This is a genomic window from Nocardia sp. NPDC060249, from assembly GCF_042728755.1.
Lineage (GTDB): Bacteria > Actinomycetota > Actinomycetes > Mycobacteriales > Mycobacteriaceae > Nocardia.
The window spans coordinates 268,557-326,227 of sequence record NZ_JBHXAQ010000004.1; the positions used below are offsets into that span (position 1 = coordinate 268,557).

At 66.6% G+C, this 57,671-nt stretch carries 47 protein-coding genes (2 of these 47 cut by a window edge); 23 read left to right on the forward strand and 24 right to left on the reverse strand.

Going from position 1 to position 57,671, the window contains the following annotated elements; genetic code table 11:
- From ACFWFP_RS18200 to ACFWFP_RS18225, 6 genes are all read left to right on the forward strand, one after another.
- Positions 1-494 carry the 3' end of a cytochrome P450 gene (locus tag ACFWFP_RS18200; protein ID WP_379296418.1) on the forward strand. Its footprint begins 844 nt before the window's first position, so 494 of the gene's 1,338 nt are visible here — the last part of the coding sequence; the start codon falls outside the window, past its left edge; the stop codon is at positions 492-494.
- Positions 495-814: 320 nt separating this feature from the next.
- Complete coding sequence (locus tag ACFWFP_RS18205) at positions 815-1,705, forward strand: L,D-transpeptidase (protein WP_379296420.1); 891 nt, start codon at positions 815-817, stop codon at positions 1,703-1,705.
- Between the two features lie 149 nt (positions 1,706-1,854).
- A complete protein-coding gene (locus ACFWFP_RS18210) occupies positions 1,855-2,766 on the forward strand; it encodes a carbohydrate ABC transporter permease (RefSeq protein ID WP_379296814.1) in 912 nt (303 codons plus the stop codon).
- Positions 2,763-3,629, forward strand: a complete 867-nt coding sequence (locus ACFWFP_RS18215) for a carbohydrate ABC transporter permease (protein WP_379296422.1) — start codon at positions 2,763-2,765, stop codon at positions 3,627-3,629. Before ACFWFP_RS18210 ends, ACFWFP_RS18215 begins: the two co-directional genes overlap by 4 nt.
- Before the next feature lie 21 nt (positions 3,630-3,650).
- A complete protein-coding gene (locus tag ACFWFP_RS18220; protein ID WP_379296424.1) occupies positions 3,651-4,979 on the forward strand; it encodes an ABC transporter substrate-binding protein in 1,329 nt (442 codons plus the stop codon).
- A 69-nt stretch (positions 4,980-5,048) separates the two neighbouring features.
- A complete protein-coding gene (locus tag ACFWFP_RS18225; RefSeq protein ID WP_379296426.1) occupies positions 5,049-6,125 on the forward strand; it encodes an ABC transporter ATP-binding protein in 1,077 nt (358 codons plus the stop codon).
- Positions 6,126-6,158: 33 nt separating this feature from the next.
- Here the strand turns inward: ACFWFP_RS18225 and ACFWFP_RS18230 are convergent, their stop codons facing one another.
- The 4 genes from ACFWFP_RS18230 to ACFWFP_RS18245 all read right to left on the reverse strand — a co-directional run bounded on the left by ACFWFP_RS18230 (position 6,159) and on the right by ACFWFP_RS18245 (position 12,832).
- Entirely contained in the window at positions 6,159-9,611 is a 3,453-nt protein-coding gene (locus ACFWFP_RS18230) for a DEAD/DEAH box helicase family protein (RefSeq protein WP_379296428.1), read from the reverse strand.
- A 5-nt stretch (positions 9,612-9,616) separates the two neighbouring features.
- Positions 9,617-10,816 (reverse strand): restriction endonuclease subunit S, encoded by a 1,200-nt coding sequence (locus tag ACFWFP_RS18235; RefSeq protein WP_379296430.1) that lies wholly within the window; start codon positions 10,814-10,816, stop codon positions 9,617-9,619.
- Positions 10,813-12,342, reverse strand: coding sequence for an N-6 DNA methylase (locus ACFWFP_RS18240; protein WP_379296432.1), 1,530 nt, complete (start codon positions 12,340-12,342; stop codon positions 10,813-10,815). The genes ACFWFP_RS18235 and ACFWFP_RS18240 overlap by 4 nt, the downstream gene beginning before the upstream one ends.
- 340 nt (positions 12,343-12,682) lie before the next feature.
- Complete coding sequence (locus tag ACFWFP_RS18245) at positions 12,683-12,832, reverse strand: hypothetical protein (protein ID WP_379296838.1); 150 nt, start codon at positions 12,830-12,832, stop codon at positions 12,683-12,685.
- Here ACFWFP_RS18245 and ACFWFP_RS18250 point away from each other — a divergent pair.
- Both ACFWFP_RS18250 and ACFWFP_RS18255 read left to right on the forward strand, forming a co-directional pair.
- Positions 12,792-13,274: a DUF433 domain-containing protein gene (locus tag ACFWFP_RS18250; protein ID WP_379296816.1), complete on the forward strand. Its 483-nt coding sequence runs from the start codon at positions 12,792-12,794 to the stop codon at positions 13,272-13,274. The genes ACFWFP_RS18245 and ACFWFP_RS18250 overlap by 41 nt on opposite strands.
- Positions 13,275-13,985: 711 nt before the next feature.
- Positions 13,986-16,016: an ATP-binding protein gene (locus ACFWFP_RS18255; protein ID WP_379296434.1), complete on the forward strand. Its 2,031-nt coding sequence runs from the start codon at positions 13,986-13,988 to the stop codon at positions 16,014-16,016.
- 8 nt (positions 16,017-16,024) lie between these two features.
- Here ACFWFP_RS18255 and ACFWFP_RS18260 read toward each other — a convergent pair whose 3' ends face one another.
- The 5 genes from ACFWFP_RS18260 to ACFWFP_RS18280 all read right to left on the reverse strand — a co-directional run bounded on the left by ACFWFP_RS18260 (position 16,025) and on the right by ACFWFP_RS18280 (position 21,413).
- Positions 16,025-17,203: a Fic family protein gene (locus ACFWFP_RS18260; RefSeq protein WP_379296436.1), complete on the reverse strand. Its 1,179-nt coding sequence runs from the start codon at positions 17,201-17,203 to the stop codon at positions 16,025-16,027.
- Between the two features lie 104 nt (positions 17,204-17,307).
- The gene (locus tag ACFWFP_RS18265; protein WP_379296438.1) at positions 17,308-18,060 is read right to left on the reverse strand and encodes an MBL fold metallo-hydrolase; all 753 of its coding nucleotides are present in this window, start codon (positions 18,058-18,060) and stop codon (positions 17,308-17,310) included.
- A gap of 64 nt (positions 18,061-18,124) precedes the next feature.
- Positions 18,125-20,140, reverse strand: a complete 2,016-nt coding sequence (locus ACFWFP_RS18270) for a M13 family metallopeptidase (RefSeq protein WP_379296440.1) — start codon at positions 20,138-20,140, stop codon at positions 18,125-18,127.
- 42 nt (positions 20,141-20,182) lie between these two features.
- Positions 20,183-20,548: a DUF397 domain-containing protein gene (locus ACFWFP_RS18275; protein WP_379296442.1), complete on the reverse strand. Its 366-nt coding sequence runs from the start codon at positions 20,546-20,548 to the stop codon at positions 20,183-20,185.
- A gap of 10 nt (positions 20,549-20,558) precedes the next feature.
- Positions 20,559-21,413, reverse strand: coding sequence for a helix-turn-helix domain-containing protein (locus tag ACFWFP_RS18280; protein ID WP_379296444.1), 855 nt, complete (start codon positions 21,411-21,413; stop codon positions 20,559-20,561).
- Positions 21,414-21,634: 221 nt separating this feature from the next.
- On the opposite strand from ACFWFP_RS18280, the gene ACFWFP_RS18285 reads away from it, so the two are divergent.
- Entirely contained in the window at positions 21,635-22,165 is a 531-nt protein-coding gene (locus ACFWFP_RS18285; RefSeq protein WP_379296446.1) for a hypothetical protein, read from the forward strand.
- A gap of 2 nt (positions 22,166-22,167) precedes the next feature.
- Here ACFWFP_RS18285 and ACFWFP_RS18290 read toward each other — a convergent pair whose 3' ends face one another.
- Positions 22,168-22,887, reverse strand: a complete 720-nt coding sequence (locus tag ACFWFP_RS18290) for a pirin family protein (RefSeq protein WP_379296448.1) — start codon at positions 22,885-22,887, stop codon at positions 22,168-22,170.
- Between the two features lie 142 nt (positions 22,888-23,029).
- Between ACFWFP_RS18290 and ACFWFP_RS18295 the strand changes: the two genes are divergently transcribed.
- Positions 23,030-24,343 carry an MFS transporter gene (locus ACFWFP_RS18295; RefSeq protein ID WP_379296450.1) on the forward strand — a complete coding sequence of 438 codons (1,314 nt, stop codon included), beginning with the start codon at positions 23,030-23,032 and terminating at the stop codon, positions 24,341-24,343.
- On the opposite strand, the gene ACFWFP_RS18300 is transcribed toward ACFWFP_RS18295, so the two are convergent.
- On the reverse strand, positions 24,312-24,548 hold the full coding sequence (locus tag ACFWFP_RS18300; RefSeq protein ID WP_379296452.1) for a hypothetical protein: 237 nt from the start codon (positions 24,546-24,548) through the stop codon (positions 24,312-24,314). The genes ACFWFP_RS18295 and ACFWFP_RS18300 overlap by 32 nt on opposite strands.
- 92 nt (positions 24,549-24,640) lie before the next feature.
- Here ACFWFP_RS18300 and ACFWFP_RS18305 point away from each other — a divergent pair, with 92 nt between their 5' ends.
- Positions 24,641-26,164 (forward strand): DUF4185 domain-containing protein, encoded by a 1,524-nt coding sequence (locus ACFWFP_RS18305; RefSeq protein WP_379296454.1) that lies wholly within the window; start codon positions 24,641-24,643, stop codon positions 26,162-26,164.
- A 1-nt stretch (position 26,165) separates the two neighbouring features.
- Here the strand turns inward: ACFWFP_RS18305 and ACFWFP_RS18310 are convergent, their stop codons facing one another.
- The 3 genes from ACFWFP_RS18310 to ACFWFP_RS18320 form a co-directional block, all read right to left on the reverse strand.
- Entirely contained in the window at positions 26,166-27,023 is an 858-nt protein-coding gene (locus ACFWFP_RS18310; protein WP_379296456.1) for a biotin-dependent carboxyltransferase family protein, read from the reverse strand.
- 69 nt (positions 27,024-27,092) lie between these two features.
- Positions 27,093-27,770, reverse strand: coding sequence for an allophanate hydrolase subunit 1 (locus tag ACFWFP_RS18315; protein ID WP_379296458.1), 678 nt, complete (start codon positions 27,768-27,770; stop codon positions 27,093-27,095).
- Between the two features lie 12 nt (positions 27,771-27,782).
- A complete protein-coding gene (locus ACFWFP_RS18320) occupies positions 27,783-28,532 on the reverse strand; it encodes a LamB/YcsF family protein (protein ID WP_379296460.1) in 750 nt (249 codons plus the stop codon).
- A 230-nt stretch (positions 28,533-28,762) separates the two neighbouring features.
- Between ACFWFP_RS18320 and ACFWFP_RS18325 the strand changes: the two genes are divergently transcribed.
- On the forward strand, positions 28,763-29,578 hold the full coding sequence (locus ACFWFP_RS18325) for a hypothetical protein (protein WP_379296462.1): 816 nt from the start codon (positions 28,763-28,765) through the stop codon (positions 29,576-29,578).
- On the opposite strand, the gene ACFWFP_RS18330 is transcribed toward ACFWFP_RS18325, so the two are convergent.
- Complete coding sequence (locus ACFWFP_RS18330; RefSeq protein ID WP_379296464.1) at positions 29,579-31,042, reverse strand: CCA tRNA nucleotidyltransferase; 1,464 nt, start codon at positions 31,040-31,042, stop codon at positions 29,579-29,581.
- Positions 31,043-31,616: 574 nt separating this feature from the next.
- Between ACFWFP_RS18330 and ACFWFP_RS18335 the strand changes: the two genes are divergently transcribed.
- From ACFWFP_RS18335 to ACFWFP_RS18370, 8 genes are all read left to right on the forward strand, one after another.
- Positions 31,617-32,072 carry an NUDIX hydrolase gene (locus ACFWFP_RS18335; RefSeq protein ID WP_228536794.1) on the forward strand — a complete coding sequence of 152 codons (456 nt, stop codon included), beginning with the start codon at positions 31,617-31,619 and terminating at the stop codon, positions 32,070-32,072.
- Positions 32,069-34,537 (forward strand): DUF6049 family protein, encoded by a 2,469-nt coding sequence (locus tag ACFWFP_RS18340; RefSeq protein ID WP_379296466.1) that lies wholly within the window; start codon positions 32,069-32,071, stop codon positions 34,535-34,537. The genes ACFWFP_RS18335 and ACFWFP_RS18340 overlap by 4 nt, the downstream gene beginning before the upstream one ends.
- Before the next feature lie 1,323 nt (positions 34,538-35,860).
- Positions 35,861-39,652, forward strand: coding sequence for a murein biosynthesis integral membrane protein MurJ (locus tag ACFWFP_RS18345; protein WP_379296468.1), 3,792 nt, complete (start codon positions 35,861-35,863; stop codon positions 39,650-39,652).
- Positions 39,653-39,946: 294 nt separating this feature from the next.
- The gene (sigM, locus tag ACFWFP_RS18350) at positions 39,947-40,543 is read left to right on the forward strand and encodes an RNA polymerase sigma factor SigM (RefSeq protein WP_379296818.1); all 597 of its coding nucleotides are present in this window, start codon (positions 39,947-39,949) and stop codon (positions 40,541-40,543) included.
- Positions 40,544-40,639: 96 nt separating this feature from the next.
- Positions 40,640-41,392: a hypothetical protein gene (locus ACFWFP_RS18355; RefSeq protein ID WP_379296470.1), complete on the forward strand. Its 753-nt coding sequence runs from the start codon at positions 40,640-40,642 to the stop codon at positions 41,390-41,392.
- 191 nt (positions 41,393-41,583) lie between these two features.
- The gene (trxB, locus tag ACFWFP_RS18360; protein WP_379296472.1) at positions 41,584-42,570 is read left to right on the forward strand and encodes a thioredoxin-disulfide reductase; all 987 of its coding nucleotides are present in this window, start codon (positions 41,584-41,586) and stop codon (positions 42,568-42,570) included.
- A 32-nt stretch (positions 42,571-42,602) separates the two neighbouring features.
- Entirely contained in the window at positions 42,603-42,935 is a 333-nt protein-coding gene (gene trxA / locus ACFWFP_RS18365; protein WP_189031738.1) for a thioredoxin, read from the forward strand.
- Positions 42,936-43,068: 133 nt separating this feature from the next.
- Entirely contained in the window at positions 43,069-44,268 is a 1,200-nt protein-coding gene (locus ACFWFP_RS18370; RefSeq protein WP_379296474.1) for a peptidoglycan-binding protein, read from the forward strand.
- A gap of 59 nt (positions 44,269-44,327) precedes the next feature.
- Here ACFWFP_RS18370 and ACFWFP_RS18375 read toward each other — a convergent pair whose 3' ends face one another.
- The 9 genes from ACFWFP_RS18375 to rpmH form a co-directional block, all read right to left on the reverse strand.
- Complete coding sequence (locus tag ACFWFP_RS18375) at positions 44,328-45,053, reverse strand: GNAT family N-acetyltransferase (RefSeq protein ID WP_379296820.1); 726 nt, start codon at positions 45,051-45,053, stop codon at positions 44,328-44,330.
- Between the two features lie 80 nt (positions 45,054-45,133).
- Positions 45,134-46,177: a ParB/RepB/Spo0J family partition protein gene (locus tag ACFWFP_RS18380; protein ID WP_379296476.1), complete on the reverse strand. Its 1,044-nt coding sequence runs from the start codon at positions 46,175-46,177 to the stop codon at positions 45,134-45,136.
- 35 nt (positions 46,178-46,212) lie between these two features.
- Positions 46,213-47,208, reverse strand: a complete 996-nt coding sequence (locus ACFWFP_RS18385) for a ParA family protein (RefSeq protein WP_379296478.1) — start codon at positions 47,206-47,208, stop codon at positions 46,213-46,215.
- 1,967 nt (positions 47,209-49,175) lie between these two features.
- Positions 49,176-49,922 carry a 16S rRNA (guanine(527)-N(7))-methyltransferase RsmG gene (gene rsmG / locus ACFWFP_RS18390; RefSeq protein ID WP_379296480.1) on the reverse strand — a complete coding sequence of 249 codons (747 nt, stop codon included), beginning with the start codon at positions 49,920-49,922 and terminating at the stop codon, positions 49,176-49,178.
- Positions 49,923-50,006: 84 nt separating this feature from the next.
- Positions 50,007-50,543, reverse strand: a complete 537-nt coding sequence (locus ACFWFP_RS18395) for a protein jag (RefSeq protein ID WP_379296482.1) — start codon at positions 50,541-50,543, stop codon at positions 50,007-50,009.
- Positions 50,544-50,568: 25 nt separating this feature from the next.
- A complete protein-coding gene (gene yidC, locus ACFWFP_RS18400) occupies positions 50,569-51,648 on the reverse strand; it encodes a membrane protein insertase YidC (RefSeq protein ID WP_379296484.1) in 1,080 nt (359 codons plus the stop codon).
- A gap of 4 nt (positions 51,649-51,652) precedes the next feature.
- Positions 51,653-51,952 carry a membrane protein insertion efficiency factor YidD gene (gene yidD / locus ACFWFP_RS18405; protein WP_101465063.1) on the reverse strand — a complete coding sequence of 100 codons (300 nt, stop codon included), beginning with the start codon at positions 51,950-51,952 and terminating at the stop codon, positions 51,653-51,655.
- A complete protein-coding gene (rnpA, locus tag ACFWFP_RS18410) occupies positions 51,949-52,368 on the reverse strand; it encodes a ribonuclease P protein component (RefSeq protein ID WP_379296486.1) in 420 nt (139 codons plus the stop codon). Before rnpA ends, yidD begins: the two co-directional genes overlap by 4 nt.
- 22 nt (positions 52,369-52,390) lie before the next feature.
- Positions 52,391-52,534 (reverse strand): 50S ribosomal protein L34, encoded by a 144-nt coding sequence (gene rpmH, locus ACFWFP_RS18415; RefSeq protein WP_082843828.1) that lies wholly within the window; start codon positions 52,532-52,534, stop codon positions 52,391-52,393.
- Positions 52,535-53,208: 674 nt separating this feature from the next.
- On the opposite strand from rpmH, the gene dnaA reads away from it, so the two are divergent.
- The 3 genes from dnaA to recF all read left to right on the forward strand — a co-directional run.
- The gene (dnaA, locus tag ACFWFP_RS18420; RefSeq protein ID WP_379296488.1) at positions 53,209-55,476 is read left to right on the forward strand and encodes a chromosomal replication initiator protein DnaA; all 2,268 of its coding nucleotides are present in this window, start codon (positions 53,209-53,211) and stop codon (positions 55,474-55,476) included.
- A 786-nt stretch (positions 55,477-56,262) separates the two neighbouring features.
- A complete protein-coding gene (gene dnaN, locus ACFWFP_RS18425; RefSeq protein ID WP_056822597.1) occupies positions 56,263-57,438 on the forward strand; it encodes a DNA polymerase III subunit beta in 1,176 nt (391 codons plus the stop codon).
- Between the two features lie 24 nt (positions 57,439-57,462).
- Positions 57,463-57,671 carry the start of a DNA replication/repair protein RecF gene (gene recF / locus ACFWFP_RS18430; protein ID WP_379296490.1) on the forward strand. The gene runs 994 nt beyond the window's last position, so the window shows 209 of its 1,203 coding nt (coding positions 1-209); the start codon lies at positions 57,463-57,465; the stop codon falls past the right edge of the window.

The window sequence follows — 57,671 nt, forward strand, 5'->3', positions numbered from 1 at the left end:
TGCTCGCGCGCCTGCTCGCCGAGCTGCCCACGGCGGGCGACGACCCCGCCGAACAGGCGCGACTGCCGCTGCTCGACGCCGTCTGCCAGGAAACCCTGCGCCTGCATCCACCGGTGCCGATCGTGCTGCGCACGGTGCGGGAGCCGCTGCGCTGGCTCGGTGCCGACGTGGCGGCAGGCGCCACCATCGGCCTCGCCGTCGGCGTCCTGCACAGCCAACCGTCCACCTGGCCCGCACCGCACCTGTTCCACCCCGGCCGATTCCTCGACCGCACCGTCACGCCGTTCGAGTTCGCGCCGTTCGGCGGTGGTCACCGGCGCTGTATCGGCGCGACACTGGCCGACTACGAGCTGCGGATCGTGCTGGCGACGCTGCTGACCGAGGTCCGGTTGACCCTGGATCCCGCGCTGGCGCTCGGCGGGCGACCGCGCACCGTGCCGCGCAATCTCGCGACGGCACCGGATCGAGCGATCCACTTCACACGCACGAGGTGATCTGCCTCACGTGGGGTTTGGGAGTCACACCGATGTGTTTTCCGGCTGCTCGCACGCACCGCCGCCGACTCGCCGCTGTGAGCGCGGCGTTTGACGAAAGCCGCTGAATAACAGCACGTTATGTGACCCACAGCACATAGTTGCCGGTCTGTTATCACCGTGCGACGCGGCTGGCACCGCGTCACCTGGTGCGGGTAGTAATGGAGGGTCAGGGTCGGGGAAGTCGTTACCCCGTAGAGACCCGTTGCGGCCTCTACGGCACATGAGAACGAGCGTCACTGAGTAGATCTCGCGCCGCCGCACGCGGAACGAGAGATGGAATGGACGAGAAACCTATGCACTACGAGGCAAATACGCAGCAATCGCACTGGCTCCGCCGGGGCCTGCTGCTGTCGGCAGCGATCGCAGCGACCGGCGCGTTGATCGCCGTGCCCGCGCAGGCTCAGCCGACTCTGCCGGGCTTCGGCGCCGGTTCGAGCCAGCCCGCGGTGAACGAGCCCGCGCAGCAGGCGCCCTTCGCGCCGCCGAACATCAACATCGCCGACGGCGAGACCGTCGGCGTCGCGCAGCCGATCATCATCACCTTCCAGGAGCCGGTCGAGGACCGCGCGGCCGCCGAGCGGGCCATCAAGGTCACCTCGAGCACCAACGCGCCCGGCTACTTCTATTGGACCTCGAGCAAGCAGGTCCGCTGGAAGCCCACCGAGTTCTGGCCCGCCAACACCAACGTGACCGTGGTCGCGGGTGGCACCTCCAGCGCGTTCCACATCGGTGACGCGTTCGTCGCCACCGTCGACGACGCCACCAAGATGATCGTCGTGACGATCAACGGTGAAGTCGTGCGCGAGATGCCGACCTCGCTCGGCAAGACCGGCCACGAGACCCCCAACGGCACCTACATCGTGGGTGAGCGGCTCGAGAAGATGACCATGGACTCGTCCACCTACGGCGTGCCGGTCACCGATCCCGAGGGCTACAAGCTCGAGGTCGAATACGCCACCCGCATCTCCAACAGCGGCATCTTCGTGCACGCCGCACCGTGGTCGGTTGCGCAGCAGGGCTATTCCAACGCCAGCCACGGCTGCCTCAACGTGAGCACCGCCGACGCGAAGTGGTTCCTGGAGAACTCGCGCCGTGGTGACGCCGTGGTCATCACCGGCACCCAGGGCGGAACCCTCAGTGCGGGCGACGGTCTCGGCGACTGGAACTGAGCGTAATTCGCTGAACAAAACCCGAACAATACGATCAATCGAGGTCGTGTTGTTCGGGTTTTGCTGTAATCGGCACTGTGTGCCCGATGTTCAGGAAATCGGCGGGCCGGGTTAACCAACGGTTCGCCATGCGCCGTAAAGCTGCCGCGGTGCGACAGAGTCCAGAGCGGGTACTCCCCGGGAGAAGCCGTCCGTGGCAGGACTACGCGCTGTTCGTAGTACTCGTGGTGCCGAACCTGGCACTGCTCACCCTGTTCGTTTACCGGCCGCTTGCCGATAACATCCGGCTATCATTCACCGACTGGAATATCGCTGATCCGGTGGCGAATTCGGTCGGGTTCGACAACTACATCGAGTGGTGGCAGCGCGACGACTCATGGAAGGTCGTCAGCAATACGCTGATCTTCACCGTGGCGGCCGTCGTGGTGAGTATGGCGCTCGGTCTCGCACTCGCCATGCTGCTCGATCGAAAACTGTTCGGGCGCAATGTAGTCCGCTCGGCGATTTTCGCCCCGTTCGTGATTTCGGGCGCGGCGATCGGCGTGGCTTTTCAATTCATCTTCGATCCGAGTTTCGGTCTGGTACAAGACGTCCTGCACCGGCTCGGCGTCGGCAATGTGCCGGATTTCTATCAAGACCCCGAGTGGGCACTGTTCATGGTGACGCTCACCTACATCTGGAAGAACCTCGGCTACGCCTTCGTGATCTATCTGGCCGCGCTGCAAGGCGTGCGCGCCGAATTGCTCGAAGCAGCCGAAATGGATGGCGCGAGCAGCTGGACCCGATTCACGAAAGTGCTTCTGCCGCAACTGCGTCCGACAACATTCTTTCTGTCGATCACCGTGTTGCTGAACTCGCTGCAAGTCTTCGACATCATCAATGTGATGACGCGCGGCGGCCCGCTCGGCAACGGCACGACGACCATGGTGTTCCAGGTGTACGAGGAGTCGTTCCGTAATTTCCGGGCCGGCTACGGCGCCACCGTGGCCACGATCATGTTCGTGGTGCTGCTGGTGGTCACGTTGATCCAGGTGCGCGTGATGGACCGAGGCGAACGATGAAACACATAGGCCCGCAGACGCTTTCGTACCAGCGTCGCGAACGTGCCGTCACCGTACTCGGCTACGCGGCGATGGTGTGCGTGCTGATCATCGTCGGCGTCCCGCTGTTCTGGATCCTGATCACCTCGCTCAAGGACCGCTCCGACATCTACACCCAGCCCGCGGTCTACTGGCCGCACAGCTGGCACCCGGAGAACTACAGCCACGCCACCACCACGGTGCCGTTCTGGACGTTCCTGCGCAACTCGCTGATCGTCACCGGCGTGGTGTCGGTGGTGAAGTTCGCGCTCGGGGTGTTCAGCGCGTACGGCCTGGTGTTCCTGCGCTTCCCCGGCAAGAACATCGTGTTCCTGGTGATCATCGCGGCGCTGATGGTGCCCAACCAGATCACGGTGATCTCCAACTACGCGTTCATCGCCCAGCTCGGCTGGCGCAACACCTTCCAGGGCATCATCATCCCGCTCTGCGGCGTCGCCTTCGGCACCTTCCTGATGCGCAACCACTTCCTGTCGCTGCCCGCCGAGGTGATCGAGGCGGCGCGGATGGACGGGGCGAACTGGTGGCGGCTGCTCACTCGCGTGGTGCTGCCCATGTCGGGGCCGACGATGGTGGCGTTCGCGGTGGTGACGCTGGTCAACGAGTGGAACGAGTACCTCTGGCCGTTCCTGATGGCCGACTCCGCCGATGTCGCGACGCTGCCGGTGGGGCTGACCCTGCTGCAGAACACCGAGAACCCCAGCGTCACCAACTGGGGGCCGGTGATGGCGGGCACCGTGCTCACCATGGTGCCGATCCTCATCGTCTTCCTCGCCCTGCAACGTCACATGATCAAGGGCCTCACCTCCGGTGCGGTCAAGGGATAGATCTCGAACAGGAGTTCGCCAGTGTCCAACTCACGATTCCCGGCGTTGAGCCGCCGTGGCTTCCTCGGCCTGACCGGCGGCGTCGCCGCTGCCGCAGCGCTGTCCGCGTGCGCGGGCACCGGCGGCGGATCCGGTGATTCCGGTGACGCCAACACCATCACCTTCTGGTCCAACCACCCCGGCACCTCCAAGGAACTGGAGCTCGAGCTGATCAACCGGTTCCAGGCGAAGTACCCCGACCTGAAGGTGAACCTGGTCGACGCGGGCAAGAACTACGAGGAGGTGGCGCAGAAGTTCAACGCCGCGCTCACCGGTGGTGACCTGCCCGATGTCGTGGTGCTGTCGGATGTCTGGTGGTTCAACTACGCGCTGAGCAAGGCCATCGAACCGCTCGACGGGCACTTCGGTGCCGCGGGTGTGCAGCTGGGCGACTACGTCGACTCGCTCGCCGCCGACTATTTGTTCGACGGCAAGCACTACGCGCTGCCCTACGCCCGCTCGACGCCGCTGTTCTACTACAACAAGGACGTCTGGGCGAAGGCCGGACTGCCCGACCGCGGCCCGAACTCCTGGCAGGAATTCGACGAGTGGGGCCCGAAGCTGCAGTCGCTCGTCGGCGCCGACAAGTTCGCCCACGCCTGGGGTGACGCCAAGAACTACCTGGGCTGGACCTTCCAGGGCCCGAACTGGACCTTCGGCGGCGCCTACTCCGATCAGTGGAAGCTGAAGTTCACCGATCCGGGCTCGATCGCCGCGGCCACCTACCTGCGCGACTCGATCAACGTGAAGAAGTACGCCGCGATCCGCCCGCAGATCGCGGTCGACTTCGGCACCGGCGTCGCGGCCTCGACCATCGCCTCCACCGGCGACCTCAAGGGCATCAAGAAGAACGCCGACGGCAAGTTCGAGGTCGGCACCGCGTTCCTGCCGCACCCGAACGGCCCCGGCGTCACCACCGGCGGCGCCGGTCTGGCGATTCCGTCGCGAATCTCGGACTCGCGAAAGGTCAACGCGCTCAAGTTCATCGAGTTCATCACCAACGCGGCCAACACGGCGTACTTCACACAGAACACGGGCTACATGCCGGTGCGCAAGTCGGCCGTGACCGACCCGAGCGAGATCGACTTCCTGGCGAAGAACCCCAACTCCAAGGTCGCCATCGACCAGCTCTCGGTAGCGAAGTCGCAGGACTACGCGCGCGTGTTCGTGCCCGGCGCCGATCAGATCATCGGGACCGGCTACGAGCAGATCGGTCTCCAGAACGCCGATCCGGCCACGGTTCTCGCGAAGGTAGCCGCCGACGTGCAGGCGATCATCGACCGGCAGATCACGCCCAAGCTGCCCAAGTAGTTCCCCCACGGGCCGGTGGTTCGTGGTGACCACCGGCCCGTTTCGCTTTCCCCGCTAGGAGAATTCGCCATGGCGACAGTGCAGTTCGACGGTGTGACCCACCGCTATCCCGGCGCCGGCACCCCCGCCGTCGACGCGCTCGACATCGACATCGCCGATGGTGAATTCCTCGTGCTGGTCGGGCCTTCCGGCTGCGGCAAGTCGACCAGCCTGCGGATGCTGGCCGGGCTCGAATCCGTCGAGGCAGGCACGATTCGGATCGGTGAGCGCGACGTCACCGACCTGCCGCCGCGCGCCCGCGACGTGGCGATGGTGTTCCAGAGCTACGCGCTCTACCCGAACATGACCGTCGCCGAGAACATGGGCTTCGCGCTGCGCAACGCGGGAATGTCGAAGTCCGACACGCTGGTTCGGGTGCGGGAAGCTGCCGCCATGCTGGAACTCGAGCCGCTGCTCGACCGCAAACCGGCGAAGTTGTCGGGCGGTCAGCGCCAGCGTGTTGCCATGGGCCGCGCGATCGTGCGCCGCCCCCAGGTGTTCTGCATGGACGAACCGCTGTCCAATCTCGATGCGAAGCTGCGTGTTTCGACCCGCTCGCAGATCGCCGCCCTGCAACAGCGCCTCGGCACGACCACCGTCTATGTCACCCACGACCAGGTCGAGGCGATGACAATGGGCCACCGCGTCGCCGTGCTGCGCGACGGAAGGTTGCAGCAAATCGCCTCTCCGCGTGAGCTGTACGACAATCCGCTGAACACCTTCGTCGCCGGGTTCATCGGCTCGCCCGGCATGAACCTGCTCGAAGCGCCCGTCGTCGACGGCGAGGCGGTGCTCGATGGACTGCGAATCCCGGTGCCCCGCACTCTTTCCGGTGCGCGCGTCGTGCTCGGCATCCGCCCCGAATCCTGGGAAGTCACCACCGACCCCGCCGGCATCACCGTAGTCGCCGAACTACTCGAGGAACTCGGCGCCGAATCGTTCGTCTACACCCACGGCGCCGGCACCGACTGGTCCACCCGCTCCGGCAAGATCGTCGTCCGAGTCGACCGCCGCTTCCAGACCACCCTCGGCGAAACCCTCCACCTGCGCCCGAAGCCCGAAGAAATCTTCTTCTTCGACGCCGACACCGAACTCCGCCTGCGGTAGGAGTCTTGTTCGTCCCCACTACTCCCTTCGAGGCTATGCCGAGCGGGCGTCGGCGGGGATGGCGGTGGCTCGTAGCCGGCCGAGGATCGCCTCGATTTCGTCCAGGTCGGCGGAGTTCGGGAACAGGGCGTCGGGGCCGTGCGGGTAGCGCTGGCTGAACGGTGGGTCGTAGAGGGAGCCGACCTCGACGATGCCGTTCGCGGCGATCACCTTGACCAGGAGGTCGAGGAAGTCGAGCTGGTTGGCTGTGAGGGTGCGGCCGGACTGGAACGTGTCGACGGCGTCGCGGGCGGATTGCTCCTCGAGGCCGGTCAGGGAACGCAGGAAGAGACCGAGTTCGCCGTCGTGGGCGGCTTTGGCCTCGGCGATGTCGTCGCTGGTGGCGAAGCCCTCGCCGAGGAAGACGGCCTCGAAGTACTGCACATCCGTCGAGGTGACCTGGCGGTTGCGCCGTAGCTTCTGCACGGCGACATGGTCGGTGTGGTCGTTGAGGTAGGCGCGGGCCTGGGCTTTGAACCGCTTCTTGTCGCGCAGGCCGGCCAGCGCGGTCAGCTCTTTGATCGACAGTTCGCCGAGTTCGTCCTCGAAATCGGTGTAGATGGGGCTCTGCGGCTTGCCGGTGATCTTGTCGACGAGCCCGCGCAGGCGACGACGGATGGACTCGAGCATCGGCAGTGTGACATCGTCCCACCAGCTGTCGGTGCAGATGTCTTCGAGGAAGTCGTGCTGGGCGCCCACCATCGGGATTCGCTGGAGGTCGGGGTTGAGCAGTTCGCTCGCGAGCTCGCGCACTTGATCGCACAGCGCGGGGTAGGTCGGTTCGCCGGTGAGGTGGGCGTACTGCAGCCGCAGCAGCAGGTAATCGAACCGCTTGGCCTGCGTGGTATTGCCGTCTTCGACCAATTCGGTTGGCAGCGGTGCGATCTCGTCCAGCTCGGCCTGCTTGTCGACGGTGATCCGCTGCCACGCGGCAGGCTCGCTGAACGCCTCGACCTGGCGCAGGTGCCCGCGCACTTCGATGCTGTCGCGGTTCATCGCGGCGACCTGCTGTTGCAGCGTATGCGCCACCTGCCAGCGCAGATCGCCGACGCTGTGTGGTTCGGCGTCGGGAATTTCCGACGGCGCCGCGCCCGGGTCGGCGGCGTGATCGAGGGCGGCGAGCAATGCGACGCGCTGGCGGAACACCTTCTCCCGCACCGACACTGTGGCCCGACCGTCGACCGTCGGCAAGTTCTGGTTGAAGAACTCGACATTGCGGCCGAGGTCGAACACCACGAACCCGGTCTTGTCCTGCCCCGGCCCGAACAGGTCCTTGCACAGCCGGGTGCCACGGCCGAGCATCTGCCAGAACTTGGTCTTGGACCGCACCGTCTTGGCGAACACCAGGTTCACCACCGCGGGCACGTCGATGCCGGTATCGAGCATGTCGACCGAGATCGCCAGATACGGTGCGGTGTTGGGTTTTTCGAAGTCCTCGATGAGACTTTGCGCGTTGTCGGCGTGGCTGGTGATGATGCTGGCGAAGCTGCCGCGATAGTGCGGGTAGAGGATGTCGAAGCGTTCGGCGATCAGCTTGGCGTGCTTGGTGTTTCGCGCGAAAACGATGGTCTTGCCGATGTGCTCACCGCCGGGCACCTTCAAGCCGTATTCCATCACCGTCTGCAGCATGGTGTCGATAGTGGGGGTGTTGAACACGAACTTGTTGATGGCGTCGGCGGCGACTTCCGTGGGTTGGCCGTCATCGTCGGCGGACCAGTCCAGGGCCTCCCACTTCTCCTTCTCCTCCTCGGACAGTTCGTCGTAGCGCATGCCGCGTGTGGGGATGCGCAGCGGCACCTCGATGACCGTCGGTGGCACCAGGTGCTTCTCGGCTACCGCGTCGTCGAGGTCGTAGTAGTCGGTGGGCATGCCGTCTTCGAGGTGGAACAGCTGGTAGGTGTTGTGGTCGATGTCGTCGCGCGGGGTCGCGGTGAGGCCGACGAGCAGCGAATCGAAGTAGGTGAACAGCGCGCCGTACTTCTGATACACCGACCGGTGCGCCTCGTCGATGATCACCAGGTCGAAATGCCCAGGGCCGAACCGCTTCACCCCCGCCTCGTCGTACTCCTCGGCGAGACCCATCATCGTCTGATAGGTGCAGACGTAGACCCGGCCCGTCTCGTTCTTCTCGGTGAGTAGGTTCACCGGCGGCAGGCCCGGCAGGTGCGCTTTGAACGCGTTCGCGGCCTGCTTCACCAGGGCTTGCCGGTCGGCGAGGAACAGCACCCGCTTCACCCAGTCGGCCTTGGCGAGCAGATCGACCAGCGCGATCGCGGTGCGGGTCTTGCCGGTGCCGGTGGCCATCACCAGCAGCGCCTGGCGGCGGTTCTGCTTCTCGAACGCCTCGCCGATCTTGCGAATCGCCTTGGTCTGATAGGCCCGTTCCACGATCTGCGCGTTGATCGTCTCGGTCGCCAACGGCCGACGCCCGGCGTGGCGCTGCACGAGCAGGCGCAGTTCGTCCTTGGTGTGGAAACCGTGGACCTTGCGCGGCGGGTAGAACGCGTCGTCCCAGACCCAGGTCTCGAAACCGTTGGTGTAGTAGATGATCGGGCGTTGCCCGGTGGCCTGCTCGAGCGCGTCGGCGTACTGCCGGGCCTGCGCCTTTCCGGCCAGATCAGGATCCTTGGCCGAACGTTTCGCCTCGACCAGGCCGAGTGGTTTGCCGTCGTCGTCCCAGAGCACGTAGTCGACGCGGCCCTTGCCCGACTTGGTCGGCAGACCGGTGACCGGGTACTCCCGGTCATCGGCGTGGGTGAGCGCCCACCCGGCCTCGGCGAGCAATCGGTCGATGTAGAACTCGCGGGTCTGTTCCTCGGTGTAGTCGTGCTCGTCCGGCACGGCCTGATTGGCCTTCTTCGCCGCGGCCACCTGCGCCCGCAGTTGCGCGAGCTCGGCCTCGAGATCGGCGTTGGCGTCGCGCTGCGCGGCCAGCTGGGTGCGCTGCTGCTCGTATTCGGCGAGCATCGCCTGCGCCTGAGCCTGCTTCTTGCGCCGATCCTCGGCAGTGAGCGGACGAGGCACCTTGTCGGCGTTGAAGGCCAGGTGCGTCGGGGGGACGTTCAGCGGGTCGGTCGCGTAGTTGCGGGCCAGCCAGAACATCACCTGGAACAGTTCCCGCAGCAACGGCAGCGAGGTCTTCTCCGAGATCGGCTTGGTCCCGTGCACCCCGTCGTTGCCGACCTTGCGAATCAGGTCCAGCTTGGCCCGCAGATCGGTCCCGACAAGCGTGACCATGGTCGGCTCGTTGATCTTGCCCGCGAGATCGTTGTGATACGGCTTCTTCAGTGAGGTGTCGGCGTCATACAGCCACCCCACCGCCAACTCCACAGTCCTGCGAGCCGCGATACACGCCACACGCGGATCCGCCACCCCCGCCCGCTCAGCGCGGACGGCCTCGGTGAACAGCGTGGGCCATTCGTCCCGCAGAAACTCGAAGTTGCTCACGAAAGTTACTCCCCCTCTTGGTGATTGGGGTTATCGTTCCACAGCTCGCCCTTGAAAGCACGGGACTGGAGGGAGGAGAAGAGCACGTCGAGTTCGTGTAGCTGCGCCATGCTACGTGCGCGGGCATCCGACACTTTCGCGACACTGCTGGCAAAGCTATCCTGAACCGCTATCGGCGGAACTGGAACTGCCAGTTTTCGTAGATCTCTTAGATTGAGATGCTTGGATGTAGATCCAGCCATGTATTGGCCAATCCGCTCAGGTGCAAGAATTTTAAGCAAATAGAACTGGAGGTAGGCGGAGTTTGTAATTCCTCTAAGTGGACGCACTTGCACTAGCCGTTGCCCCATACAAAGCTCCAAACCGGATTCCACCGTAGCAGCTACGCCTACCGTACCTTCACGGCTGAGTACGATGTCACCAGGCTCAAGGTAGCCCCGCGAGGAGCGATCATGAAATGTCTCGTCGGAAACGAAACGTGTTTCGCTCCATATCCATCGGCCAATACCCAGGTTCGAGGTGCGGAGGCATACTTTTCCGGACTCCGTCCACTTGGGAGTTGAGTGTGGACAATCGTTAATCACTGCCGTGATTTCTGACAATGGTTTATGTGCATCGAACTTACTATCGCCCAACACACCGAACATGTCGAGGAAGATGGATTGGGCGAGGTCGTCGAGGAGGGCGATGGACTGGCGCCGCTTCGCCCGCAGCTCATCCACCCGATCCAGCACCTCAACGATTTCTCGTTGAGCTCGTGGCGGTGGAACCGGAATTGCCACACGCGCCAGCTTTTGTTTGTTGAGCGTCTTGCCCATCACGGCATCATCCGAATCGCCGGTCAAGTCGACCGACCGAAGAGCCCAATACAGAAAATCAGTGCTAATTTTGCGCGGGTCTCTGATCGGCAATGTCGCGATTGCCTCATTCGTGTACATCGGAATTGACGTTATGCCAACCTTGCCGATGCTCAGCTTAAAGCTGAGCGCAACCGTGTTGGCTTCAACTCTCGAAGCCATTACGCTATCTGCGGCCAGTGGGGTAATCTGCTCCTTTGTCGACGCAAGGCGCCGCCCCTGCTTCATATCGCTGATCGAAAGCCACGGATGACCCACGCCCCAATACGTGGATTCATTCCGAGAGGGCGTGCGGCCAATATTGATTTCGCAAAGTTCGGAGAGAGTCGAAGTTGGCCATGCACTCATCCCAACATCCCCTTCAACTCCGACAGCCCCTGCTGAATCTCGCCCCCGAGCGTCTCCAACTCCTCGATGATCTCCAGCGGTGCCCGGTGTTCGATCTCCTCGTGGATGATCTCCTTGTACCGGTTCAGCGAAAGGTCGTATTCCTGTGCGGCGATATCCGCACGCGGCACACAGAAGCTCTGTGCTGTGCGCGGGCGCTCCTGCTCCGACGCGTGACGCAAAGCGAAGCGGGATAGCACATCCGGCAGGTTGTTCCGGGTTAGATCATCGGCGCTCAGCTCGCCGGTTGGCGCGGCACCGAGCTTGGCCTCGGGGAGCAGCGGGGTGCGTTTGTCGTCGAGACTGAAACCGTCGGCGGTCACCTCGTAGAACCACACCGAATCCGTTCCACCGCTGTTGGTTTTCGTGAAGAACAGGATGGCGGTCGAGACGCCGGCGTAGGGCTTGAAGACACCGCTGGGGAGTTTCACCACCGCGTCGAGTTTGTGGTCCTCGACCAGCATCTTGCGAAGGTCCTTGTGCGCCTTGGTGGATCCGAACAGCACGCCGTCGGGCACGATCACGGCTGCGCGACCGCCCGGCTTGAGCAGGCGCAGGAACAAGGCCAGGAACAGCAGTTCGGTCTTCTTGGTCTTGACGATGCCGAGCAGGTCCTTGGCGGTCGACTCGTAGTCAAGACTGCCGGCGAAAGGCGGATTCGCCAGGATCATCGAGTACTTGTCGGCTTCACCGGATGCGCTCTGCGCCAACGAATCTCGGTACCGGATGTCGGGCTGTTCTACGCCGTGCATGAGCATGTTCATGCTGGCGATACGCAGCATGGTGCGGTCGAAATCGAAGCCGTGGAACATGCCGCTGTCGTAGTGGGCGCGGACCTCGGGGTCGTAGAGGTCCTGGCTGTGATGCTGGGCGATGTGCTCGGCGGCGCCGACGAGGAAACCGGCGGTGCCGCTGGCGGGGTCGCAGATCTCGTCGTTGGGACCGGGGTTCATCATCGCGACGATCAGCGAGATGATGTGGCGCGGGGTGCGGAACTGGCCGTTCTGGCCCGCGGTGGCGAGTTTGCCGAGCATGTACTCGTACAGGTCGCCCTTGGTGTCACCGTCGTTGAGCGGCAGGTCGTTGATCAGGTCGACGACCTTGCCGAGCAGGTTCGGGGTGGGGATCGTGAAGCGGGCGTCGCGCATGTGGTGGGCGTAGGTGGACTCGTCGGCGCTGTCGGTGCCGCCGAGATTGCGCAACCAGGGGAAGATCTCGTCGCCGAACATCGGGAACAGCACGTCGGGGTGCTTGCCGAGCAACTTCGACCAGCGCAAATGGTCGAACTCGGGGGAGTAGATCGGCCGCTCGATCGGCTTACCCGTGCGCTGAGCCTTCTTCGCCTTCAGCATCTGCGAGTCGTCGAGTCGGCGCAGGAAGATCAGATAGGTGATCTGTTCGATCACCTCTAGCGGGTTGGAGATCCCGCCCGACCAGAAGGCGTCCCAAAGACTGTCGATCTTGCTGCGCAGCTCGCCCGTAATCACCCTCGGAACCCTATCGCACCCCAGCGACACCCCACGCCGCTTCACGGCACCTGCTCCACGGCCGGAATTCATGGCCGGACCTGGGTTGATGTTCTGGCTGGGCCCATTTGATCGCGGTACGGTTCACCTCAACGAGTAGGAGGTGAGACCACTGTCGTACGAACCGAAACTGACTGCCGCGCTCTCGGGCGCGACGCTGCGTCAGCTCGCGCATTGGCCTCGTTCGTTCCCCAACAGACCACCGGTCCTCACCCCTTAGATCTCAGCCAGCCGCCCGATTCTCTACTCGTTCCGAGATGTCGTCGCACTGCGCGCGTGCGTTCGATTACGCCAAGAGGCGTCATTGCGCCGAATCCGCCGTGCCCTCGACACCCTCCGAGACGGCCTCGGCGAACGCGATCACCTGTCCCAATATCGGCTGGTCGCAGACCGGGACGCCACCTATCGCGATGAACGGCATATTCCAGCCCTGCTCACGCCGCGCGCGCACGTCTCCGTCGACCCCCGCCGTGCGTGGGGGTGAACCGATGATCGAGGGAACGCGCGTGCCATCCGCGGACGTCGCCGCGCTTGTCCGCGATGGTGTGCCCCTGACCAGATCTGTGATTACTACCCTGCAGTCAGCGCCGAAGCCGCGCGCGATGCCGCAGACTTCGCGGAATACGTCGACGGCTACGACGATCGTCCTACGCGGGCGGTTGCTTCGTGAAACTGCTCCTAGACGAAAATGTGCCACGGTCAATCAGGGTGGCCTGGTCGGCCTCGGCACCGCGATCGCGACAGTCTGCGCCGGACTCCCGCACGCGATCGCTGCGCTCGAGGCATCGAGCGGGCAACGTCTCATCTCGCTCAGCGGCATCGATCCAACCCGCGGCGTTCGCATCCAAGTCCTCGATCCGGCTCGCTTCGGCCACCCCATTGGCCAGACATGAACGCTGATCTCACAGCGAGCTGACTCTCCCCGAACGACGCGTAGTCGTTGGAAGTCCCATTGCGCGATCCCCGAATGGAGCACCCAGGGGTGCCGGTGTCGTAACCATCCCTGCCCGCTTCCCCGCACCGAACCCCGATTTGCGTCCTCGGCCAACACCATTGGCCCCACGCCTGATTCGGCGTGTGGCGATGTTGGACCTGGGCAAAGGGGTGCACTCCCGAACCGACCAGGTGCGTACGTGCGAGGCGTACGACGAAGGTGCTCGCAGGAGGCTGGGTGTCAGGGTTGTCTGTCCCTCGGTCGGGCTCTCCGATAACGACCGACAGGAGCGGCCTCAGCCCAGTACACGACACAGATAGCCCGTCGTCAGGGCAGAGGTCACCCATGAAACGACGAAAGCCCGGCGCACGGAGCGCCGAGCCGTTGCATGTAGGATTTCATCCCACGGTGCGAACAGCTACGACTGTTTCGTACCTAGGCCGTTCGGTGAGCGCCAACTCGCCGGGCGGCCGTTCTTGTTCGGGTGACGCTACACACTCCCGCGCCCGGTAGCAACTAGCGAGTTTCCGCCCTGGCCAGCGACTTCCGTGAAATACCCGATTCGACGCGAACATCGATCAACCGCCGACGCAGCCGGAAAGCAACACCGGCCGAACCTGCGGTGGCCGCGGGTACACTCGGCCTTTCCGACATCGAGACGAGGGGCACGATGGCGCTAACCACTTCCCTGCCCGGCCGCGTCCGTAACACGAGTCTGCCGAAAAGCCATGCTCTGCTGCCTTTGCTCGAGGCCGTCGTCAATGGAATTCAAGCCATCGGGATGCGATTCGGTGACGACCTGGGCGAGGCAGTCCTCACCGTGACCATCGACCGCAGCGGACAAGAACAGCTCGAACTCGCGCTCGGCGGCAATTCGGCGCTGAAGCCCATCGTGGGATTCACCGTCCGCGACAACGGGATCGGCTTCTCCCCGGAGAACATGCGCTCGTTCGAAACCCTCGACAGTGAGCACAAGGCCAAGTTGGGCTGCCGGGGCGTGGGGCGGCTGTTGTGGCTCAAGGCGTTCGACAAAGTCGCGGTGACCAGCGTGTACGAGGCCGAACAAGGCGAGTTGGTCCCCCTCCAGTTCGGCTTCTCGATCGACAACGGAGTCGAACCGGGCGACACCCCGACCGGCGCACACGATGTCGGGTCCACCATCCACCTGGACGGCTTCAAGGACCAGTACCAGACAAGCGCGCCCAAAACCGCGAAGACCATCGCGCGGGAAATCTTCGAACACTGCGTGTGGTATTTCCTCCGTCCCGGCGGCGCACCACACGTCACTGTCGTCGACGAGGGCGAAACGATCTCGCTCACGGAGATGATGGAGGAGTACGCCTTCTCCGATCTGCCGCGGAGCACGTTCGACTTCGCTGATCAGCGGTTCGAGATGCTCAGCCTGCGGTTGCGCTCGTCGACCCGCAATCCGACCCCCCGGTTGTACTGGTGCGCCGCCAATCGAGTGGTCTTCGACGAGTCGCTGGTCGGCAAGATCCGGGGCCTGCACGGCAAGCTCACCGACGACAAGCCTGGCGCTTTCACCTACGTGTGCTACCTGTCCTCGCCGTATCTCGATACCCATGTGCGCGCCGACCGCACCGCTTTCGACATTGTCGAGCGCCCGGCGAGCACCGTACTCGGCACCGAAATCTCCCTCGAAGGTATCCGTGCCGGTGTGCTGGCCGAAGCCGAGAAGATCCTCGAGGGATCACTCGAGATCGCGCGCCAAGAGGCCAAGGCCCGCGTGAACGAGTTCGTCAGCAAGAAGGCTCCCCGCTACCGACCTGTGCTCGCGCGCCTCGAAACCCTGGAAGTCACTGTTGATCCCGCGATGCGTGACAACGACCTCGAACTCCTCCTGCACCGCAACCTGCAGAAGCTCGAGGCCGAGACCATCGCAACCGGCCAGCAGATCTTCACTGGATCAGCGCCCACCGAGGGCTACCAGGAACGCCTCGACCAGTACGTGGCGGCCATCACCGACATCAACCAGTCCGACCTGGCCGCGTATGTGGCTCGCAGGCGAGCGATTCTGGACACCCTCGCCCGATACATCACAGTCGATGAGCATGGGAGGTACTCCCGCGAGGAGCGGATCCACTCACTCCTGATGCCAATGCGCAAGGACTCCAACGAGATTGCCACCGATGCGGCGAATCTGTGGATCCTGGACGAGCGGCTGGCCTTCCACGACTACTTGGCTTCTGATGTGACGCTGCGCCGCATGCCCATCACGGGTTCGAACTCGACCAGGGAACCCGACCTCCTGGCCACTCGACTTCTCGATACGCCGATGCTCGCGGCCCAAGGCGACAAGTTCCCGCTGGCCTCGATCGTGATCGTCGAGATCAAGCGGCCCATGCGCGCCGACGGCGGTGACTCGAATGACCCGCTCGATCAGTGCATCGACTATCTGCAAAGAATTCGAGAGGGCAAAATTCGCACCGTGGGCGGCCGCCCGATTCCGGCCTCGGATCACTGTCCCGCCTTCTGCTACATCTTGGCCGACATCACCCCCAAGCTGACCAAAGCGTGCAAGATGGCCGGGCTGAATCTCACCTCGGACGGGATGGGGTACTTCGGATTCATCGACGCCTACAAGGCCTACGTGGAGGTGGTGTCCTTCGACCGGCTACTCAACGCGGCAACAGAACGAAATCATGCCTTCTTCACCAAACTCGGCTTGCCTGCAACATAGCTCCGGAGTCAGGACAGGCCCGCCGCGGTGCGCCGGCCGATCGCGGCGTTGAGGGCGCCGAGTTCGGCGAGGATGTCGGTCGCGGCCCAGATGCGGTTGCGTTTGGAGTCGGAGACGACTTCGAGGATGCCCGCGGCGGTGAGCCGATCCAGGGCTCGGTAGGTGGCCGAGTCCGTGGTGGTGGTGAGGGCTTTCGCTTCGGTGATCGTGAGGATGGGGTGCTCGAGGAGGTTCGCCAGTAGTGCCTCGTCGGCGGAGCCGGCGCGGGGGCGGGCCCGGTCGCGCCAGCCATCGGGGAGGGTGGTGAGTGCGCGGGCCGAGTCGATCGAGGCCTCGCTGGCGTAGACCGCGGCTAGCGCGAGGTAGACGACGAATTCTTCGGCGGCGCCGGTTCGGTAGGCGGCCAATTGAGCGAAGTAGCGCGACGTGTCGGCGAGCATGACCGAGGAGAAGGGGACGGTCACCCGGTCGGTCAGGCCGCGGCGGCGCAGGATGGCGGTTACCAGGGCGCGACCGATCCGGCCGTTGCCACTGACGAACGGGTGGATCGATACGAACTGCGCGTGCGCGAGCGCGGCCTGCACGAGGATCGGCAGGTCGCCGCGCGCGACGAAGGCCAGCAGGTCGGCCATCAGTTCGGGCACCAGTTCCGGTGGGGGCGGCACATACAGCGCGTTGAGTGGTGTGTAGTCGCTGCCGCCGATCCAGGTTTGGACGGTGCGCAAGCGCCCGGCCTTCTCCCACTCCGGGGCGATCATCACCCGATGAGCGCTGAGCAGACTCGCCTCGGTGATCTGGCCGTTCTCCGCGGTGCCGACCAGGCCGGTCAGCCCCCGCACGGCGGCCACCTGCGACGCTGCTTCGGGACGAGCCGTCGCGCCACCGAAGGCTTTGCTGAATGCTCGCCAGCCCGCGTCGATGTGCTCGATTCTCGACGACGCTACCGCCTCGCTACGCAGCAGGAACTCACGCAGGGGAGCCAGGCCACCGTGGCCGGCTTCGAGATGGGTCACCGCGATCGCGGCTGCCTCGCTGGCCAATGTCGTTCGTCTGGTGGCGAAATCGAGCCGGGCGATGCGCGGCGGGATCGACACAGCGACCTGCTCGGGCACCGGACCTACGCGAGAACCGCGCCCGCCGCGCCCCGTCCATGGTCGCTGTTCGACTTGGTGCGCCGGCCAATTCATCAGTTATTGCAGTACTTTCACTATCGGAAACGCCACTGACTCGCGAACTACTCGCGTTTTTCGGTTGTCACGAGAGTAATCAGCTCACTACTCCCGCGGGGTCGTCAGGTGAGATTCGTGGTCGCGTGGGCCCGCGCTCGGTCGACGGCTCGGCCGATGCCCTCGGCGAAGGGGTCGCCATGGCCGGGGAGAACCAGATCCGCGGAGAGTGCTTCGAGGGCGCGCAGGGCCAGCACCGTGTCGGGGGTCGAGTGGTTGAAGAATTTGGGGAGCACCTGGGGGCCATGAAATTTTGACGTGGGGTGGGAGGTAACCAGGGTGTCGCCAGTGGCCACCGCGCCCGCGTCCGGGAAGTGGAAGGCGGAGTGTCCTGAGGTGTGTCCAGGGGTGGGGACAGGGACCGGACGGCCGGGGAGATCCAGGGGGCCTTCGGTGGGGAAGGGCTGGATGTGGGGGACCGGGTTCTTCCGGAGGCCGCCGGCGCGGGTGATGCGCAGGGCCCAGCCACAGGTGGAGATGTCGGTGAGCCGTTTGATGACGTCGAGCGGCGTGGCCGACTCGTGGACTTCGCCCTTGGCGTGGGCCACCTCGAGCGGGCTGGTGTAGGCGGGGATGCCGTACTCGGCCTGGAGGTGGTTGAGGGCGCCGACGTGGTCCAGGTGCGCGTGGGTCAGCAGGACCGCGCGGATGTCCTCGGGGCGGTGGCCGAGGGCTGCGATGGCGGCTTCGATCACGCCGGCGTCGCCGTACCATCCCGCGTCGATCAGCGTGAGGTCGCGGCCCTCGCGGAGTAGGACCATGTTCACGTCCGTACCCGCGATGGTGAACACGTTGTCGGCTACCTGCTGGTGACGCATGAGATCGTCCCTCTCCGATGCGGTGGTTTCGACCCTACCGGCGGCCGGCAGGGTCGAGACCTCGTCACCAGATGGTCACACGTTCCTCCGGCTTCAAGTAGAGCTTGTCTTCCGGAGTCACGCCGAACGCGTCGTAGAAGCTGTCGATATTGCGGATCACCGCGTTGCAGCGGAACTCCGGCGGGGAGTGCGGGTCGACGGCGAGGCGGCGGATGGCCTCCTCGGTGCGGGCCTTGGTGCGCCAGACCTGCGCCCAGCCGTAGAAGACGCGCTGCAGACCGGTGAGCCCGTCGATGACCGGGGGTTCCTCGCCCTCGAGCGAAATCTTGTAGGCGGCAAGGGCGATGGACAGACCACCGAGGTCGCCGATGTTCTCACCGATGGTGAACTCGCCGTTCACGGTGTGCTCGTCGTCCAGGCCGGCGGGGGAGAGCACGTTGTACTGGTCGATCAGGGCCTTGGTGCGCTTGCCGAACTCGGCGCGGTCCTCGTCGGTCCACCAGTCCTGCATGTTGCCGTCGCCGTCGTACTTCGCGCCCTGGTCGTCGAAGCCGTGACCGATCTCGTGGCCGATCACCGCGCCGATCCCGCCGTAGTTGGCGGCGTCGTCGGCGTTCATGTCGAAGAACGGCGGCTGCAGGATCGCCGCGGGGAAGACGATCTCGTTCATGCCAGGGTTGTAGTAGGCGTTCACGGTCTGCGGGGTCATGAACCACTCGCCGCGATCGACCTCGCCACCCAGTTTGCCCAGGTCACGGTCGTGGTCGGCGGCGTAGCCACGGCGGTAGTTACCGACGAGGTCGCTCGCGTCGATCTCGACCGCGGAGTAGTCGCGCCAGGTGTCGGGGTAGCCGATCTTGGGGGTGAACTTCTCCAGCTTGGTCAGTGCGGCCGCGCGCGTGTCGGGGCCCATCCACTCGAGGTCGGCGATATTGCGGCGGTAGGCCTCCTGGAGGTTGGCCACCAGCTCCACCATGCGGGCCTTGGCCTGCGGCGGAAAGTGCCGGGCCACATACAGTTTGCCGACCGCTTCGCCGAGCAGTTCCTGCACCAGCGACACTCCGCGCTTCCAGCGCTCGCGGTTCTCCTCGGCGCCGGTGAGGGTGCGACCGTAGAAGTCGAAGTACTCCTCGACGATCTCGTCGGTGAGGAACCCCGAGCGCGCGTGCAGCACCTGCCACGCCGTCCACGCCTGCCAATCCGCTTGCGGCACCTGTGCCCACGCGGCGGCGAAGGCGCGCAGGTAGTCGGGCTGACGCACGACGAGCTCGGCGAACAGGTCCTTGCCGTCACGGTCGAGTCCGGTGGCGACACCGTCTACCCAGGCGGCCCAGTCGAATTCGGGGTGCTCGGCGACCAGGTCGTCGAAAGTCGTGAGGTTGTAGCTCTTTTCGGCATCGCGGCGGCGCACCACGTCCCAATGGCCCGCGGCGAGTACGCGTTCCAGCTCGAACACGCGACGGGCGGCGTCGGCCGGGTCGGCGGGGAGCAGGCCCGTCAGGGACGCGTCGGCGGCGGCGATGGTGAACGTCTTGGTGATGTGCGCGAGGTAGGCGGCGCGGATCTCCGCGAACTCGTCGGCGCGGTAGTAGGACTCGTCGGGCAGCCCGATACCCGCCTGGGTCGCGTGCACGAGGTAGCGCGTGGAGTTCTTGTCGTCGGTGTCCACGTAGTAGGCGAGCGCGCCACGAACCCCCGTGCGCTGCAAGCGCCCGAGCAGCGCGGCGAACGCACTCGGATCGCCGACCTCGGCGATCGCGCGCAGCTCGTCGGCGACCGGTGTGAACCCGGCCGCCGCGACCACATCGGTGGCCATGAAGCTCGAGAACAGATCCCCGATCTTGCGGGCATCAGCGTCATCGGCCGCACCGGACGCGCTGTCGGTGATGATCGCCTGCACATCTAGCTCGGCCTGGTCGTAGAGCGTGCGAAACGCACCGTCGACAGCGCGATCGGCCGGGATCTCGTACCCGGCCAACCACTGCCCGTTGACATGCGCGAACAGATCGTCCTGCACCCGCACATCCTGATCGCGGAAGGACAGATCAATACCGGAGGGAGCGCTCAGATCAGAAGTCACGCCCCCCAGTATGCCGAAATACCGATTGCCGGCGTCGTGGTCTTACACGCAGGCGAACTCGTCGTCTCGGACGCCGGCGGTGAAGGCATTCCACTCTTCGGGGGTGAAGTGCAGGAGGACGGCTTCGTGGCGGAGGGTGGTCGAGCCGTCGGGGGAGGTGTGGGCTACCAGGTCGGAGTGGGGGCGGGCGGTGAGCAGGCAGTGGAGGAAGGCTGTCCACAGGGGGGCGTCGACGGTGATGATGGGCTCGACCAAGCCGGCGTTCATCGGGTTGCGGCGGAATTTGCTGTCTCGTATCTGGACAGCGTCTCCATCGAAACGAACCTCGACACACTGGTTGCCGTTATTGGAGCGTGACGAGGTGAACCAGCCGTGTTCGGCCGGGCGGCGGCGAGCTGTGGTGGACATACCCAGAATCTTACACGCTTGCATACTCCCTGATCAGGGCGAGAGATTCGGTGCGGGAAAGGGATTGCTCGCGGGCGCGCACGTAGGCGAAGCCGAGATCGCGGACCTGTTCGGCGTCGTCGACATGGCCGCCGAACACCGCGCTCTCGGCCCAGGCGAAGGTAGGTAGCTGATCGCTTGCGAAGTCGAGCAGATGGAAGCTGGAACCGCCGAGCACGGCCCCCTCTGGCGCGCTGAACGGGATGACGCGCACATCGACGGTGTCGAGTTCGCGCACCAGCGCGACCAGGTGCCGCAACTGCCCGCGCAGCACCTCGCCGCCGCCGGTCTGCTGACGCAAAGTCGCCTCGCCGAGCACCGCGGTGAGTTCCAGCGGATCGGACCCCCGCAGCCGCTGCTGACGACGCAGGCGTATCGAGACTAATTGGTCCACCTGAACCGGCCGGATCATCACATCGGCGCTGATCAGCGCCCGCGCGTACGCCTCGGTCTGCAACAGGCCGGGCACGATCATGCTGTCGTAGCTGCGAATACTCTGCGCGCCCGCCTCCATCCCGTACAACCGCTGCAACTCGGGACCGATCAGCGCCGAGGACGCCGTCGTCCACCAGCCGCGCTGCTTACTCGCTTCGAGCAGGGCGAGCAGTTCGCGGCGTTCGTCGGGCATGACGTCGAGGACGTCGAGGACCGGCTCGATGGTGGTGCGGGTTAGCACCCGTCTGCCCTTCTCGACATGCGACCAGTTCGCGGGCGTGAACCCGACGCGACGGGCGAACCCGGCCGAATCGAATCCGCGCTGCTCGCGGAGTTCGCGCAGGCGCAGCACGAGTTCCCACCGCGCGACGGTCGGCGAAACGGGAGCCATGGGCGAATATCGTACGCCGATCGACACGCCAGCTACTGACTATTGTCAGCATGGTTGTGCGGCTATAGGCTGTGCAGAACGGTCATTTTCCCTCACGTCCTGCCGTTATGAAAAAGTTTCCCGCGCCACCCGGTCGTGATGCTTCACTTTCCACCGAGATTCGCCCCGATCGAGCGAACTCACAGCTACATCGAACCACCGTCGACAGAGACGAGGTCGTGATGAGCACGTTGCACACTGATGAGGACAAGGGCGGGTATACGGCGGCCGAGGAATACTCGGCCACCCAGGATGCTCTGGCGCGCTGTCGCCAATACCGCAAGCACCATGGCCTCTACGGCGTCGTCGACGCGGCGCTGGGGCGGATCGTGCTCGAGATCGGCTCGGTCGGCGCGGTGGTGATGCCGTCGACACTCGGCGAACGGGTCCGCGGGCTGCTCGTCACGCGGGGCCTGCGCTGCGGGCCGATCATCGCCCACCCACGCTCCGGGCGCTGGACCTTCCTCACCGGTCCGGTCGACAACTCCTACCTCGACACCGTGCTGTTCGCCGAGCTGTTCCGGGTCTGCGCCTCGGTCGCCCTGCCCGGTAGCGATGTGGTGCTGCCGTCACCGGCCGACGAGCGCAGCGGGTATCGCACCTGGATGCAGGCGCCCGACGGCGACTTCCGACCCGACTTCGCGCAGATCGTCGCCGCTACCAGGACCAATGCCAAGTCGGCGACCTTGACCCGGCAGCCGGGTTCGGCCTGAGCTCACCCGCCGCCCAGGCGCGCGTGCATCTCCCAGACGAGCACCTCGGCCTCGCCGTGCGGGCGGATCAACTGGCCGCCGGAGCGGGTCAGCCGGATCGCGTCGCCCTGGGACAGCGTGCCGAGGCCCTCGACGTCGACCTCCCCGCGCGCGACGAAAACATGCAGGTAGGGGGCTTCGGGGAGGGTGACGCCGGGACTGTCGGCCGTCATCCTGGCGACGTGCAGGGCGGCATGTGAGGAATTGATCGCGATGGCTGTGCGGTCGCGATAACGGGGTAGGCCCGACGCGACCGTCACCAGATCGCCGCGCGCGAGTTCGTCATCGATCTCGAGCTGCTGGTAGCCGGGGTCGACGCCCGGCTCATCCGGAACCACCCACATCTGCACGAAATGCACCGGCTCGTCGTGGGTCCTGCCGTCGAGACGCCACGAATCGTTCTTCTCCGAGTGCATGATGCCGGTGCCCGCGCTCATGCGCTGGGCCAGACCCGGATAGATGACACCGTTGTGGCCGAGCGAATCCTGATGCACGAGGCTGCCGCCGAGCACCCAGGTGACGATTTCCATGTCCCGATGCGGATGGGTGTCGAAGCCCTCGCCGGGCAGCACCACGTCCTCGTTGTTAACCAGCAGCAGCCCGTGATGGGTGTTGTCGGGGTCGTAGTGCTCACCGAAGGAGAACGAATGCTTGGAGTCGAGCCACGGGATCCGCGTCTTCATCCGGTCGCCACCGCGGTGTAGTTCGATCCGCGGAGGTGTCGTCGATGTGGGCGTCACTCCTCAATTCTGGCACCACTATGGTCATGACGTGTCGACTCATCCCTCTGACGGCTCGAATACGGCGGATGAGCAGCCGATCTCGATGAGACATCTGCTTCGCGACACCCGCGAGGTGGTCCACCGGAACCCGCGGATGCCGCGCCTTGCCCTGTTGCGGCTGGCCGCGCAGTTCGGTGACGGGATGTTCCAAGCGGCCCTGTCGGGCGCGATCCTGTTCAACCCGGAACGCGAGACCGATCCGCTGGCCATCGCCGCCGGTTTCGCTGTGCTGCTGCTGCCGTATTCGGTGCTCGGGCCCTACGCGGGCGCGCTGCTGGATCGGTGGGATCGGCGCAATGTGCTGCTGGTGGCGAGTGCGGCGCGGGCGGTGCTGATCGGCGTGGCCGCGATCGGGTTGTTCGTGGGTGTGGGGCAGACGCCGCTGCTGGTGCTGGCGCTGGCGACGGTGGGGATCAGCAGGTTCGTGCTGGCCGGTGTGTCGGCGGCGCTGCCGCGCGTGCTCGAGCAGCGCTGGCTGGTGCCGATGAATTCGGTGCTGGCGACAGTGGCCTCGGTGTGTGCCGGGATCGGCGCCGCGGCGTCGGTGGCGGTGATCGCGCTGATCGGCGCGGGTGACGCGGCCTCGGCGGTCGCGGTGGCGTTGAGCGGGATCGGCTCGCTGGTCGGCGCGGTGCTCGCCTACGGGTTCCGTCCGCACGTGCTCGGACCCGACCGTGGCTCGGCGGGGACCGAGAGCACCGTGCACGCCATCGCGACCGGTCTGCGCACCGGCGCGCTGGCGGTGTGGCATTCGGTTCAGGTGACCACGGCCATGATCGGCATCGGCGCGCATCGCATCGTCTTCGGAATGAACACGCTGATCATGGTGCTGGTACTGCGTCAGCCCACCGACGGCGCCGAGATGAGCGGCGGGCTGGTCGGCTTCGGGGTGGCGATCGGCTTCGCGGCGGCGGGCATGCTGCTGGCCGCGATCGGCGCGCCGATCCTGATTCCGCGCCTCGGCAGGCCGCGCACGGTCCTGCTGGGGCTTTCGACGGCGGTGATCGTGCAACTCACGCTCGTGACGCCGATCGCGCTGGCGACCGGGCACGCGGTCGACAACGCGCACCGGCTGCTGCTGGCGGGTGCGTTCGGGCTCGGCCTCGCCGGGCAGACGATCAAGCTCACCGGCGACGCGAGCATGCAGATCGACATCGACGACGACCGGCGCGGGCAGGTATTCGCCCTGCAGGACACGGTTTTCAACGTCTGCTTCGTCTTGGCGATCGCGGTGACCGCGCTGGTGATCCCGGCCGACGGACGTTCGATCGGGGTGGTGCTGGCCGGCGCCGGGGTGTACGCCCTCGGCATCGCGGCCATCGCGCTCAATTCCCGTCGAGCCAGGGTGGCCTGCTGAGGGAACCGGCGGGTTCCTCGGCGAGCACCGTTCGGTGATCGGCGGTGGCCAGCGGGATATCGGGGAAGAGCGTGTCGTGGTCGACGCCGGTGTCGTAGTCGATCCAGAGCGCGTCGACGACGCTCGTGCCGGCCAGTTCGTCGTGGCTCGACCAGTGGTGCACGACCGCGTCGCCGGTTCCGAAGACGTACTCGATTTCGTTCACATCTGGTTGGACGCATGGCAACAGCGATCGGTTCCGGTAAGTTCTCACAAGATCACAGGTGTTCCTCGCCGACGCCGATTCGAGGGAGCCAGATGCGCGCAAGACCGGTATCGCACGGAACTGCCGCCGTGGGTGTGGTGCTGTCCGCCATCCTCGCCGTCCCCGCGCAGGCGGGCCCGCTGCCGTGGGTGCCGCCCCCGGTGAATCTGTGCGGGGAAACAGGATTCGACCCGGTCAACCGGCTGCCCGACCCCGCCGCACCGCCCGCGCCGGTCCTGCCGCCGAGCATCGACATCCCGATCTGGGTACCGCAGCTGACACCGGTGCCGATTCCCGACCCGCCGCACGACAACACGCGCGTCGCACAGGTTCCACTGCCCTCGGATCCGTGCCGCAATCCGTGCCCGGAGGTCCGTGACACGCCGGAACCCGAACCGGAAAGTACCGACGAGTCCGCGTCGACCGGATCGGCGATCGCGTTGCCGCGGATCAGGATCAACCCGGAGATCGAGCCGATTCCGATCCCGGTGCCCGGCGGCGAGGGCGAACCCGCCCAGGAAGCGCCCGCACCGGTGGTCCGGCCGATCGAACGTGGTCCGCTGGGGGCGCCGGTCGTACCCGCGAAGGTGGAGTCCGTCCGCCTCGTGGAACAGGTCACCGGACACGGCTCGACCAACCGGACCGATATGCGCTGGCAGGTCGACGGCACCGACCTCGGGCTGTTCTGGGAAACCGAACCGGGCAAGGTGGCCATGGTGTTCGGCGACACCTTCGGCGAGGGCTGGGCCTACGGCGGCGCCGGCTCCGACGGCGCCGACTGGCGCTCGAATGTGCTGGCCTACAGCAGCGACAAGGACCTGAGCGACGGCATCACCATCGACTCGATGGTGCAGGACAGCGCCTGTCACGCCGCCGAACTCCTCGGCAGCCGCAAGATCAAGAACTGGGAGACCACCACGATCCCGACCTCGGGATTCGCGCTCGGCAAGCGGCAGTTCATGAGCTATATGTCGGTCAACCACTGGTCGAAGATCCCCGGCATGTGGATGACGAACTACGGCGGACTCGCTTACTCCGACGACGGCGGCTCGACCTGGACCAAAGATCAGCATGCCCGCTGGGAGAACATGTTCGGGCTCGGGCAATTCCAGGTGGCGGCGATGGTGCCGCACGGCGACTACGTCTACATGTTCGGCACGCCCAACGGCCGGATCGGGATGATCGGCCTGGCCAGGGTGCGCAAGGCCGACGTGCTCAACAAGACGGCCTATCAGTACTGGGTGGACGGCAATTGGGCGCCCGCGGCACAGAATTCGGCGACACCGCTCGTGCAGGGTATGGCCAGTGAGCTGTCGGTGCGGTTCGACGAGGAAAGCCGGCAGTGGCAGATGGTCTATCTCGATTCGGCCGCGAGCCAGATCGTGTTGCGGACCGCGGGTCAGCCGCAGGGCGCCTGGACGTCGACGGTGCCGTTGGTGTCCACCGAGATGTACCCGAAGGCGTACGGCGGGTTCATCCATCCCTGGTCGACCGCGCAGGATCTGTACTTCACGATGTCGGCGTGGGACAGCTACAACGTGTACCTCATGCACGCGCGATTGAATCCGCCGCGCTGAGTCAGGACGCCGCCACGAACAGCAGCCGGTCGCCGGGGCGAGCCTGCGCGACGCGGTCGACATCGGCATCGAGCACGACGGCGATCACCGGATAACCGCCCGTGATCGGATGATCGGCCAGGAACACGACCGGCTGACCGCTCGGTGGCACCTGCACCGAGCCCAGCGCCACACCCTCGGAGGGCAATTCGCGGCCGATCGACCGCACCAGCGGCGGTCCGTCGGCGCGATCCAGCCGGGCGCCGACCCGGTCGGTGTCGGCGGAAACGATCCAGGAACCGCGGAACAGCTGATCGGGATCGGTGAACCAGTCCGCGCGCGGGCCCGGACACGCTCGAACCGTGAGCACTTCCGGCGGCAGCGCAACCGGTGCGAATTCCACGGTCGGGAGGGTGCGCGGCGGGGGACCGACCGGCAACTGCATGCCGGCTGCCAGCGGGTCGGGGCCGATGCCGGACAGCGTGTCGCGGCTGCGCGAACCCAGCACCTTGGCCACATCGATGCCGCCGCGCACCGCCACGTAGCTGCGCAGACCGGTGTTCGCCAGACCTAGTCGCAGCACCTGCCCCTCGTCGAGTTCGAGCACGCTGGCATGCCCGACCGGGGTGCCGTCGACGGTGGCGGGGGCGGGCGCGCCGGTGACCGCGACGGTGAGGTGACCGTCGGCGCGCAGGGCGAGGCCGCCGAGCAGCGCTTCGATGGCGGCGAAGTCCTCCGGATTGCCGACCAGCCGGTTCGCCAGCCGCAGCGACCCGCGGTCGGCCGCACCCGCCTGGCCGACGCCGGAATCGAACCAGCCCTGTCTGCCCAGGTCCTGGACCGTCGCGAGCGGCCCCACCCGCTCGATGAAGATCAGCATGCGATCTCTCCCCGATTCGCTGTCGAGGCGGCGCACCGTTGAGCAGCCCTTGATTTTCCGCCGAAGCAGCTATTCCTCGGAAGCGACGAACCTGATCGCCGAACCCGCCCGCACCAGCGCGGGTGGATCGCGGTCCACCGCCCACATTCGCAGATCGGTGGTGCCGATCAACTGCCATCCGCCCGGGGTGCCGCGCGGGTAGACCGCCGAATATCCGCCCGCCAGCGCCACCGCGCCCGCCGGGATGGCCGTGCGGGCATGGGTGCGGCGCGGCACCGTGAGCCTGCCGTCGGGCGAGGTGAGGTAGCCGAAACCGGGCGCGAAACCGACGAACGCGCACCGCCAGACAGTGCCGGTGTGCGCCGCGATCACCTCCGGGATCGACAGGTCGAGCAACCGGGCCACCTCGGGCAGGTCCGCGCCGTCGTAGCGAACCGGGATCTCCACGACCGGCTCGGTATCCGGCACTGTTCCACGGGAAACATCCGGCGAATCCGCTTGCGGCGGCTCGTGATCCAGCCGGTCGAGCAGCGCGACGAGCTCACGGCGGACCTGCACGCCATAGCTCACCGAATGCATGGTGACCAGCACGGTTTCCGCCGCGGGCAGCACATCCTCGACACCGGCGATCGCGTGCACACGCAGCGCCGAGGCCAAGCGCTGCACCGGGCGTGGGTCGTCGAGGGTGATGAGCACGGCGCGGTCACCCGCGGGTCGGATCCGCGCGTTCCAATCGATGTCCATCATGCCTCCCACCCCTCAGCTGAACGGCTCCACCGGTATCCCGGCTTCGTCGAGCGCCCCCCGGATCCGGCGGGCCATCTCGACGGCCGCCGGAGAGTCGCCGTGGACGCACACGCTGGCCACGGACACGGCGACCGTACCGGGACCGTCTACGGTACGCGCGGTCCCTGACAGCGCAAGAGCTGTCGCCTGGGCCACGGCGTCGTCGGGCGACAGCACCGCCCCGGCAACTCCGCGCGGGGCCAGCGAACCTGTTGCAGTGTAGGCCCGGTCGGCGAACCCCTCACCGACGAAACGCACCCGCTGGGCGGCCCGAGCCAGTTCGGTGCCCGCCGGGCCGAGCAGCGCGAGACCGGGCTCGGCCTCGGCCACCGCGGCGACGAGGGCCTCGGCGAGCAGCCGATCGCGGGCGGCCGCGTGATAGAGCGCGCCGTGCGGTTTCACATAGCGCACCCGGTCGCCCGCGGCCCGCGCGAAAGCCGCGAGCGCACCGATTTGATAGAGCACCTCGTCGCGCAGATCGGCCGGGGCGATGGCGATATCGCGACGGCCGAAACCGACCAGATCGCGGTAGCCGACATGCGCGCCGATCCGCACACCCTTGGCCACCGCGAGTTCGCAGGTGCGCCGCATGATGGTCGGATCGCCGGCATGGAAACCACACGCGATGTTCGCGCTGGTCACGATGTCGAGCATGGCGGCATCGTCGCCCATCCGCCACGGGCCGAAGCCTTCGCCCAGATCACTGTTCAGGTCCAGCGGCATGCGACGCCCTCCGGTCTTCGCGGGTCACTCGCCGGGAATGTACCCCGGTTTTTCGAGCATGAACGCACAGATTCATACCGTTACCACCGGGGCGTGGTTCAGCAGGCGTACCCGCGAACCCCGGTGGCCTGCACCGAAGTGGGCCTGCGTGCCGCCCGCGTCGTGATATCCCATAATCGGGTCACACTTCATGGCCACCGGCTACGCGGCCAAGTACGCTCGGAGCCATCATGGCCACGTATTTCGATCCGAAGTCCTGGTCACTGGCAGGCGCTGTCGATATGGGCAAACGCCTGCTCGACCCGTCATGGATCGACCAGTGGCTCGGCTTCACCACGTCCTGGGCCGACCCGGTCGCCGACCTTGGTTCCGGCACCGTCACCGCGCTCATGCCCGATGTGCTGATGACCGTGCTCAGCGAGGGCATTCTCAGCCGTTTCGGCGGCCAGGAGATCAGTGCCACGCTGCTCGGACACGATCTCACCGCCACCCTCGACTCGTTCAAGCTGCGCAGACGCGGCGCTCACTTCCAGAGCAAGACCGTGCTGTCGAACCTGGTCTGGGACTCCCATCCCTTCGACACGGTCACCGTGGTCGCCCACGGCGTGCGGCTGATTCCCGGTGTGCCGACCAAGGTTCGGGTCCAGCAGCTCGACATCGAGGGCACCATCGGCATCGGCGCGCTGGCGGTCTGGGTGGACGCCCAGAACCTGGACTGGCGGGTGCGGCTCGACGAGCGCGGACAGATCGTCGCGACCCATCGCACGCGCAAGATGCGGGCGGTCGTCGACGGACAGGTCTACGACAACCTGCTCACCCTCGACATCCGCAAGGCCAGTTGGTACGGCATCCGGCTCCCCAAGCGCGTGGTGCCTGCGCCCGCGCTGCTGCTCGACGACCTACCCAACCGGGCCAGCATCTCCTACGCCCACCGGCGCGGTGACGTGGTGAAATTCCGGCTCGAACTGCCCGAGACCACCGGCTCGTTCGACCTCACCCAGATCCGCGACGCCATCATCGCGGGAACAACGCTGATCGTCTTCTGATCAGTTCTGGGTGGCCCACCATTCCCGGAGGGCGGTTTCGGCTTCTTCCCGCGTCATCGGGCCGCGGTCCAGACGCAGATCTTTGAGGTACTTCCACGCCTTACCCACCTGCGGCCCCGGCGGCAGACCGAGCAATTCCATGATCGCGTTGCCGTCCAGATCCGGGCGCACTCGGGCCAGATCCTCCTGCTCGCGCAGCGCCGCGATCCGCTCCTCCAGCTCGTCGTAGGTCGAGCGCAGGGCCGCCGCGCGGCGCTTGTTGCGCGTGGTGCAGTCGGCGCGCACGAGCTTGTGCAGGCGGTCGAGCAGGTCGTCGGCGTCGGTGACGTAGCGGCGCACCGCCGAATCCGTCCACTGCCCCTTGCCGTATCCGTGGAAACGCAAGTGCAGAAACACCAGGCGCGCAACCTCTTCGGTGAACGCCTTCGGGTACTTCAGAGCCCGCATCCGCTTGCGCACCATCTTCGCGCCCACCACCTCGTGGTGGTGGAAGCTCACGCCGCCCGCCGGCTCGTTGCGCTTGGTGTCGGGCTTGCCGATGTCGTGCAGCAGCGCCGCCCAGCGCAACACCAGATCGGCGTCGCCTTCTTCCTGGTCGATCGCCTGCTGCAGCACGGTCAGCGAATGCTGATACACGTCCTTGTGCTGGTGGTGCTCGTCGATCTCGAGCTTCATCGCGGGCACCTCGGGCAGCACGCGCTGCGCCAGACCGGTGTCGCACATGAGGTTGATGCCGTCGATCGGGTGGTCGGCGCCGATCAGCTTGTCGAGCTCGGCGCGCACCCGCTCGGCGGTGATCCGGTCGATCTGATCGGCCATCTCGATGATCGCCGCACGCACCCGCGGCGCCACCTCGAACCCCAGCTGGGCGACGAAGCGCGCGGCCCGCAGCATCCGCAGCGGATCGTCGTCGAATGAATCCTGTGGCGCCGCAGGAGTATCCAGCACCCCCGCGAGCAGCGCATCGATCCCGTTGAGCGGATCCACGAATTCCAGCGACCCGTCGGCGGCGATCTTGACCGCCATCGCGTTCACCGTGAAGTCACGGCGCACCAGGTCGCCCTCGAGTGAGTCGCCGAAGGTGACCTCGGGATTGCGCGAGACCCGGTCGTAGGTATCGGCGCGGAAGGTGGTGATCTCGAGCTGCTGGTCCTTCTTGGCCGCGCTGACCGTGCCGAAGGCCAAGCCGCCGGTATCCCACAGGTGGTCGGCCCACCCCCGCATCAGATCCTGCACAACCTCCGGCCGCGCGTCGGTGGTGAAATCCAGGTCGTTGCCGAGCCGCCCGAGCACCGCGTCACGCACGCTGCCACCGACCAGATAGAGACTGTGCCCCTTCTCGGCGAACATCGCCCCCAACGGCGCCAAAACATCGTTGAGCTGCCCCAAAGTCACCGCCGCCCCCGCCAGCAGGCGAGCACGACGATCCGCCACAGCATCAGGGACAACATCAGGGGAAACCACACAGGCACTTTACCGACCCCGTCGAATCGATTCCCCGCAGTCCACCACCGCCTCCACACACCCCACCCGACCCCGCCAAACCGCACCACCACCACGCCGCCCACCCCCGGTCCGCCATAACTGCTCTCCCAGCCCCCACCCCGGTCCGCCATCACCGCACTCCAAGCCCCCACCCCGATTCCGCCATCACCGCACTCCCAGCCCCCACCCCGATTCCGCCATCACCGCACTCCCGCCCCCCACCCGCGACCCCTAGGGAGCGGCGGCCACGAAGTGGCCGGTCGCGGCCGGGTCGCCGGTTAGGCGCCGGTGCGTACGCGACGAAGGAGCAAGCACCGGCGCCTAACCGGCGGCCCCTCAGGGCCGCGACTCGAGCGCGCCAGCGCTCCAACAAACACAGCCTCAAACCTCCTGGGACTACCGAACAACAAAATTCGCCCCCGCCCCCTCACCCGCGCCCGCACTCGATCTGCACAGCTAAGCTGGCGAGGTGTCTCCTCCGGCCGATCGCGCGAACAGTCGACGCCGCCAGCCGCGGCGGCGCGGTTCGGCGAACAACGCCGGCAAACCCCGCATGCGCACCGTCCGGGAAACCTCGGCGGGCGGCCTGGTCGTCGAAGGTCTCGACGGCCCCAAGGAACAGCGCACCGCCGCGCTGATCGGGCGCACCGACCGTCGCGGGCGGCTGTTGTGGTCGCTGCCCAAGGGACATATCGAAGAGGGCGAGACCTCCGAGCAGACCGCGATCCGCGAAGTCGCCGAGGAGACGGGCATCGACGGGGAAGTGGTGGCCGAGCTCGGCAGCATCGATTACTGGTTCGTCACCGAGGGCAGACGGGTACACAAGACCGTGCACCATTTCCTGCTGCGGTGTCTGGGCGGTGAGCTGTCCGACGCCGACGTCGAAGTGACCCAGGTTGCGTGGGTTCCGTTGAGCGAGTTGGATTCCCGATTGGCCTACGCCGACGAACGGCGGTTGGCCGAAGTGGCGAACCGATTGATCGACCGGATGGAGACCGGCAAGCGATGACGGGTGGACTGATCCGGCTGATCACGGCGGTCCTGACCATCTTGGGTTCGATGACGCTGCTGCCCGCGGTGGCGCACGCTCAAACGGACGAGTCGGGAACGCCGAAGTTTCTCAAGCTGACCCTGGATGCGGTGGCGCCGGGCACGGTCACCACCGGCAGCGACCCGAAGCTGACCATCTCCGGCACGGTCACCAATATCGGCGATCGGGTCGTCGACGATGTGAGCGTGCGGATCCAGCGGGCCGCCGCGGTGCAATCGCCGAGCGGGTTGCGTAGTTCGCTGCGGCTGGACCAGGTGAACTACGAGGTCACCGGCCCGTTCCAGGATGTGGCGCCGCAGTTGAGTCCCGGTCAGCGCAAACAGTTCTCGGTGAGCATCGCGTTGCGCGCGGGCTCGGAGGCATCGCTCGGGCTCACCGAGCCCGGGGTGTATCCGCTGCTGCTCAACGTCAACGGGGAACCCGCCTACGGCACCCAGGCCAGGCTCGACGACGCGCGATTCCTGCTCCCCGTTCTCGGATTGCCGCCGACCGGGGTGGACGGCAGCGCGGAACCGCCGGTAACAACCCCGCCGGAAGCAACCCCGGTCGCGACCACGATGATCTGGCCACTGGCCGACCGGCCCCGCATGGTCGCCGGCAAACCCGGCGCCGTGAACGGCCAGGTCGAACTGCTCGACGACGAACTGGCGGCCTCGGTCGGCAAGGGCGGACGCCTCGAACAGCTCGTCGCGGCACTGGAATCGGTGGTGCCCGCGCCGGGCAAAGACAAAGGTGTGGCCGGATCGGTGTGCATCGCCATCGATCCCGACCTGGTCTCGACCGTGCAGACGATGACGCGCGGCTATCGGGTGCTGGCCAGTCCGTCGGATCCGGGCGGGGCGACCAGGGAGGGGACCGGGGCGGCGAACGCGCAAGCCTGGCTCGACCGGTTGCGCGCGCTGGCCGGGTCGATGTGCACGGTGGCCCTGCCGTTCGCGCAGGTCGACGTGGCGGCGCTGGCCGCGGTGAACGATCCGGGACTGTCGGCGCGGGCCCTGCTCGCACCCGCCGATGTGGTGGACTCGATCCTCGGCACGCAGTCGCTGCGCGGGGTGAGCCTGCCCGACTCGGGCAGCATCGACGATCCGGCGGGGCTGTTGTTGCGCGAGCACGGATACGGGACGGCGGTGCTGGCCGGTTCCGCCGTATCGGGTGACGGGTCGCCCGCCGATACCGACAACGCGCTCACCTCCGCCCCGACCACGCTCACGCCCGATGTGGTCGTCGGTGGGGAACAGTCGGCGCCCGACGTCGTACGGGTGCCGGGAGTGAGTGTCGATCCGCCCGCCGGTGCCGCCGCCGGGACCGATCCCGCGCTGCGAGTGACCACCTTCGACATCTGGTCGGCGACCGCGCTGGCCGCGGTCGGTTCGAACCCGCCGACGCCGTCGTTCACGCCGTCGAAGGTGCGTTTCGACGTCACCAACGACTCGCGCGCGGCCCGCTTGCAGGACGCGCTCGGCGCGATGGCGTGGAGTGCGCTCAATCCGTCGCCGGACCGGCCGCGCTCGCAGCTGCTGATGCCGCCGCAGCAGTGGGGCGCCAGCCGGGAGGAAGGCGTCGCGCTGCTCAAGCAGGTCGAACTGCTCACCCGCAACAACCTCGCGAGCCCGCGCAGCTTCACCGATCTCGTCACACAGGCGCCCGATCCGCGGCCTTTCGCGCTGGAGTATCTGCCGCGCGCCGCCCAGGACGCCGCGCCGGAACAGTTCATCGGACCGGTGCACGACCAAGGCGCCCGGGTGACCGAGCTGATGCGGGCGCTGGTCGAACTGCCCGAATCCGAGCTCACCCCGCACGCGTTCCTGACCCCGGCGCGCGAGGATCTGCTGCGCGCGCTGAGCCTGTCCGATCGCAGGGCCGACAACGACACCCTCGCCGACCTGCACGCTCAGCGGCGCATCGACCAGGCGACCCGCGAACTGGACACGATGTTCTCCTCGGTCTCGGTGCTGCCGCCGGGCGGGGTGTACACGCTGGCCTCCGAGCAGAGCCCGTTGTTGCTGGTGGCGCGCAACGAACTGCCCGTCGCCATCCGGGTGATGTTCCGGATCGAAGCGCCTGCCGAGACGAACATCACCGATATCGGCGAACAGCTGCTTCCACCGTCCGGAACCAGGTCGTTCCAGATTCCGACCGAGGTGAGCGACAGCCGTAAGCTGGTCATTCCGATCGCCCTTACCACCCCGGACGGGATAGCGCTAGGAGAGGCGACCTCGGTCTCGGTCCGCTCGAACGCCTACGGTCAGGCGCTGGCCATAATTACCGCATGTGCCGCGATACTGCTGTTGCTGCTGGCCGGGCGCCGTCTGCTGCGGCGGTTCCGCGGGCAACCCGACCCCGCCGACGAAGGGTTCGCCCCGGAGACCGTCGAACGGGCGGGTCGGCTGCGGCGCGCACGTCAGCGGCTGCAACGGCAGTGAACACCCGCGCCTGACGCGCGGTCAGGGCACCATGACAGACAAGGACGAGAGTGGCACTGGTGAGCGAAACGCTCATCGGACCGGCGGGATTCGCGGGTTACGCCGGGTACAGGAGGCATGATGGGCGACGATGATTCCGCTCATCGGCGTGACCACGACGACGACCCGACCCTGCGCCGGGCCCCCAGTGCTCCGTGGGAACGTGGGATGACGGCTGGACACGACGCCGACCGCGACGAGGCCGTGCCACACGTGGACCGAGGGCGTCCGGGTGCTCGCCCCGACTTCGCCGCGCCGCGAGATGGTCGTCCGCCGGTCCGGCCTGGTGATCCTGGGTTCGATCCGCACGCGATGCCGCGTCATCCCGGTGCCGGACAGCCCGGCGCACCACGTCATCCGGGGGAGCGGCCCGGCACCGACGCACCGGGGCAGCCGGGCTACCAGGCCGGTTACCGGCCGGGCTCCGCCGACCCGAGCGCACCGCAACCGCCTTCGGCGCACCGTTCGTCCCGCCCTGACGTGCCGCCGAGTCCGTCGTCTCGTCGCGCTGAACCGCCCCCGCCCGGATATCGCCCCGCCCCGGGTCACCCCGACGCGCCCCAACCGCCTGCCGGGCCCCGCCCAGGACCGGGCCGCCCCGGACCGCTCCAAGGCCCCGCCGGCTATCGCTCCCCGGATCCGCAACGTCCGCCGCACGGCGACCGGCCCGGGCAGGTCCCACGTCACCAGCCACCCGGTCCGGCGAATCGCTCGGGTGAATTCCCCCAGCAGCAACGTCCCGGCGGCATGCCCCCACAGCGCCCCGGCGTGGGCGGCCCTCCCGGCGCGGCACCAGCCGGTCCGGCCGCCCGCCCCGGCGAGCCACCACGCCCAGCTCCTTACGGCCCCGACGGCCGTCCCCTGCCTCCACCGCAACGCCGCGCGCCCGGTCCCGCCGGGCGATCGGGCGAGTTCCCGCAGCAGCAGCGACCCGGCCCGGGTTCCGCCGGGCGCTCCGGCGAGTTCCCGCAACAGCAACGGCCCGGCCCGGCTTCCGCCGGGCGATCAGGTGAGTTCCCGCAACAACCGCGGCCCGGCGCTGGATCCGCCGAGCGCTCCGGCGAGTTCCCGCAACAGCAGCGCTCTGGCTCGGCTTCCGGACCCGACGGGTTCGCCCCGCGGCGATCCGGGCCGAACCCGTCGGGCGAGTTCCCCCAGCAACGACCGGTCCCGCCGCGTGGTGGGCAGTCCGGCGCCATTCCGAGACAGGATCGGCTCGATCAGGCCGGTGGACGTAGGCAAGCTCCATCGGAGCGGGGTCGGCCGGCACCGAGTTTCCCCGGGATGCCCGCCGCGGATCCCACGCGTGACGGCCGCCAGGCCGGTGCCGGATTCGGCGAGCGTGGACGGGGCGCGAGCGGTTCGCCTGCCGACGACCGATCGGCGGAGCGGACCCAGGTCATCGCCCGGCCGAAGAAGGTGGCGGCGGCCGAACCTGCCCATAAGGCGGGCACCCCGACGAGTGCCAATGCGAAGCTGCTCAAGGACTCGGGTTCGATCGCGGTCGCGACACTGATCAGCCGGATCACCGGATTCGCCAAGCAGCTGTTGTTGCTGACGGTCCTCGGTCCGGCCATCGCGAGTGCGTTCATCTCGGCGAACCTGATCCCGAACATGATCGCCGAGCTCGTCCTCGGTGCCGTGCTCACTGCCATCGTCGTGCCGACCTTGATCCGTGCCGAGCAGGAGGACGCCGACAACGGCGTCGCGTTCGTGCGCAGATTGGTGACAGCGGCGTTCACCGTACTGTTCGCCGCCACGGTGCTCACCTTGGCGGCCACGCCCATCCTGGCCGGTCACGTGCTCGTCTCCTCCGACGGCAAGGTGAACACGAACCTGACCGTCGCACTGACCTACCTACTGGCACCCGCGCTCCTCTTCTATGGCATGTCCGCGCTGTTCACCGCGATCCTCAACACCAGGCAGGCATTCAAGCCGGGTGCGTGGGCCCCTGTGATGAACAACGTGGTCGCGTTGACAGTGCTGGCGGTCTACGCGCTGACACCCGGCGAGATCACGCTCGACCCGGTGCGGATGAGCGACCCGAAACTGCTGGTTCTCGGCCTCGGCATCACCGCGGGCGTGGCGACGCAGGCACTCTGCCTGCTGCCCGCGATCCGCAGGCACGGGATCAACCTGCGTCCGCTGTGGGGGGTCGACGCGCGCCTCAAGCAGTTCGGCAAGATGGGCATCGCGATCATCTTGTACGTGCTGATCAGTCAGATCGGCCTGGTGGTCGCGAACAACGTCGCCTCCTCGGCCGACGAAGCGGGTCCCGCGATCTTCGCGAACGCATGGGCACTGTTGCAGCTGCCCTACGGTGTGATCGGGGTAACCCTGCTCACCGCGATCATGCCGCGGCTGAGCCGCAGCGCCGCCGACGACGACACCCCCGCCGTGGTCGACGACCTGTCCGTAGCCACGCGCCTGACGATGATCGCGATGCTTCCGATCGTCACCTTCATGACCCTCGCGGGCCCGGAGATCGGCCAGGCGCTCTACGGCTACGCGCGATTCTCCGGAGACGCCGAACGGCTCGGCAGCGCCGTGAGCTGGTCGGCGTTCTCGCTCATCCCGTATTCGCTCGTGCTCATCCATCTGCGGGTGTTCTACGCGCGCGAGCAGGCATGGACACCGACCTGGATCATCCTCGGCATCACGGCGATCAAGATCCTGATCTCGGCACTGGCGCCGGTCATCGCCCGCGACAGCGACGACGTGGTGATCGTGCTCGGTGTCGCCACCGGCCTCGGATTCACCGCGGGCGCGGTGATCGGCGGCGTGCTGTTGCACCGCAGTCTCGGCGACCTGCGCATGGTCAATGTCGGCCGAACTGTGACCAGAGTGTTGCTCGCCTCGATCGCGGGCGGCGCGGTGATGCTGATCGTCGACACGGTGACCGGACTCGACCGCGTCTCCGGCGGCGCGGGTTCGCTGCTGCGCGTCTTCATCGATGCGCTGGTCATGTTCTCGGTGGCCTTCGGCCTGATGCGGCTGGCCGGTATCCCCGAGGTCGTCGCCATCACCGTCGCGATCTCGCGCAAGCTCGGCATCACCCCGCCCGCGCCGGATCTCGGTCTCGACGACACCCCGGCAGACGACATCTACGCGACCACCGTCCTGCGCCGTCCCGATACCTATGGATTCCCCGCATACGGGCAGTCTTTGGACACCCAGACCATGGTGCTCCCCGTCATTCGACCGGGTGCTGTTGACAGCACCGGTAAAGCACAGTTCCCGTACGCTGTTCCGCAGACCGACACGGGTTTTCAGGCCGAAGGAGGACCGAGGGTGAGCGATGACGCGGTGGGCGGCGTCCCGGCCGCTGATTCTGCGGCGCGCGCGGCAGCAGGAATGTCTACCGAGGTCGGGCCGGATGCGCCGGACTCCGCGGACAGCGAGCATACCGACGCGCCCGACGAACGCGACACGCACGATGAAGACGCGCGTTCGGCTATGCCGCCGCACGACCCGACACACGACACCGGCATGTTGCCGATCCCACCGCAGCTGCCTCCGAGCGCCGCGGCCAACCGTGCCCAGCGCGGCCCCAAGCTGATCCCCGGCGCGTCCGTCGCCGGTGGCCGGTACCGGTTGCTCGCTGGTCACGGCGGTGCGCGTGGGCTGAAGTTCTGGCAGGCACTCGATATCAAGCTCGATCGCGAGGTCGCGCTGACCTTCGTGGACGCCGATCAGACCTCCGGTGAGAATTCCGGTCACGACGGCCCGCAGGCGGTGCTGTCGCGCACGCTGCGACTCGGCCGGATCAATTCGCCCGGCCTCGCCAGGGTCCTCGACGTGGTCCGTGGCAGCTCCGGCGGCATCGTCGTGGCCGAGTGGACCCCGGGCCGTTCCCTGCGTGAGATGGCCGAGACTGTGCCGTCGCCGGTCGGCGCGGCCCGGGCCATCAGGGCGCTCGCCTCGGCGGCCGAACTCGCCCATCGTGGCGGCGGCTCGCTGTCGATCGATCACCCCGATCGGATCCGGATCAGCGCCTCCGGTGACGCCGTCCTCGCGTTCCCCGGCACCCTCGGCGATTCCGACGCGCAAGGCGACGTCCGTGGCCTCGGCGCGATGCTCTACGCCCTGATCACCGCGCGCTGGCCGATTCGCGTCGGCGGCGTCACCGGGTCGGCGGCCACCATCGGTGGACTGCGACTGGCCGATTTCGGACCGGACGGCACCCCGGTGGAACCGCGGCAGATCCGGCCGGAGGTGCCGTTCGAGATCTCGGCGGTCGCGGTTCGCTCGCTGGAATCCAACAAGGGCGTGCGCACCGCCGCCACCGTGCAGCACGTGCTCGAGCAGGCCTCGGTGGTGGATCAGAAGACCGACTTCATTCCGGTCTTACGTCTGGGTCAGCGGGCTGTGGCCCCCGGTGCCGATTCACTCGCCGACCCGGAACTGCTCGCGGCCGAGCGCGAACGCTCCAAGCGGATGATGTGGATCATGGTCGCCCTCGGCGTGCTCGCCGCGCTGGTGGTCGGCGTGCTGATCTGGTGGATGGTCAGCATCTTCGCGCCCGGCGCGTCGGACAAGCCGCTGGACCAGCAGATCAATATCGGGCTCACCTCGAGTGTGGCGCCGCCCGCGGCGTCCGCACCGCCCGCCGACGACCCCGCGGCACCGCCGACGAGTGTGCCGGTGCCGGTCACCGGCGCCTCGGTGTTCTCCCCGGAGGGCACCCCCGACGGCGCCGCGGCGGCGGGCGCGGTGCTCGACAACAACCCGGCGACGGTGTGGCGCACCGATCAGTACTTCCAGCAGTTCCCCGCCCTCAAGAAGGGCGTGGGGCTGCTGGCCACGCTGCCGACGCCGGCCAAGCTCACCAATGTGTCGATCACCTCGCCCAGCGCGGGCAGCACCGTCGAGATCCGCACCTCGCCCACCGAGGCGCCCACGCTCGACCAGACCCAGCTGATCGGTTCGGCCAAGCTCAACGACGGGGTCACCGATATCGCCGTGCAGACCGATCAGGCCGCTCGTTTCGTGCTGGTCTGGATCACCGGACTGGCGAATTCCGGCGGTCAGTTCCAGACCGCGATCGCCGACGTCCGCTTCGAAGCGGCCCCCTAGTCTCATCGCGCCGTAAACCCTCCCACCTCCGCTGTCTGTGCAGGTGGTCGAGCATTTCCGGGCCCACAGCCGAGCTTCATCGAACCGCGGTCCGGTTGGTGCGTAATTGTTATCAACGGTATGATCCCCCCGCGCTCTCGGTTGGGAGTTACCCAGGATTTGTCGACGTCGATCCTGGACGCCGCGTAGTAGTCAGGTGATGGATCGGCCTTGTTCGCCGGCTCGAAGTCGCCGTAATGAGCGCTGTCCAAGGGGTCAGTTTTGTCGCCGGAAGTCAACGAGCAAGTCCGCGGTGTGCCACCGCGGCAGGTCGCGTCCAGCGTCCGCTCGTTCCTGGAGAACGGCAGCGACAAGCAACTGCTCGCCGCCCACGTCCGCGGGGAACCGCATGTCTTCGCCGAGCTGCTGCGCAGGCATTCCGACCATCTCTGGCAGACAGCCCTGCGCACGTCCTACAGCCGCGAGGACGCCGCCGACTGTCTGCAGGACGCCCTGTTCTCGGCCCATCGCACCGCCGACTCGTTTCGCGCCGAATCCGAGGTGCGCAGCTGGCTGCACGCCATCGTGGTGAATGCCTGCCTCGACCGCATTCGGCGCAACAAGACCCGTCGCGCCGTGTCGATCCTGCCCGACACCATGCCCGAGGCGGTCGACCCGCACGACGCGTTCGCGCACTACGAGTTGTCCGCCGTCGTGAGCGAGGCGCTGTTCACCCTCCCTGACGAACAGCGGCTGGCGCTGGTGATGACCGAGATGGAGGGCCGCAGCGTCGCCGAAACCGCCGCTGCGCTCGGCGTGGCGCCGGGCACGATCAAGAGCCGATGCGCCCGAGCGCGCGTACGTTTGCAAGAACGTTTGGAATTTTTCCGGGATCCAGGGAACCGGATGTAGTCGGGATGCGTCATTAACAGTGACGAACAAGTCAGCGATGTAAATCCTGCGATCCGATATCGACAGAACAGGGGAGGTGCGAGGGTGTCTCGATCCGTGCCGCAGCCTCCGTTCCCGTCGGAACTGCTGGCCGATCTGCATGCCGACAACCTCGCGCCCGAACTGTGCGAGCAACTGTGGCCCGTGGTCCGCACCGACGTAGACGCGCTGCACTATCTGAACAAGCTCGACGAGGTGAACACCCACCTCCGCACGCTGGCCACCGACGAGCGGGTCATGCACCGCATGCCCGACGACGTGGCCGACCGCATGTTCCGATTCGTCGCCGAACTCGATGCGGGGGAGGGCCCGACCGAGCGCATCACGCCGCTCGGGGCCGTTGCCCAGGCGCCGGCCGCCGAACCGGTGCCCACCGCTGCGACCTCGCTGGACCGCTACCGCTCCCGGCGCAGACTGGGGCTCCTCGCCGCGGCCGCCGCTACGGTGGCCGTCCTGGCGGGCGGCGGCGCGGTGTTCAGCACGTTCGACACCACCGAGGGCACCCCCACTGCCGCGCCGTTCACCGAACCGGCGGCCGCCGACGAGCTCACCACCGCCGCCGCGCTGCGCGCACTGGGCAAACGTGACGTGATCGGCCCGCTGGCCGACGAAGCCGCCCTCACCCGCTGCGTACAAGCCAACGGCATCGACCGCGGGGTACTGGGAGCGTCGAACATCACTTTTCGTGGCTCCGACGCGGTCCTGGTGCTCGTCCAGGGCGAGCAGGCCCCCACCATCACGGCCCTGGTGGTCGGCACCGGCTGCACCACCGGCACTCCCGAACAGTTGACCCTGCGCGATATCGGCTGACATCACGGAAAACCGGGCCGGGGCCCCTGCGGGTAACGACATATCAGGGGTCCCCGGTCCGAGGCGGTGCACGGAATGTTTGTCGATGGGCCTTCCACCGCTTTGCCGGGTAGCGCCGACGGCCGGGGAACAACACCGATTAGGGTGTTGTTGACCGACACGTCCCCAGCTTTACTTCTCGGAAGGTCCCCATGAGCACGCCAGTTCGCGACCTGATCATCGTCGGCTCAGGACCCGCCGGCTACACGGCGGCCGTCTACGCAGCCCGCGCGGAACTCTCGCCGCTGGTCTTCGAAGGCACCCAGTTCGGTGGCGCCCTGATGACCACCACCGAGGTGGAGAACTTCCCGGGCTTCCGCGACGGCATCATGGGCCCCGACCTCATGGAGCAGATGCGCGACCAGGCCAAGCGTTTCGGCGCCGAGCTGCGCACCGAGGACGTCGACGCGATCGACCTGTCCGGCCCCGTGAAGAAGGTCACCGTCGGTGACGAGACCTTCGAGGCCTACGCCGTGATCCTCGCGATGGGTTCGGCCGCGCGCTACCTGAACGTGCCGGGGGAGCAGGACCTGCTCGGCCGCGGCGTGAGCGCCTGCGCCACCTGCGACGGCTTCTTCTTCAAGGGCCAGGACATCGTCGTGGTCGGCGGCGGCGACTCCGCCATGGAGGAAGCGACCTTCCTCACCAAGTTCGCCGCGAGCGTCACCATCGTGCACCGCCGCGAGGAGTTCCGTGCGTCACGGATCATGCTCGAGCGCGCCAAGGCCAACGAGAAGATCAAGTTCCAGCTCAACTCCGAGGTCGTGAAGGTCAACGGTGAGAAGAGCGTCACCAGCCTCACCCTGCGCGACACCCGCACCGGCGCGGAGTCCGAGCTCGACGCGACCGGCCTGTTCGTCGCCATCGGGCACGATCCGCGCAGCGAACTCGTCAAGGGCCAGATCGCTCTCGACGGCGAAGGCTATGTGCAGGTGACCGATCCGGGCACCGCCACCGATGTGGCAGGCGTTTTCGCCGCGGGCGACCTCGTCGACCACACCTACCGCCAGGCCATCACCGCCGCGGGCACCGGCTGCCGCGCCGCGATCGACGCCGAACGCTGGCTCGCCGAGCAGGGTGACATCACCGCCAACACGCTCGACCACGCCGACGGCCCGGCCGGCGTGCGCGCCAACTGATTTCGAGTTCCACCCCTGTCGAGGAGACACCCATGGCCGAGAGTGCCAACACCATCACCGTCACCGACCAGTCCTTCGCCGACGATGTCCTGCTCAGCGAAAAGCCGGTGCTCGTCGACTTCTGGGCCGACTGGTGCGGCCCGTGCAAGATGGTCGCCCCCGTGCTGGAGGAGATCGCGGGTACCCACGCCGACAAGCTGACCATCGCCAAGCTCGACACCGAGGCCAACCCCGGCACCGCGCGCGACTACCAGATCCTGTCGCTGCCCACGATGATCTTGTTCCAGGGCGGCAAGCCGGTGAAGCAGATCGTCGGCGCGAAAGGCAAGGCGGCGCTGCTGCGCGAGCTCGACGGTCTCATCTAGCACAGAGCATCCGACAAAAGCGCCTCCTACCGGCCGACGCGCCGTAGGATGCCTGCACCCGGGATTCCCGCAAAGCGGCCCGGGTCTGCGACAATTGACGCCACGCTCCGGCCGAAGGAAAGGGCTCTCACGCATGCACCGACTTCGTCACGGCGATTCAGGACCAGCCGTCGCAGAGGTTCGGAGCACCCTCGCAAGCCTCGGTTTCCTGCATCTCCCGCACGTCGAATCCACTGACGGACCGGAGTATTGGAAGGACACCGAGGCAGTGTTCGATCGGCCCCTCGATTCGGCGATCCGCGCGTTCCAGCAGCAACGCGGTCTCCTCGTCGACGGGGTGGTCGGTCCGGCCACCTATCGCGCGCTGAAGGAAGCCTCCTACCGGCTGGGTGCTCGCACATTGATCTACCAACTGTCGGCGCCGCTCTACGGTGACGACGTGGCCACCCTGCAGCGCAAGCTGCAGGATCTGGGCTTCTACGTGTACCGGGTGGACGGGCACTTCGGCCCGCACACCCACGACGGGCTCAGCGCGTTCCAGCGCGAGATCGGCCTGTCCGCCGACGGTATCTGCGGACCCGACACCCTGCGCTCGCTGGATCTGCTCGGCGCGCGCGTCACCGGGGGCAACCCGCATCGCATCGCCGAGGAAGAAGTGGTGCATCGGGCGGGCCCGCAGCTCACCGGCAAGCGGATCGTCATCGATCCCGGATTCGGCGGCACCGACAAGGGTTTCGCGGTACCCACCGAATTCGGCGACGTCTTCGAGTCGGAGATCCTGTGGGATCTGGCATCCCGGCTCGAGGGCCGGATGGCCGCGACCGGCATGGAAACCTTCCTGTCCCGGCCGTGGGGCGCCAACCCCACCGATGTCGAACGCGCCGACACCTCCAACGCCTTCGATGCCGATCTGATGATCTCGCTGCGCTGCGCGACCAGTGACAACCCGTCCGCGAAGGGTGTGGCCGGTTTCTACTGGGGCAACTCGCACGGTTCGGTGTCGATGATCGGTCAGGTGCTGGCCGGCTTCATCCAGCGCGAAGTGGTGGCCCGAACCTCGGTGCAGGACTGCCGGACTCATCAGCGCACCTGGGACCTGTTGCGCCTGACCAAGATGCCGACCGTGCAGGTCGACCTCGGCTACCTCACCAACGACTACGACGCCTCGGTCCTCACCAACCCGCGCATGCGCGACGTGATCGCCGAAGCGATTCTCATCTCGGTGAAGCGGCTCTATCTGCTCGGCCAGGACGACCAGCCGACCGGCACCTACACCTTCGCCGAGTTGCTCGCCGAAGAACTGGCGGCCGCCGACGTGGGCAACGGCGTCTAGCCCCGCACAAGACCAACGGCCCCGCGGTTTTCCGCGGGGCCGTTCTTTGTTGTCTCGGGTCAGTGCGCGCCGACGCGCGACGGCGGTTCCATCGATGCCGCCGCCAGGAGTTGGTCGAGCGCGCGCTCGACATCTTCCTTCCAGCCGTGATCGGAGTCGAGTTCCAGACGCAGCCGGGGGAAGCGGTGATGCGGGGCCACCACTTCGAAACCGACATCGGCGAGGAAATCCGCGTCGATCATGCAGGTTTCGGGAGTACACCTCGTCGCCGACGACGGGTCCCGCAGCGGCGCCGCGATCCGTTCCATCAGCCGCATCGACGAGCCGAAGCCGCGATCGGCCACCGAACTCGACGGTGGGCCGTTGCGAATACCGAAGGCCTCCAGCGCTCGCACGCCACGACGCACCAGATCGGCCACCACGGCCTGAACAAGGCGATGGGCTACATCGGCCTCATCGTAGGGGAATTCGGCCTGCAGCGTGGTCAGCAGGACCGCGTCCGGGCTTACGGGGGAGGTGGGGAACAGGGCGGAACGCGGCACGGCACTCGGGGGCGTGTACAGCGCGCAGCCCGCGAGGTTGTTGTCCACGTGGGCCACCTGCCCGCACGACCCCCACTCGAGCATCACCGTCGAAAGCCAGGCTTCCTTTTCGAAGACCGGATCGCTGAAGGCGTGCGAGTCCGCGGCGACGGCCGGGTCGAGCTCCCAGAACACACACCGCCGGGTGTGCGCCGGGAGCTGACCGAGCCCGTCGAGAGTCAAAGCCGTGACGCTGGTCGACACCGCTCTGTTCAGCCTCCAGCTGTCGGATTCATCCACGCTCACGCCACATCACTATCCACAGTACGTGCCGCCTCTTCCAGTCACAGTGACGTTTCGGGGCCGACTTGCTCCATCAGCGCCACGATGCGCTCGAGATCTTCGACGGACCCGAACTCGACAACGATCTTGCCCTTGTTCTTGCCGAGGCTGACCGTGACCCGGGTGTCGTAGGACCCCGAAAGTCTTTCGGCAACATCTTGCAGACCCGGCATGTGGATCGGTTTCCGTTTCGGCGCCGGGGGAGCGGCCGGCGAGGGCTCGCGGTTCGCGAGTTGCACCGCTTCCTCGGTAGACCGAACCGACATTCCCTCACGGACGATTCGTGCAGCCAACTCTTCCTGTGCGTCCGCGCCGGCATCCAAGCCGAGTAGCGCCCTGGCGTGCCCGGCCGAGAGCACCCCGGCGGCCACCCGACGCTGCACCGGAATCGGCAGCTTCAGCAAACGAATCATATTCGTCACCACCGGCCGCGAGCGACCGATTCGCGAAGCCAATTCCTCGTGCGTGACGTCGAACTCCTCGAGCAACTGCTGATAGGCCGCCGCCTCTTCGAGCGGGTTCAGCTGCACGCGATGGATGTTCTCCAAGAGCGCGTCGCGCAGCATCGAGCCGTCGTCGGTGTCCCGGATGATCGCCGGGATCGTGGCGAGTCCGGCCTCTTGGCATGCGCGCCAGCGGCGCTCGCCCATGACCAACTGGAACTTGTCGACGCCCGGTTCGACGCGGCGCACGACGATCGGCTGCATGAGACCGAACTCGCGAATCGAGTGCACGAGCTCCGCGAGTGCGTCTTCCTCGAAGACCTGACGCGGCTGCTTCGGGTTCGGCTCGATCAAATCCGCGGGCACCTCGCGGTACACCGCGCCGCCGGGGGAGACCAGATCGGATTCGGGCTCGGGCTCGGGTGCGGGCTCCGGTTCCGCGTCCGGAACACGATGCAGGAACGCCTCGGCCGGTTGGGGGCCGATCGGATTGATCCCGATCACGCTCGCGGCGGCACTGCTCAGGCCCGGCGCCACGGCCGGACCCGTCGGGATCAATGCGGCCAACCCGCGACCGAGACCGCCCTTTTTCGCCTGACTCATCGGCTACCGATCCCTTCCTCGTTCCAACTCACGCTTTAAGACGCGTCTTGCTTCAGCTGCGCACGAGCGGCGAGCTCGCGCCCCGCGTCCATGTAGCTCATCGCACCGCGCGAGCCTGGATCGTAATCGAGCACGGTCATCCCGTAGCCCGGCGCCTCCGAGACCTTCACGCTGCGCGGGATCATCGACTTGAGGACCGCGTCGCCGAAGTGGTTGCGTACCTCCTCGGCCACCTGGTCGGCCAGCTTGGTTCGGCCGTCGTACATCGTCAGCAGGACGGTCGACACGTGTAGCTCCGGGTTGAGGTGCGCCTGCACCAGCCCGATATTGCGCAGCAACTGTCCGACGCCCTCCAGCGCGTAGTACTCGCACTGGATCGGGATCAGCACCTCCTTGGCCGCCACGAGCGCGTTCACCGTGAGCAGACCGAGAGAGGGTGGGCAGTCGATCAACACGTAATCGATGTCGAAGCCGACCATGCCGGCCTCGCGGATCGCGGTCTTCAATCGACCTTCCCTGGCGACCATCGAGACCAGTTCGATCTCCGCACCGGCCAGGTCGATCGTGGCCGGGACACACAGCAGTCGCTCGCTGTGCGGGCTCACCTGGATCGCGTCCTTGACCGTCACTTCGCCGATCAGCAGCTCGTAGCTGGACGGCACACCCGAGTTGTGTGCGACGCCCAGCGCCGTACTCGCGTTCCCCTGCGGATCAAGATCGACCACGAGGACCGTCATTCCCTGGTGCGCTAGCGCCGCAGCGAGATTGACCGTCGTAGTCGTCTTACCGACGCCGCCCTTCTGGTTGGCGATAGTGATGATCCGTTGCTCGCGAGGTTTCGGCACAGTGACCTTTCCTGGATGCAGAATCTGGCTGGCGCGTTGCGCTTCCGCCGCGATCGGGGTCTCGGCCGGGGAGATATGCCCGAAAGGAGTATTCCCGAACGTCTCCGCGTCGAAGCTGCTGGAATCCAGCATCCCCGGGACCCGCGACGCTGTTTCCCGTGAAACATTCGCCGGACCGCTCGACATAGATTGCTCCTAACCCGAGAAACTTCAGATCACGTATCCCCGACGAACGTCGGCGCCGTGTCGTCACAAACTAACTGTGTCGGTGGAGAACTCGAAGACTCGAGGAGGGTGGCTCACTCCCGCCCGACTCTGACAGCTTGCCAGCCCCAAGACACTTAGGAAAGCTGAATCGCGGCACGCCGACAAGGACACACCCAACACTCACGAATTAACACCCGAGATCGATGTTTCACGGGAAACAACAGGGAAGTGGTCCACAAGAATCCGATGCCCGCCGCGCGTTCCGGCCCCCGCGGATCAGCCCCCTTCAACGGCTCCCACCCCCACCCATTCCCGAGCCAACCCGGTCAACATCCCAAGCCGAACACCAGGGCGAGCATCGTCAGCCCCCACCCAACATCCGTCCAAGCTGGCATCCGGCCCGCTGACATCTGGCCGGGCTGACGTCCGACCGGGCTGACGTCCGACCGGGCTGACATCCGACCGGGCTGACATCCGACCGGGCTGACATCCAGCCGGGCTGACATCACCAACAATCCCCAACTCCCACCCCTACCCGACTCCCAGCCGCACCCGCGAAGTCAGCACACCGACTGGCAATCCTCCACCCGCCCTACATCCCACCCGCTGCGCTCTACGGGCCGCACCGCCATCCTCACTCCAGCACCACCCCGCCCACCCAGACCGCCGGCGGACACCCCGCGCAACCAACCTCGAGCCCGCGGCAACCCGGCCCCGCCACCCTTGCCACCCTCAAGCCTCAGCCCAACCCCTCACCCAGACCACCACGCAACCACCCGCTCAGTTCCCGCAACTCCTCCGCCCCGCCACCCCACCCACCCCAAACATCGACCTGGCCTCCTCACCAATCACACCGTCGACCCCAGCTCCGCCATGACCGCACTCCCAACCCCGCACCCGCGACCCCTAGGGAGCGGCGGCCACGAAGTGGCCGGTCCGCGGCCGGGCCGCCGGTTAGCGCTCGAAGCGCATGCGCCGAAGGCGCGAGTCTCGAGCGCTAACCGGCGGCCCCTCAGGGCCGCGGACACGCGCGCGCCAGCGCGCCAACAAACACAGCCTCAAACCGTCCTGGGACTACCGAACACCCACTCCCAGCCACAAATCCCACCCGCACTCCCCATCACCCACGCACCCCGGAGTCAACGGAGAAGCGCCCCCAGCACCCCAAGCAATTCACCGCTCGCCCCGAGCCCATCTCACACAGCTCCACATGAATCATCGGCTCACAGCCCCACCCCATCTCACCGACATCCGACCCGCCTAGTTTCTGACCCCACCCCGACATGGACCGAACGACGCCCGATCACCACCGGACTATCTCCGCACCGATCTCCACACACCCAGCGGTCGACGAGCGTCCGACCGAACGAGTCGCCCGCGATGACCACCGTGGCGCTACTCAACTAGAGAAGCGGAACCCAGCCGCCGCCGAGAAGACCCGATGCCACACATCTTCCGATCGGACACCAACGCCCATTGCTGATCGGCAACACCCAACTGTCGAACACATTCGCTCTCGGCAACTTCCATCATAGGAAGTGCCACGACCAGATCTTCGCCCTCGACTTCGCCGACGCTCACCCCACCCAACGGACGCCCGACGATCACCCCGACCCGTGAGCCGAAGATCCGATCTCACCAGACCTGCCCCGACTCACAGCCAACGCACTTCCCGAACAGATGGCGTTCCCCGATTCAAACCGACCGAGCGAATCCACCACGACCAACCCGACTGGCGAAGTCCGCACGATGCACACAAAGTTCGATCAACAACGAAGAGGAGAGGGGTAGTCGCGTTCCACGTGAAACACTTCCACTCCCCGAACGCGACACCCATCCGCAACTACCAAGAATAGACCCGCCCCAAGCCCATGCAACGACCCTCGGCAAAATTCGTCACGTTACGAAACGCGCGAACCGGCTAGATGAAAGAGATTTCAGGTCGATCAGGATTCGCGACGCTTCCGAGCCTTCTTCTCCACTCCGGCGGCCTTCCGTTCACTGCGACGAGTCGGACGCTCGGCACGGGGGAGTAGTTCGGCACTGATGACAAGAGTGGGGATTTCCACGATGCCGGCGCCACACCCGACAACCCGGAGATCGGTCGCACCGTCACGAATCAGCTCGGCACCGTCGCGCTCGAGTTCTTCGGCGGCACTGGTTCCTTTGAGAGCAAGCATGCGACCGTGGTCGCGAAGAAGGGGGAGCGACCAGTGAGCGAGTTTGGCGAGCGGAGCCACCGCGCGCGAAGTGACGACATCCGCGCCGCCCGCTTCCTTGATCACGCCGGACTGCTCCGCCCGACCGCGAACCACCGTGACATCCAATCCCGCTTCTTCGATGAACTCGCTCAGGAAGATCGTCCGCCGCAGCAGCGGTTCCACGAGAGTGATGCGAAGGTCGGGCCGGGCGATCGCGAGGGGGATTCCGGGAAGTCCGGCACCGCTGCCGATATCGACCACCGAAGCGCCTTCATCGATCAGCTCGCCGATGACGGCACAGTTGAGAATGTGGCGCTCCCACAGCCGGGGAACCTCACGGGGACCGATCAGACCGCGTTCCACACCGGCAGTCGCCAGCGCCGCGTAGTACCGGCGGGCGATGTCCAATCGGTCACCGAACACGCGGGCAGCGGCGGCGGGCGGTTCCAGCTCGTCGGACGGCGCACCCAGTTCTCGTTCCACGTGAAACATCCTTCCGAGTGATGGCAATGAAAAAGCCCCCGGTCCGAGACCGGAGGCCTAATCACATCGTTCGTGGTTACGGCGGAAGTCAGCCTACTCGGGCACTACCACCACGTGACGATTCGGCTCGACGCCTTCGCTTTCGCTCGCCACACCATCGATATCGGCGACAGCGTCGTGCACGATCTTGCGCTCGAACGGAGTCATCGCGGACAGCGCCTCGGGTGCGCCCGACTCCAGCACCCGCTTCGCGGCGGCGACGCCGATCTCGCTCAGATCGGTCCGGCGCTGCGCACGCCAACCGGCCACATCGAGCATCAGCCGGCTACGCACGCCGGTCGCCTGCTGCACGGCGAGCCGGGTCAGCTCCTGCAGCGCGTCGAGCACTTCACCGTTGCGCCCGACGAGCTTGGTCAGATCACGGCCGCCGTCGATGCTCACGATGGCGCGGTCGCCCTCGACATCGAGGTCGATATCGCCGTCGAAGTCGAGCACGTCCAGTAGCTGCTCGAGGTAGTCGCCCGCGATCTCGCCCTCTTCGATCAACGCTTCTTCGGCGTCGTTCACGACGTCAGCAGCAGTCGTCGCCACAGTGGCGTCCCCTCCGTCGGTCTCGGTCTCAACAGTCATTGGATTCCCTCTATCCGATCGCGTCTCAGCGCTTACGCTTCTGGTTCGCACGGCCGCGGTTACCCGGCCGCTGCTGCCCGCCGGACTTGCGCTTGGCGCCGCCCTGCTTGGCCGACTGCTTGGCGGTGCCGTTGCTCGCGGCGGTGCCGTTGGTCGAGGACTGATCCTCGGCGGAGGCGTCCTGCACTCGCTTGCGGACGTCGACCGGCTTGGCACCGGGCTTGGGCGCATTCTGCGCACGCAGCTCCAGCTTCTTGGCCTTCTTTTCTTGCTCTTCCTTGTCCATCCGGCCGAACACCAGATGCTGCTGTCCGTAGGTCCAGATGTTGTTGGCCACCCAGTAGATCAGGATGCCGATCATCAGGAAGGGGCCACCGACCATCACGCCGAGTGGGAAGACCCACAGCGACAGCTTGTTCATGATGGCGGCCTGCGGGTTGGCGGCAGCTTCGGGCGTCTGCCGATTCACCGAAGCACGAGCGTTGAAGTGGGTCGCGAGACCGGCGATGATCATCAGCGGGACGGCGACCATCGCGATGTTGAGCTTGGTGGGCGTGCCACCCCAATCGGCGAACGCCTGCATCTCACTGGCGGGCGCGGTGATGAAGGACGCGATCGGCGCACCGAAGATGCGGGCGCTCAGGAACGACTGGACGTCGGTCGCGCTGAAGATGTAGTTCGCGGTGTGCGCGTTGTCGTAAGGCGACATGCCCAGCTGGCCCCAGCCGTGGCCGGTGCGGTTGAACGAACGCAGCACATGGAACAGACCGAGGAAGACCGGCACCTGCACCAGGACCGGCAGACAGCCCATGAGCGGGTTGAAGCCGTGCTCCTTCTGGAGCTTCTGCATCTCCTTCGCCATGGTCTCGCGGTCGTTCTTGTACTTCTTCTGCAGCTCCTTGATCTGAGGCTGCAGCTCTTGCATCTGTTTGGTTGTGCGTACCTGCTTGACGAACGGCTTGTACAGCACCAGGCGCAGCGTGAACACGAGGAACACGATCGCCAGCGCCCAAGTGAGACCGCTGTCAGGCCCGAACACAAAGCCGAAGGCCTTGTGCCAGAACCACAGAATTGCGGATACCGGCCAATAGATGATGTCGAGCACGGCTCTAGGTACTCCCGTCGTTCGTATCGCCGATCAGCGCGGGCGATGACTTTGTGCAGGCATTCGACCCGCGCTCTGGCACGGGATCCCACCCTCCAGGGTGCCAGGGCGCGCATTTCGCGAGCCGCACGACCGTGAGTGCCGATCCGACGACCAACCCGCGGGTACGCAAGGCAGTCACCGCGTACTCACTGCAGGTGGGGGTGAACCGGCAGATCGGCATCCGAGTGGGGGAGACATAGGTCCGGTAGAGCTCGATCAGGGCGATCAGGGCTTTCGCGGGCAGGCGGGTGAGGGTCCTCATCGCCGTTCACCGGCCGAGGTGCGACCGAGCGCAAGCTCCGGTTCCCCGCGCAAGCCGAGCTTGCGCAGGCCGGTGCGCAGCTGGCGCAGCAACTCGGCGGAATCGGCGGTGGCGGCGCCGGGCAGTGCCCGGATCACGACATCGGTGCCGACCGGCAGTTCATCGACCACCTGGGCGCACATATGACGCAGGCGGCGGGCCACCCGGTGGCGAACCACCGCGTTTCCCACCGCCTTGCTGACAATCAGTCCGAACCGAGGACCACCTACGCGGATCAGAGAACCGCCGTCGGCGACATCGTCGTACGCGTGCGTGAGCGCGTGTACGACGAGATCTCGCCTCCCGATTCGCTGACCGCGGCGCACCGTGCGGGAGAATTCGGCACGGTGGTGCAACCGATACGGCTCAGGCAACACCCGAGCGTCCGACTACGCGCGATCAGGCAGTCAGTTCGGTACGGCCCTTACGGCGACGCGCCGCAACGATGGCGCGGCCCGCACGGGTCCGCATCCGGAGACGGAAGCCGTGGACGCGCGCCCGACGACGGTTGTTCGGCTGGAACGTCCGCTTGCCCTTGGCCACGGTCAACACTCCTGTAGTAAGTGGGCACCATTCGGCGCCCGAAGTCTGTACAAATGATTTGTCTGCGCTGCGGACCGCGGTCTACGCACAGATTGCCTTGGCGATCGATGTGCAGCAGACAGCCGCCAACCGCGCCAAGGGGTGACTGTACGAGGGTACTTACCCCGAAGGGACGGGTCAAACTCGGCCCCCACGTACCTGTCACCGGCACAGGGTCAAGGCTACCGGACGCCTCGACAGGCCCGAGGCTCGGCGCTTGTTCGCCATGGACGGAACCCGACCAGGCACGACACGCCCGGGACACAGTGACGCATGCGGCCACTTTTCGTGAGTTCTTCCACACCCCTGGCGTTACGCGGCGCGGCCAGCTAGCCTCTGTAGCCGGGGGATTGCTGAAGAACCGCAGGTCCAGCCCCATTCACTGCCACACGCTGGCAGAATTCCTTTATCCCCAGGTTTGTCCACATCTGTGGATAATTATGTGGACAGACGGCCGCAGTGGCATATTCGTAAGGCCGTCGGTGCCCGCGCCGTAGTCCGCCGATCACCGGGCCACAGCGTTCGAACCGGCTTCGGTTGTACGCAGGATCACTGGATTACACCTGTTCACGGGTGCTTTCCGGCGTGCGCGAAGACCGTGGGCTCCAAACAAACCGGTCCGGGGAGGACGCTGTATGGACGACGAGCAGAACGTGCTGGCCACAGTGTGGCCGGAGGTGGTTGCCGAGCTCACCACCGGCTCTGCCGACGGCGCCATCCCCGCGGTGAGTCGTGCGCAGCAGGCCTGGTTGAAGCTGGTGAAGCCACTCACCGTCGCGCAGGGTTTCGCGTTGCTGTCGGTCCCGTCCTCGCTGGCGCAGGAGGCGATCGAGCGTGATCTGCGTGAGCCGATCCTGCGATCGCTCGGCCGTCGACTCGGTCCCCAGGTGGAAGGACTCGGGGTGCGCATCGCCGCGCCGAGCCCGGCCGCGGGGGAGCGGGCCGGTAGTTCGCCCCGCCACGCCAGGATGACGAGCAGGCCGGAGCGTCCGCGCGAGCAGGTGCGTCCGCCCGCCGGTTATCCCGGTCCCGATTTCAGTGTTCCCGATTACGCCGCCCGTGGTGAGTACGGCAGGCCGCGTTACGGCGCGGGCGAGTACCCCGGCCAGGGCAGCGAGTACGGCAACGACTATCAGTCGTCCCCCGACTATCCGGCCAACGGCGAGTACCCGAGCAGCTACGGCGGCCGTGAGTACCCCGGGCAGGCCGGCGAGTACGGCGAGCGCAACGACTACGCGGGGCACCGCGAGTACCCGGCCGAACCGGAGTACCAGCAGCAACAGGCCGAGTACCAGCAGAACCCGTCGGAATTCGGCCAGCAGCCGGAGTACCAGCAGGCACCGTCGGAGTACGGCCAGCAGCCGGAGTACCAGCAGCCGCCCTCCGAATACGGCCAGCAGCCGGAATACCAGCAGGCACCGTCCGATTTCAGCCAGTCCGCCGAGTACCAGGGCGACCGCAATGAGTTCCCCGGCACCGATTTCGAGCCGACCGCGCCGTACCCGGTCCCCGACTATCCCGGCGCCGAGTTCGGCGGCCGCGGTGAGTTCCGTGGCGCGCGTCCGGACCAGCGGGTCCCCGAGACCGCACCGCCCGCTCGCCGTGAGCAGGCCGCGGCACCGCGCCGCGACCACTCCGGCCAGGAGTCGCTGTTCACTCCCGACCCGGCGCCGCAGCGCGCGCCGAACCGCGGCAGGCCCTCCGAAGAGCCCGCCGCCGCTCGTGCCGAGGAGCCGAACGCCGAGGGCCAGGACACGCCGTTCCCCGGTCAGCCCGGTGCGCAGCCGGTCGACGACGAACCCGTGGTGAGCAACCGCAACAACTGGCCGACCTACTTCAACAAGTCGCCCGAGGCGCCGCCGCAGTCCTCCTCGTCGGCCAGTCTCAATGCCAAGTACACGTTCGAGACCTTCGTCATCGGCGCGTCCAACCGGTTCGCGCACGCCGCCGCGGTCGCCATCGCGGAGGCGCCCGCGCGCGCCTACAACCCGTTGTTCGTCTGGGGCGCTTCGGGATTGGGCAAAACGCACCTGCTGCACGCGGCGGGTCACTACGCGCAGCGGCTGTTCCCCGGCATGCGGGTGAAGTACGTCTCGACCGAGGAATTCACCAACGACTTCATCAACAGCCTGCGCGACGACCGCAAGGTCGCGTTCAAGCGTCGCTACCGCGAGACCGACATCCTGCTGGTCGACGACATCCAGTTCATCGAGGGCAAGGAAGGCATCCAGGAGGAGTTCTTCCACACCTTCAACACCCTGCACAACGCGAACAAGCAGATCGTGGTGTCCTCGGACCGCCCGCCCAAGCAGCTGGCCACTCTGGAGGAACGGCTGCGGACTCGCTTCGAGTGGGGCCTGATCACCGATGTGCAGCCGCCCGAGCTGGAGACTCGCATCGCGATTCTGCGCAAGAAGGCACGGATGGACCGGCTCGATGTGCCGCACGACGTGCTCGAGCTGATCGCGAGCCGGGTGGAGCGCAATATCCGCGAACTCGAGGGTGCGCTGATCCGGGTGACGGCGTTCGCCTCGCTCAACGGTCAGCCGCTCGACCTCTCGCTGGCCGAGGTGGTGCTGCGCGACCTGATGCCGGACACGGCGGCGCTGGAGATCAACGCGGCGACGATCATGGCCGTCACCGCCGAGTACTTCAACACCACGCTCGAGGAGCTGACCGGCCCGGGTAAGGCGCGTCCGCTGGCTCAGGCCAGGCAGATCGCGATGTACCTGTGCCGTGAGCTCACCGATCTGTCGCTGCCCAAGATCGGGCAGGCGTTCGGTCGAGACCACACCACGGTGATGTACGCGGAGAAAAAAGTCCGCAAGGAGATGACCGAGCGCCGTCGGGTCTACGACCAGGTCCAAGAACTCACAGCCCGAATCAAACAGCGCTCCCGCTGATTTCATCCCCAACCCGGAACACCGCCCTGACCTGGGGCGGTGTTCTTTTTTGCCCTGGGGATTCCTCGAGGAATTCCTGTGGATTCCTCGAGGAATCCACACCTTTGTGCACCGGTCGGTGCACAGGGTGTTGGGCGAGGGTGTGCAGCGTTCATGCACAGGCAGTTGTCCACATCATCCACAAGACGCTCCACTAACACCTGTGCACTAGCGGTGACCTGCGATGTCACCGAATCCGGCCTGTGGATTCCTCGAGGAGTCCCTGTGGAGTCCTCGAGGAATCCACACCGTTGCCACCAGGCTGACCCGACGTGTGAACAACTGGGTGAATCCGGTGGAACAACTCGAGGACAACTCGAGGATGGAATGGGGACAACTTCACGCCTCCACAGCCACCGCTGATTCATCCTCGAGTCACCCCAAGGCCATCCCCATGCCACCAAGCGCTCTGACCTGCGGATTCGGTCGAAATCCACAGATTCCACAGTGCCTACTACTACTTCAGTTCTCCTTCTAGAGAGAACTCTTTTAAAACAGGGTGTGTGGAAACTCGGTTGGGGAGGCTCGAGTCGGGCGGTCGTTCACTCACAAGCGGGCAAGGAGGAACGGGGTGCTCAGACGAGCAGGAATCGACCGGGAGGGTCGATGCGGAGTTCGCGCACTGCACGGGTACCGTTTGGTTGTCGGTTGGTTGTGCGAGACTCAAGGCGCGGCCGACACAGCAGTTCAACTCCGCTGACACACACCCGCACACGGATTCGAAACTCGGAGAGGACAAATCGGGCGATGGAGCTTGCGAGCATGAAGTTTCGGGTCGCCCGAGAGGACTTCGCCGAATCGGTGGCCTGGGTGGCGCGCAGTCTCCCGTCCCGGCCTCCGGTGCCTGTACTCGGCGGTGTGTTGCTGGTGGCCGACGAGAACGGCCTGACGGTCTCCGGGTTCGACTACGAGGTCTCCGCGCAGATGCGCGTGGCGGCCGAGGTCGCCGGTCCCGGCCAGGTGCTGGTCTCGGGCCGCCTGCTCGCCGACATCACCAAGTCGCTGTCGAACAAGCCGGTCGATGTCTCCGTCGACGGCACCCGTGTGCTCATCGCCTGCGGCAGCGCGAAATTCTCCCTGCCGACCATGCCGGTCGAGGACTATCCCCAGCTGCCCGAGGTGCCGCAGCAGACCGGTGAACTCACCGTCGACGTGTTCGCCGAGGCGGTCGGCCAGGTCGCCGTCGCCGCCGGCCGCGACGACACCCTGCCGATGCTCACCGGCATCCGGGTCGAGATCGAGGGCAACGACGTGGTGCTCGCCGCCACCGACCGCTTCCGGCTCGCGGTGCGCCATCTGCAGTGGCAGCCCACCCGCTCCGATATCGAGACCGCGGTGCTCATTCCCGCGCGCACGCTGTCGGAGGCCGCCAAGACGCTCGGTGCCGCCGAGGCGCCCGTGCAGCTGTCGCTGGGTAGTGGGGGCGGCGCCGACGGCCTGCTCGGCATCGTCAACGGCGGCAGGCGGACCACCACCCGACTGCTCGACGCGGAATTCCCCAAGTTCCGCCAATTGCTCCCCAAGGAGCACACCTCCATCGCCACCCTGCCCGTCGCCGTGCTGTCCGAGGCGATCAAGCGAGTCGCCCTGGTGGCCGAGCGCGGTGCCCAGGTGCGGCTCGAGTTCTCCACAGACGGCGTACTGCTGTCGGCGGGTGGGGACGACGCGGGCCGGGCCGAGGAATGGCTGGAAGCCGATTTCCGCGGCGAACCGCTCACCATCGCGTTCAACCCCGGCTACCTCACCGAGGGCCTGGCCGCGCTGCACACCGACCGGGTCACCTTCGGGTTCACCACCCCCAGCCGTCCCGCGGTGCTGCTGCCCGCCTCCGACGAGGAGCCCAAGGTGCTCGAGTCGGGCGCGTTCGCGGCGCTGGAGAGCCAGTACATCTACCTGTTGATGCCGGTCCGGCTGCCCGGCTGAGCAGGCAGGGGCGGCTAGTCCTCCATGTTCATCCGTGAGCTGTCGGTCCGTGATTTCCGTTCGTGGGAACATGCCGATCTCGAGTTGTCCCCAGGGCGCACAGTGCTCCTGGGGGCGAATGGCAACGGCAAGACGAATCTGCTCGAGGCCGTCGGTTATCTGGCGACGCTCGGCTCGCACCGGGTCTCCGCCGACGCGCCGCTGATCCGGATGGGCGCCACCCAGGCCAGGAT

What these genes read in the sequence shown, in the direction of transcription:
- dnaN (WP_056822597.1), top strand. Translation starts at nt 56,263, where the DNA reads ATGGAGCTTGCGAGCATGAAGTTTCGGGTCGCCCGAGAGGACTTCGCC.
- ACFWFP_RS18320 (WP_379296460.1), bottom strand. Translation starts at nt 28,532, where the DNA reads ATGCCGCTGGACCTGAACAGTGATCTGGGCGAAGGCTTCGGCCCGTGG.
- ACFWFP_RS18340 (WP_379296466.1), top strand. Translation starts at nt 32,069, where the DNA reads ATGACGGGTGGACTGATCCGGCTGATCACGGCGGTCCTGACCATCTTG.
- ACFWFP_RS18395 (WP_379296482.1), bottom strand. Translation starts at nt 50,543, where the DNA reads ATGACTGTTGAGACCGAGACCGACGGAGGGGACGCCACTGTGGCGACG.
- ACFWFP_RS18280 (WP_379296444.1), bottom strand. Translation starts at nt 21,413, where the DNA reads ATGGCTCCCGTTTCGCCGACCGTCGCGCGGTGGGAACTCGTGCTGCGC.
- ACFWFP_RS18275 (WP_379296442.1), bottom strand. Translation starts at nt 20,548, where the DNA reads ATGTCCACCACAGCTCGCCGCCGCCCGGCCGAACACGGCTGGTTCACC.
- ACFWFP_RS18345 (WP_379296468.1), top strand. Translation starts at nt 35,861, where the DNA reads ATGCCCGCCGCGGATCCCACGCGTGACGGCCGCCAGGCCGGTGCCGGA.
- ACFWFP_RS18310 (WP_379296456.1), bottom strand. Translation starts at nt 27,023, where the DNA reads ATGCTGATCTTCATCGAGCGGGTGGGGCCGCTCGCGACGGTCCAGGAC.
- ACFWFP_RS18385 (WP_379296478.1), bottom strand. Translation starts at nt 47,208, where the DNA reads ATGTCGAGCGGTCCGGCGAATGTTTCACGGGAAACAGCGTCGCGGGTC.
- dnaA (WP_379296488.1), top strand. Translation starts at nt 53,209, where the DNA reads ATGGACGACGAGCAGAACGTGCTGGCCACAGTGTGGCCGGAGGTGGTT.
- ACFWFP_RS18370 (WP_379296474.1), top strand. Translation starts at nt 43,069, where the DNA reads ATGCACCGACTTCGTCACGGCGATTCAGGACCAGCCGTCGCAGAGGTT.
- ACFWFP_RS18255 (WP_379296434.1), top strand. Translation starts at nt 13,986, where the DNA reads ATGGCGCTAACCACTTCCCTGCCCGGCCGCGTCCGTAACACGAGTCTG.
- ACFWFP_RS18205 (WP_379296420.1), top strand. Translation starts at nt 815, where the DNA reads ATGGACGAGAAACCTATGCACTACGAGGCAAATACGCAGCAATCGCAC.
- ACFWFP_RS18380 (WP_379296476.1), bottom strand. Translation starts at nt 46,177, where the DNA reads ATGAGTCAGGCGAAAAAGGGCGGTCTCGGTCGCGGGTTGGCCGCATTG.
- ACFWFP_RS18285 (WP_379296446.1), top strand. Translation starts at nt 21,635, where the DNA reads ATGAGCACGTTGCACACTGATGAGGACAAGGGCGGGTATACGGCGGCC.
- trxB (WP_379296472.1), top strand. Translation starts at nt 41,584, where the DNA reads ATGAGCACGCCAGTTCGCGACCTGATCATCGTCGGCTCAGGACCCGCC.
- ACFWFP_RS18260 (WP_379296436.1), bottom strand. Translation starts at nt 17,203, where the DNA reads ATGAATTGGCCGGCGCACCAAGTCGAACAGCGACCATGGACGGGGCGC.
- ACFWFP_RS18315 (WP_379296458.1), bottom strand. Translation starts at nt 27,770, where the DNA reads ATGATGGACATCGATTGGAACGCGCGGATCCGACCCGCGGGTGACCGC.
- ACFWFP_RS18250 (WP_379296816.1), top strand. Translation starts at nt 12,792, where the DNA reads ATGAACGGCATATTCCAGCCCTGCTCACGCCGCGCGCGCACGTCTCCG.
- ACFWFP_RS18295 (WP_379296450.1), top strand. Translation starts at nt 23,030, where the DNA reads ATGAGACATCTGCTTCGCGACACCCGCGAGGTGGTCCACCGGAACCCG.
- ACFWFP_RS18215 (WP_379296422.1), top strand. Translation starts at nt 2,763, where the DNA reads ATGAAACACATAGGCCCGCAGACGCTTTCGTACCAGCGTCGCGAACGT.
- ACFWFP_RS18225 (WP_379296426.1), top strand. Translation starts at nt 5,049, where the DNA reads ATGGCGACAGTGCAGTTCGACGGTGTGACCCACCGCTATCCCGGCGCC.
- ACFWFP_RS18325 (WP_379296462.1), top strand. Translation starts at nt 28,763, where the DNA reads ATGGCCACGTATTTCGATCCGAAGTCCTGGTCACTGGCAGGCGCTGTC.
- ACFWFP_RS18265 (WP_379296438.1), bottom strand. Translation starts at nt 18,060, where the DNA reads ATGCGTCACCAGCAGGTAGCCGACAACGTGTTCACCATCGCGGGTACG.
- ACFWFP_RS18235 (WP_379296430.1), bottom strand. Translation starts at nt 10,816, where the DNA reads ATGAGTGCATGGCCAACTTCGACTCTCTCCGAACTTTGCGAAATCAAT.
- rsmG (WP_379296480.1), bottom strand. Translation starts at nt 49,922, where the DNA reads ATGTTTCACGTGGAACGAGAACTGGGTGCGCCGTCCGACGAGCTGGAA.
- yidD (WP_101465063.1), bottom strand. Translation starts at nt 51,952, where the DNA reads ATGAGGACCCTCACCCGCCTGCCCGCGAAAGCCCTGATCGCCCTGATC.
- ACFWFP_RS18305 (WP_379296454.1), top strand. Translation starts at nt 24,641, where the DNA reads ATGCGCGCAAGACCGGTATCGCACGGAACTGCCGCCGTGGGTGTGGTG.
- ACFWFP_RS18335 (WP_228536794.1), top strand. Translation starts at nt 31,617, where the DNA reads ATGCGCACCGTCCGGGAAACCTCGGCGGGCGGCCTGGTCGTCGAAGGT.
- trxA (WP_189031738.1), top strand. Translation starts at nt 42,603, where the DNA reads ATGGCCGAGAGTGCCAACACCATCACCGTCACCGACCAGTCCTTCGCC.
- ACFWFP_RS18290 (WP_379296448.1), bottom strand. Translation starts at nt 22,887, where the DNA reads ATGAAGACGCGGATCCCGTGGCTCGACTCCAAGCATTCGTTCTCCTTC.